Genomic DNA, 57,671 nt, shown 5'->3' with positions numbered 1-57,671 from the left:
GTGACTATGTTGTTGACGTATGAAGCAACAAAAGATTTACCTGTTGTGGATTGCGAAATTGATGGATGGGCTGGAACTGTTACTACACAGCGTATTGCTGGTAAGAAAATAACGATTGTACCGATTTTACGTGCCGGAATTGGTATGTTGGATGGTGTACTTAACCTAATTCCAAGCGCAAAAGTGAGTGTTTTAGGTCTTGAGCGTAATGAGGAAACTTTAGAAGTTCGTACTTATTATAAAAAACTAGTTCCAGATGTTGCTAACCGTCTTGCGATGATTATTGACCCAATGCTAGCAACGGGTAATTCGTTAGTTGCTGCTATTGATGTGTTAAAGGCAAGTGGTTGTAAAGATATCCGTGTGATGGTGTTAGTTGCTGCTCCTGAAGGCGTTGCTAAAGTTGAAGCAGCTCATCCAGATGTGCAAATTTATACAGCATCTATTGATAATGGCTTAAATGAACAAGGTTATATTGTTCCTGGCTTGGGTGATGCTGGCGATAAAATTTTTGGTAGTGTACAAAAAGATTAATTTTTTGAAATCGCATTAAAAAGAGACTTCATTAAACCGTATAATTTTAAAAACGGAATCGTGAGTCTCTTTTTTATTTACTGCAACGACTGGATTGGAAAAGTAGGGGAAAGATCATGAAGCAAGAGTTTTATACTGGAAGGGTAAAACAATATAACCCTGATAAAGGGTTTGGTTTTATTGAAACTACCGAAGGAGATATTTTCTTTCATATTTCTGATTTCCCTGCATCAGAGGGCGAACCGAAAAGAAATGAAAAAGTGAGATTTCTTGCCGCAGATAATCAGGGTAAATTTAAAGCGATCAAAATTGAGCGTGTTGACCCGAATCCTGCGAAAACCAAGAAAAATAAAATTGCGGATCACAATAAAGCGATCACAAGCGAATTGTTGTCAAATTTTCGACGTTAATTAATGAAAAGATCAGGTTTTAAACCTGATCTTCACAAAATTGTAAGAATGCTTTGAGGCCAGGCCCCTGATACTTTTGACGGTGTACCAGCATATAAAGCGGACGGGTAAGTTGCCAGAATGGTGTATCTAAAATTACTAATTGTCCCTTTTCAATTAAAGGTTCAATGGCAAGTTTAGAAATACATGACATACCTAAACCACCAGCAACGATTTTTAAAATTGCTTCATTGTGACCTAGGGTTAAGCGAATATTCGCATCTGGCAGATCTTGCAATATAGCATTATCAAACACTTCACGAGTTCCTGAGCCTTCTTCACGTAAAATCCATTCGACTTGAAGAAAATCATGTGCTGTTAAAGGTCTATTTAAACGTGCTAATGGGTGATTTGGGGAACAGCAGACTGCAAGCTCATCATCACGCCAATGGATACATTGGAGCTGAGGTAAGTGACATGAGCCTTCAATTAAAGCTAAATCAAGTTGGAATTGATTAACTGCTTCAATCATTTGGCGTGTATTACCCACCTGTAATTGCAAATGTGCTTTAGGGTGATGTTGTAAAAAGTTTGCCATTAAATCTGGCATGAGGTAATCACTAATTGTTAAAGTGGCCCCAATACGTAAATCAATACTTTGCAATTCACCTTTTGCAGCTTGCTCAAAAGCTTCACAGCGACCTAATATTTCTAGGGCTTGTGGTAACAGAAAGCGACCTAAATCATTAAGTTGTAATCGTTTACCTAAACGGTCAAATAGAGGAGCACCAAGGCCATCCTCTAAATCTGCTAAAGCCATACTTGCTGCACTTTGCGTCAGTCTGACCGCATCACTGGCTTTAGTGACAGTTCCTTCTTGAGCGACTGCTACAAAAACAGCCAACTGGCGTAATGTCATGCGCATGTTTAAAAAGCCTTAACGTTTAAAAGTATTCATTATTTCGGCTGTCATGCTAACATGAGCGCACTATTTCATGCCACGTTGAAATCATGTCAATTGAAAAATTTAGCGTAGAAAAAGTTTTATCTGTACACCGTTGGACCCCAACTCTTTTCAGTTTCACCATGACTCGCCCTGCACATTTTAAATTTACGGCTGGGCAATTTGCACGTATTGGGCTGAAAGTTGGAGAAGAACTTGTTGTTCGTGCTTATTCTGTAGTTTCTTCTCCATTTGATGAAACGCTTGAATTCTTTTCGATTGTGGTACCTGATGGCGCATTTACTTCAAACCTTCAACATCTAAAAGTAGGTGATGAGCTTTACTTAGAAAAAATACCTTATGGCTATTTGACCTTAGCTCGCTATCAACAACCTTTACCGCACGATTTATGGTTACTGGCAACAGGTACAGGTTTAGCTCCATTTTTATCGATGCTACAAGACTTTGAAACTTGGACTAATTATCAAAAGATTAATTTGGTTTACAGTGTCCGTACTGAAGCTGAATTAGCGTATGTCGATCGTATTCAAGAGATTGCTGAGACTTTTGGAGAAGGGCACAATGGTTTTAAATTTATTTCAATTATTACCCGCGATCCATCTGCGCCTTTACATGAGCGTTTACCAATTTTGATTGAAAATGGTGAACTAGAAAAATCTGCTGGTATAGAACTGAACCCTGCCACTAGCCATGTCATGCTTTGCGGAAATCCGCAAATGGTAGATGACACTAAAGAGGCTTTAAAACGACGTGGTTTGACGATGAATCGTCGAGGTGAGGGAAATATTGCGGTAGAAAATTACTGGTAATAAATCTTATTTTGGAATTACTTAAAAATTAATTTTATGGATATGTTTATTAGTGGACAAACATATCCATAAATTCGCGAATTTCTGCGATTGCACTATCTACATCAGTTGAAAGCCAAGTTGGTTCAAAAAGACCTGCATAATGTTCCAAACGATCTTGAGGGACAACTAAGCGAACAGGGCAGTCTTCTTCAAGCAAACGCCAAGGTAAAATCGGAACTTCATTATCCAAAAAAATATTGATATTACGAATATCAACAATCATGGCATTAATGCAGTCAGGAAATGGCATGACGGAAAATTCTTCGGTACGGCGACGAAAATACTCTAAATCACCCCATTTGAGTTCATAACTTGGTTTATTAAATTCAATAATACCAATGAGATGTTCGTCTCTCGTCTGATGTAAATAACATTGATGTGTGACGTCAGTGTCGAGATCAAGTGTTACGTTTTGCTGACGATACATCATAAAATAGAGCAGCTTTAAAACAAGGGGGCTTATTATAGCCTATTTTATAAAAAGTGAGCGCTAAAACATATTGTATTACAAATAGAACATTGAAGAAGCTCGGGCATAACTCATCATTATTTTTAAAGGGAAAAATAATTTCGCCTAAATTTTATACTGTTTTTATGATTTTAATAGTAGAGTTTTGCAACCACAGACACCTTAGAATAATGCTTTTTCACACAATGCAACAAACGAAATTGCTATGATGATTATAAAGTTAATGATAAAAGAAGAGGGGAAAGAAGATGCATGATTTTTCAAAACCACCTCATGTGACGAGTCCTGAAGAAACTGCGAAAAAAAGAAGATTGCCAGTTTACATTTTAATTATTGTCGGGCTTTTTCTTATTGCATTGATCGTCTACATGGTTGCTGATCACAGCAAAACACCTAAAGAAGAAGCCGCTTTTCAACATGAGGCCACACCACATGTCATTAAGAGCACTTCAGATTTGAATATTTATAAAGGGTAATAAGCTACCAGTATATCTTTATACAAAGCCTTTAGGACGTGACCTGAAGGCTTTTTTTGCAACCTTTTGCATCAATTTGTTGTATTTATGCAGAACTGTGTTGATTAGAAAATATTCAAAACATAAGGTGAGATAGACCGCATTCATCGTCATTTTTAACAACGAAAAGTGTTTTTCATTATTGAAAGCACTGAAAAGAACATAACAATTGAGGACATAACAATATGAATGAATTTTTTGATAGGCCTCGCGGCGCTCAATTTGATGCGATGTATTACTGGGATCAGTTTCATCCTATTTTAGCTGCAATCGTCATCTTACTGGTAGGCTGGATAATTGCTTTATTAGTTGCGGCAGGTGTAAAAAAACTTCTGCAAAAAGTAAATACCAATGCAAAATTATCTTCAGCAACTGGGCGTGCTCCAAACATAGAAGGTCTTATTTCAAAAGTCGTATTCTGGTTTATTCTAATCTTAGCTGTTGTCGCAGCTCTTAATGTACTTAACATTAGTGGAGTAAGTGGCCCGTTCAGCAATATGGTGAATCAGGTACTCGTCTATATTCCAAATATTATTGCTGCTGTTGTGGTGGGTTTTATTGGTTGGATCGTTGCTCGACTGGTGCGAGCGGGGGTGACCAATGTTTTATCCCGAACTCAACTCGATGATAAGTTAAGCAGTGAAGTGGGTGTAGGTGGAATTAGCCAGAATATTGGTGAAATTCTTTACTGGCTTGTATTGTTACTTTTCCTTCCGATTGTTCTTTCAATACTAGGATTAACAGGCTTACTGATTCCAGTTCAAAATATGGTAAATGATGCAGTAGCGTTCTTACCAAATATCTTTATTGCTGGTGTTATCGTTTTTGTTGGTTATATCTTGGCAAAAATTGTACGGGGTATTGTTGAAGGTTTAGTAAATAGCTTGGGTGTTCAGGCGCAAGCTGAAAAAATTGGTCTTTTTAAAAGCTCTAACGTAGGCAAGTTCTTAGGTTCATTTGTTTTCGCAATCATCATTATTACAACATTGATTGTAGCGTTTGAAGCTTTAGGTATTGAGACAATTTCTCAGCCAGCAACAGCTATGCTCAATGAAATCTTGCAGGCGATTCCAAACATTATTGCTGCTGGTTTAATTCTACTGGTTGCCTATATTGTTTCTCGTTTTGTTGGCCGCTTAGTCGCTGAATTAATTGCAGGTACAGGTGTTGATGAAATTCCTGCAAAGTTAGATGTACAACGCTTTTTAGGACAAACTAAAGTTTCTAATGCAGTTGGCTGGCTAATTGTATTCTTTACGATGCTGTTTGCGGTTTCTGAAGCTGCTGATCGTCTTGGTTTCGAACAGATTAGTGGTCTAATCGCAATGTTTATCCATTTCGGTGCAAACATTCTATTGGGCGCTGTAATCTTGGTGATTGGTTTCTGGCTTGCCAATGTTGTGGCGAACGTGGTTCAACGTGGCGAATACAATAGCTCGCGTTGGTTGGGTAGTTTAGTTCGTGTGTTAATTATTGGTCTTGTACTTGCGCTTGGTTTAAGAGCGATGGGTATTGCAGATTCAATCGTTAATCTTGCATTTGGTTTGACTCTAGGCGCAGTTGCAGTTGCTTTCGCTCTTGCATTTGGTTTAGGTGGTCGCCAACCAGCAGAAAGACTGTTGAGTGATTTGCTAGATAAAGCTAAAAAAGAAGCGAATGAACCAAATCCTTTATACCAACCACCTTCTACTACGACAACGAGCAGTCCATCTGCTGGTAGCTCATCTGCAACCACTACTTCGTCAACATCTACAGTTACACCAACGTCTACAACTTCACCATCAACGGTTTCATCTGATGCAAAACCAGCTGATTCTGCGCAAGTAAATCCAGCACAACCACCAGTAAATAAACCGTTTGGATCTACTGGAGAAAATGACGAAATTTAGTAAATGAAATCAATTTTCAGATAAACCGTACAAAAAATCTTTGATTTTTGTGATAAGTTCGACCACTCTATATTGAGTGGTCGTCCTTTTTTGGCCGTTATAAAAACAAATAAGTGAGGAAAATACGATGAAGAAACCAGGTCGTTTTTTAGCACCGATTGTCATTGCGGGAATTACTGTCGGTTTTTTGGCAAGTGCTTATAAGTTTGTATTTAACAAATCTAATTCATCAAAACAGACAACAACGCATACGCGTAATTCTGAAAATTCGTCAAATGATTCGAAAGCGTCAAATTAGCTAATTCATCATTTAAACGTATTGTGCTGCTGCATAAGCGGAAGACCAAGCCCATTGGAAGTTATAACCTCCTAAATGGCCAGTCACATCAAGTACTTCGCCAATAAAAAATAATCCTTTTTGCTTTTTACTTTCCATGGTTTTAGAAGATACTTCAGTTGTATCAACTCCACCTAAAGTAACTTCGGCAGTACGATATCCTTCTGTACCTGATGGTTTGACGGTAAAGCCATGTAGCTGCTCAGCAATATGATCTAGCTGTGCATCACTGATATTACCAATCGCTGTTTCACTCTGCTCTGGCCAGATGAGTTGCTGTAACTCTTGAATAATACTCTTGGCAGTAAAATCACTAAGAAGGGTGCGCAATAAAACTTTAGGTTGAGTTTTCTTTTTATCTTTTAAATAAGTTGCTAAATCTTGGCTTGGGAAAAAGTCAATTTTAAAATTTTCACCAGTATTCCAATAGTTTGAAAGCTGTAAAGAACTTGGACCACTCAAACCACGATGGGTAAATAATAATGCTTCAGTAAAGCTATTTTTCGAGTTACTGAGTGTCACATCTAAAGCATTACCACTTAAGCGTGTGGTGACCTCTTTAATATGATCTGAAAACGTAAATGGGACCAAACCTGCGCGAGTTGGGAAAACCTGATGTCCAAATTTTTGTGCCAGTTCATAGCCAAAACCAGAACCACCCAAAGTTGGAATGGATAAGCCACCTGTAGCTACGACTAGGGACTCACAGCTAAATCGACCTTGATTTGTGTGTACAGTAAAACCACCTTGTTCTAATGGGTCAATCTGGACAGCTTCGCATTGAGTTTGAATATCCACATTGTTAGTTTTATTACATTCACTCACCAGCATTTCTAAAATTTCTTTAGCGCCATTTAGCGTGAATAACTGTCCGTGTTTTCGTTCTTCATAAGCAATTTTATAATCACATACCAAACCGATAAAGTCCCAGTTGCTATAGCGTGACAGGGCTGAAATAACAAAGTGTGGATTATGAGAAATATAGTTGTCAGGCTCTACATACAAGTTAGTAAAGTTACACTTACCGCCGCCTGACATTAAAATCTTTTTACCAATTTTATTGGCTTTTTCTACAATTAAAACCGAGCGTCCTCGTTTAGCAGCATGTGCAGCCAACATGAGTCCAGAAGCACCTGCACCTAAGACAATGACATCGACATGACTGTTAGACATAAGAGATTCTCGATTGATCGTGAAAATTTAAAAGGGGCATATACTATCATGCCGAGCCTTAGTCATGCTAAAGACATTTATTATGGTAGTGAACAATGCGACCTAAAAATGATAAGTTATTGATGTGATTTATTTCTTATATCTGCTTGTAAGCCACCAGAATGAATTGCCAGAATGCGAGTTCCTTTAGAGAAGTAATTATTTTTTATAAGATCAAACAGACCAAACATCATCTTTCCCGTATAGATCGGTTCAAGTGGTAGGGCGTGTTGCTCTTCAAAATTTTCTATAAATGCCAATAGTTCGGGTGAGGTTTTTGCATATCCGCCACAGCAGTAGGCATCTGTAAGAGACCAATTCTGCTTTTTGGTCCAATGCCGAATTTCTTGTGGTAAAAAATCACCTTTTAGAGCCGAAAATCCTAAGACTTCTTGATCTGCTGAACTTCGTTCAATAATTCCCGAAATCGTTCCACCAGTTCCTACTGCACAGCAAATCACATCATATTGTTCTAAATCGCTTTGACTGAGAATTTCCTGACAGCCTTGAACTGCGAGTTCATTAGTCCCACCTTCGGGAATAATGAAAGTTTCAGGAAACTGCTGATGTAACTGTTGAAGATAGTTTGCATCATCTCGTAAGCGATATTCACTGCGTGAGACAAAATGTAGATGCATTCCTAAACTTTGAGCTTTTACTAAGGTTGGATTAAGAGGCTGGGTTGCTAATTCTTCACCACGAATAATGCCTATACTTTTTAAACCAAAAAGATGAGCTGCATAGGCAGTCGCGGCAATATGGTTGGAATAGGCTCCACCAAAAGTCAAAATGCTTGATAAATTTTGTTGTTTTGCAGCAAGAAAATTGTATTTTAATTTGAAAAACTTATTGCCCGAAATTTGAGGATGAACTAAATCTAATCGTTTAATGTCGAGATGAACTAAAGAGGGGAGTTCAATGTGCTGGTAGGGGATGGGCTGGGCAATGTGATCAAACATTAGAAATTGAGAAAAATAATGATTGATCACATTGTAGCTTTTTAATGAGGCTTTTAAAAAGCAGTTTACGAACCTGTATCGACAGAAATAATCACTGACATGCCAGGGCGTAAGTGTTCGATTCCTTCCTGATTTGGATCAATGGTAATACGTACCGCAATTCGTTGAACCACTTTGGTAAAGTTTCCAGTTGCATTGTCAGGTTTCAATACACTGAACTCCGAACCTGCAGCTGGTGAGATCTGCTCAACATGTCCTGTAAATTTTTTATGTTTCATGGCGTCGACTGTGAACCATGCTTTTTGACCAATTCGCATATTAGCAATTTGGGTCTCTTTGAAGTTAGCGATTACCCAAGTTTGCTGTGGAATCAAATAGAGTAATTGTGAACCTGCTGCTACATATTGCCCAACACGAGGGTTCACCTCACCAAGTTGACCATCCATTGGAGCAACAATAACACTGTAGTCTTTAGTAGTTTGCGCCTGATCTAATTGTGCTTTAGCGCTAGAAACTTGTGCTTCTAAGCCAGCTTCTGCGACCTGCGCCGTTTTAAGTGCTTCTTTGGCAACTAAAACATTAGCTTCTGCCTGCTTCAGTGCTGCAAGATTATTTTCAGCATCTGCTGCGGCTTTATCTTGTTCAGATTTAGAGGCAGCGCCACTATTTCCTAACTGTTGATAGCGTCTAAGCTGGGCTAAAGAGAGTTCATATTGAGCTTTAACTTGTTCTACTTTAGCTTGTGCAGCCACAATATCAGCTTGTTTTTGAGCAATAGACTGCGTTTGGTTGGCTAAAGTATTTTTAGCTTGTTCAACCCCTGAAGCGGCTTGCGCTACTTTTTGGTCGTAAGTCGTTGCATCAATATGCATTAATACTTGACCCTTTTTAACGTAGTCAAAGTCCTTAACTAATACATCTTTAACGTAACCATTAATTTGTGACGATAAAATCGTGGTTTTACCTTTGACATAGCTATTGTCAGTTTGCTGAACACTCGTTGCGAAAGGTCCGATTCTCCATGCCCATAAAATCACTAAAATACCGACAATGAGCACAACCAGCATCCATAATAAAGTTGAGCGTTTTGTCGGAATCAGTTTACTTGCAGGTGCAGGTGCAGGTGCAGGTGCAGGTGTTGGCTCGTTGGTAGGTGCCTGAGCAGGTGTTGGTTCCGGTTTGTTTTGATCATCTGACATATATCAATCTCAATTTCTATTTCATCAATAAAGAAGCTATTAAGGACGGCTAATTCCTCTGCGTTGTAGATATTTACTCCGTGCAATATTAAATCCACCCCACAAAAGTAGTGCGACAGCAAAAATACCGTTTAATGCAATAACATCATTGTAGGCACGCACTTGGGCTTCACGTGTGACTACTTGATTAAGTGAGCGCATGGATTGAGCTGTTTGTAATGCTGGGTCAGTCGTAGTAACTGATGCGCTGCGTTGATAGGTAGAGAGTCTTTGAGCGACCAGAGGGTCTGCTTGTTCTAAATCTTTAATAATTTCGGCTTGATAGTTTTGCGTCCGATGTTGTTGATAGGTCGAGAAGAACGAAGACCCGACAAGACCACCGAAAGTTTGGGTTGCAGAAAATAATACGATGAAGGTCACCACATAAGATGGACCTTTAGCAAGTGTTTGCGCAAAGCCAATCAGGAGCAAGGGCCCAATAAATAGACCACCAGCAAAGCCGACTAAAAACTGACTTGCAAAGAAGTTTACAGGTCGGACATCACTGGTTAAGTGATAATCTAGTCCACACGCGACTAAAATTAAAAACTCTGCAAAAAGTAAGTGGAAGATAATTCTTTCACGTGAAAAAGTAAGCGCACTAAAAAGTGTTCCGCTTAAAATCCCCACTAATATGACCACATAGAGGGGAACAAATTGGTCAGGACCCATTCCCATAGTTTTTAAGAAGTTAACCGCTGCATAACTTTGTTCTGACATTAAAAGTCGAATGGCAAAGGCACCAAAAATGAAACGTAAGGTGGAAGCGGCCCCTAACCAGCGCGTCATAATTAATGGATTGGCGCGATAATGTTCATAAAGCAAACCAAGAACAACTAAGCTAAAACCTGCAATTAATACATAAGCAAGCCACTCGCTATTAAACCACCATAAAATTGGACCTTGTGTGAGCACAATACATAAACAGGCAAAGCCGGGAGCGAGTAAAGCAAAGGTGAAAAAATCTTGCTTCTCAAAAACATAAATTCGTAAGCTACGTGGTAATTTCAATGAAACAACCATGGCTAAACAACAAAGTGCTAAGCCGAGCTCAAACGTATATAGAACAGACCAACTGTCTGTATTTACAAGAAATGGAGAAATAATCCAAGCTAATGGTACGCCGAGTTGCTGAAAACCGAATGCGATATATATTCCTTTTGCCATGTCTGCTTTTTTAAAAGCTTGCATGGTGTAATACATGCCTAATGAGCTCAGTGGCGCGCCAGCTAAACCTGCCACAACCCGAGCGAATAGCGCCATTTCATAGGTATGCACAAAAATATGTAAGACCAGAACTGCAATAAAAATCACGAGTCCTATTTCTGAAAACACTCTTAGGCCATACTGTTGTCGAGCTTTAAACAAAATCAGGTTTGAGCTGACATTTGCCATAACATAGGCCGCAGGCAGCCAAGCCGCTTCGGAAGGAGTTAGTCCATACTCACCTTGGATTAAGGGTAAGTTTGCTGTAATAAAACCATTACTTAAGCTTGCTGAAAGAGCGACGAATAAACCGATAAAAAAGTAAATAAACCGCTTAGGTACAGAATGCGCAATAGCTGCTGGTGAACCTGGTAAAGTCGGTTGCTCTTCAGGCGTCCAGTCGGGTGGTGTTTCTAAATAACGAGGCGTTTTACTCATTCTATCCCTCGAATTTTTTGTATTTGAATACCATGAAATAGTAATTCAATTGCTCGTTTTGCTAAGCGAGTCTGTTCTTCTGGCTCATGTCCTTGAAATGAAGAACCTAACATTGCAGTGACCATTGCATAGTCGTCCGCAGTTAGATCGGCTCGGCACAATTTTTGTTTTATCGCATTTTCAATCAGTGGGTTAAGTGCATTATTTCGCCGTTCATAAATTTTTAACATAATTGGATCTTGTCGATCAATCACTCTCCAAAAATCTTGCAAAATTGCAAGCTTGGGAAGTTGTGCAATATGTCCTTCAATTAAACGAAATAAACCATCCTCGAATTGTTGAAAATGAGCTGCTTTTTGCTCTAGCTGTGTAATCGCACGCTCTAAAAGGGCGCTAATTAAAGCTTTGCGATCACAAAAGTTGCGGTAAAAAGTTGCTCTACCAACACCAGCGTGGTCAATTACAACTTGTAAGGGGACATTAATGCCATGGATACGAAAACATTCTTCGGCTGCATTGAGTAATTCATCCCGATTATGGGCAGCGATTTTTTGACGTTTACTCATGTCATCGATTAGGGTGTTTTAAAGGTTATATATTTAACGGACATTTTTGTCCGTTGTGAAGATATAAAATGTAAAAACATGAAAATTCAATTTTCATCATTTATATCTTCGCCATTTTTATATGTGTCATAAAAAGCTGTTAGAATACCGCGCAATTGCGTGATGCTAGGTCAATACAATGTTTGAGTCCCTTATTCCTCTTTTTTCAATTGCGATGGCATTGATGCTTGGAGCAATAAGTCCTGGGCCAAGCTTTATTTATGTTGCACAAAATTCAATTTCTAAATCACGTAAACATGGGTTGTTTACCGCTTTAGGGACGGGGACAGGCGCAGCGCTTTTTGGTCTATTAGCAGTGATGGGATTACAAGCAGTTTTATTGGCGGTACCTTCTGCTTATCTAATTTTAAAAATTGGTGGTGGGCTATATTTGCTTTGGCTGGCTTTTAAAATTATTAAACATGCTAAAGAACCAATTGCAATGGAAAACGATGGCAAATCGAAAATGACTTATAAACAAGCATATCGATATGGCTTAATTACCCAGTTAAGTAATCCAAAAATTGCAGTCGTGCTAGCAAGTGTATTTACAGCTTTACTGCCAAAAGAAATCCCTAATTATTACTATGTCGCATTGCCAGTGATTTGTTTTATGATTGATGCTGGCTGGTACTCATGTGTGGCAATGCTGTTATCTTCAGAGAAGCCTCGAAAAATGTATTTAAAGGCAAAAACAGGTGTTGATCGAGTTACTGGAAGCATTGTTACGCTATTAGGTTTAAAACTGATCTTTTTCAAGTAAATAAAGTTTAATTCAAATATCTAAAAAATAGAAAGCCGGACAATGAAAGTCAGGCTTTCTTTTGTGTAAAATATATACAAATTGAAATATCTTTTTTAGCATTTAAACATTTAAAAAGTGGTAACTTAATAAATAAAACAAAAAGAAATGAGGATCACGTTATGAAAAAACTAATGGTGAGCATTTCTGTAGTTTTTCTCATCTTAACGACTGGATGTGAGATGAGAACGATGAGCAAGCAGCAACTGGCAAATGAACGGTCCATGAGTATTGTGGGTACACCTGTTCATGAAAAAGATTATAAGATTTCTGATTTACAAACCAATAATCATGAGCTATCCAACTATTAAATTATTTCTAGGCTGCATCACTTACTTCATTTTAAATGGGGTAAGTGCATGTGAGCCTGCGTCTTTAGATTGGAAACTTTTTCAGGAAAAATATGATCTAAATCATGATGGCATGTATAGTCTAAAAGAATTTCAACGGGTTGAAGACTTTTATCCTTATAACTGGCCGAGTGATAAGCGCTTTCAAGGTGAAAACAAGCAAACGAAGCTATTCAATTATTTAGATGAAAATAAGAATGGTTATTTAACAAATGAAGAGCTAGGTAATGTTCATGTTTTATTTAAAAATCCTTGTGAAGGATGGCCATGGTCATAATTTGATATGGCTAGTTTAAAAGCATTGAAGATTCTTAAATATAAAAAAGCTCCCAATTTAGGGAGCTTTTTTTATGAACCTAGATTAAGAAACTTTATCGCCAGGTTTCGCACCGCTATCTGGTGAAATAATGAAAATACCTTCACCATTTCCGGCAGCAAGTACCATACCGTTTGAAATACCAAAACGCATTTTACGTGGTGCAAGGTTAGCAACCATCACGACCAATTTACCTTTTAGATCTTCTGGTGCATATTGGCTACGGATACCACTAAATACATTGCGTGGTTCAGCTTCACCAACGTCTAAAGTAAGTTGAAGTAACTTATCTGAACCTTCAACTGTACCTGCTTCAACAACCTGAGCAACACGTAAGTCAACTTTTAAGAAGTCTTCAATACCGATAATTTCAGCTTCACCCACTGCTGGAGTAGGCGCTGCTTTTTTCTCAGCTGCTTTGTCTTTTTTTGCTGCGGCTTTTGTTGCTTGTGGAGCGGGAGTACCCAAAGACTCTTTAGAAGCATCAACCATGGCTGCAACAGCTTTTGGATCAACACGTTGCATGAGAGGTTGGAACTGCGCAATCTCATGGCTTACAAGAATTTGTTTACGTGACTCAAAATTAAAGCTGTCAAGTTTTAAGAAATCTTGAACTTGTGCAGCCAAAGTTGGTAAAACAGGCGCCAAGTACACAGCTAATTGACGGAATAAGTTGATACCAACCGAACATACATCAAGAACTTGTTGTTCTTGACCTTCTTGTTTCGCAAGTGCCCAAGGCTTTTTCTCATCAATATATTGGTTTGCACGGTCAGCTAGCGCCATAATTTCACGAATAGCCGTAGAAAATTCACGTGCTTCATATGCGGCAGCAATTGAATCACCTGCATCAATAAAACTTTGTAGTAAGTCAGATTCTGCACAGTCAGCAGATAAAGTATTGTTAAAGTTGCTATTGATGAACTTCGCACAGCGGCTAGCAATGTTAACGACTTTACCCACTAAGTCTGAATTTACTTTTTGAACAAAATCATCAAGGTTCAAGTCAGAGTCTTCAACTTTATCTGAAAGCTTAGAAGCAAAGTAATAGCGTAAATATTCTGGGTTTAAATGCTGTAAGTAAGTCTCGGCCTTAATGAAAGTACCACGTGACTTAGACATTTTTTGGCCATTTACAGTCAGGAAACCATTAACAAATAAGCCAGTTGGAGTGCGGTAGTTCGCGCCTTCAAGCATTGCAGGCCAGAATAAAGCATGGAAATAAACAATGTCTTTACCAATGAAATGATAAACATCATTTTGGCTATCTTTTTTCCAGAAATCATCAAAGTTTAAATCTGGGCGTTTAGTTTTGATGTAGTTTTCAAAACTAGACATATAACCGATTGGGGCATCTACCCAAACATAGAAATATTTGTTTGGCGCATCTGGAATTTCAAAACCAAAATAAGGGGCATCGCGAGAAATATCCCAGTCTGCTAAACCGGCTTCAAACCATTCATCAAGTTTGTTTGCAATCGAAACTGGTAAGCGACCTTCATCACGGGTCCATTTCTGCAAATATTCAGCGAAGTTAGGAAGTTTGAAGAAGTAGTGATCTGATGATTTTTCAACTGGTGTTGCACCACTTAAAGTCGAACGAGGGTTAAGTAACTCGGTCGCATTATAAGTTGTACCGCAGACTTCACATGAGTCGCCGTATTGATCTTCTGACTTACATTTTGGGCATGTACCCTTAATGAAACGGTCGGATAAGAACATACCTTTTTCTGGGTCAAATAATTGAGTTACAGGACGAACTGCAATATTTCCAGCTTCACGATTCTTAATATAGATATCTGTTGAACGTGCTTTGTTGGCATCGCTATGCGTTGAATCGTAATGATCGAAATGTACGCCAAAACCATCAAAATCACGGATATGTTCTTTTTGAACATTGGCAATTTGTTCTTCTGGGCTAATACCATTCGCTTCGGCACGTAGCATAATTGCTGTACCGTGAGCATCATCCGCACATACATAAGTCACATCATGACCCATTGCTCGCATGGCACGAACCCAGATATCTGCCTGGATGTAACCGAGTAAATGACCCATATGAATTGGACCATTAGCATAAGGGAGGGCATTAGTGACTAAAATTTTACGCACGGATTTCATTCTCTCATTCGTATTTATAAGGTGGAAGATTTTAACTGATGCAGGGAGATAAGCAAAGATTAATAATCTTGGGCTTGGCGTAAGCGGATTCTATGAAAATGAATTTTAGTCATTGATAGTTTCTCTTTAGAATAGATAAACAAATCAAAAAATATTTGAATCATCCTGTATTGTCTTTGTTTCAAATTGCAGTTACGGTCAGAAAATAAGCCATAACGATGTATAACTAATAACTTATTCAGGTAATTTTTTAATTAGCTATGAGGATAACAACGATGACTACTGAAAATAAATTAGACGAATTAAAGGCAAAAGCGGCTGATGCAAAAGTACAAGGTGAAAAAGCTTTGGACGATTTAAAAGAAAATGTAAAAGAGAAGCAAGCTGCTGGTAAAGAAGCAGTTGAAGAGAAAGTAGACCAATTAAAGGCAAAAGCGGCTGATGCAAAAGTACAAGGTGAAAAAGCTTTGGACGATTTAAAGGAAAATGTAAAAGAGAAACAAGCGTCTGGTAAAGAGGCTGTTGAAGATAAAGCAACTGATTTAAAAGGCAAACTTGAGGATGCTCAGCATACTCTACAAGACAAGTTTGATCATTTACGTACTGAGGCAAGCCATAAACTTGATGATGCCAAAGCTAAAGCTGCGGAACTAAAGGAAGAAGCTGCTACAAAATTTGATGAGTTAAAAACTCAAGCAACAGCAAAATTTGATGAGTTAAAGAAAACAGCAACTGATAAGTTAAATAAATTAAAAAATCATGATTCTGCTGAATAAGCTGATCTAAACTAAAATCTGCACTCCTCACCTAAAAGATGAGATTGTAAGTGAGTAATTATTCATCCCAAGGTGAGCGAGTGCGGACCAATACTGTTACACTATCTCCATTAAGCTGTAATGATCTGTTTTTGGAGTAAACAATATGTCTTGGCTTTCTTCATTAAAGTCCGTTTTTTCACCCGCACAAGAGGTGAAAGAAGATGAAATCCAAACCGTACTCCAAAATTATTTATTACCCCATTCAAAAGATGCTCTAAAAGAGCGCATTAGTCAGCTTCAAGTTCAAGGTCGTGTATTACAACTTACGATTAATACATTTCCAGATGAAAAAGAGCATTTGCAGCAAATTCATGATGATTTAGCGAGTGCATTAGAAAAGTGCGGTATTGAAGAACTTAACTTGCATGTGGTTCAACAAAAACGCCCTACACCAGAAAATTCAAATTTACCTCCTGTGCTGGATGCTTCACCTAAATCAGCACCAGATCCAAATAATGCACCGATTCAAAAAGCCGCTCCGCAACAAAGAGATGTTCCACTTCACCCTCGTATTAAAAATGTCATTTTAGTTTCATCTGGGAAAGGCGGTGTTGGTAAATCGACAACTACAGTCAATTTAGCACTTGCCTTGCAAAAAATGGGACTTAAGGTGGGGGTATTAGATGCTGATATTTACGGCCCAAGTATTCCGACCATGCTAGGTAACGCTGGTAAAACTCCTCTTATTGAAAGTGAAAATTTTGTACCTTTAGATGCTTATGGTATGGCTGTACTTTCTATTGGACATTTAACTGGTGATAACAACACACCTGTTGCATGGCGTGGACCAAAGGCAACAGGCGCTCTAATGCAATTGTTTAATCAAACGCTTTGGCCAGATTTAGATGTACTTATGATTGATATGCCACCAGGTACTGGTGATATTCAGCTTACACTTGCTCAGCGTATTCCTGTTACAGGTTCAATCATTGTGACTACACCACAAAATGTTGCTTTGTTAGATGCGACCAAAGGAATTGAGTTATTTAATAAAGTTGGTATTCCAGTATTAGGGGTCGTCGAAAATATGTCGACCCATATTTGTTCGAACTGTGGGCATGAAGAGCAAATTTTTGGTATTGGTGGTGGTGATAAACTTTCCGAGCAATACCATATTCCATTATTAGGTCGTTTGCCTTTAAATGCTCAAATACGTGAACATGCTGATCAGGGTAAACCTAGTGTTGTAGCAATGGATGATGCGGCTGATAGCTATATTGAGATTGCTAAAGCAGTCTGGCAGCAGATTGAAAAAATCCCTCAACGCACACGTGATGATAAGCGTATTTTCTAATTTATTAAAACCCGGCTTTAAGTCGGGTTTTTTATCATCTGATTAAAATAAAAAATTAAATTACTGAATCCTAATAACAAAGCTGAACTTGAAATTGGCATGTAGATTGCTACCTTACACTTTTTAAAAAGAAAGGTTAAAAAATGCAATTTAAGTATAGTTTGGGCGTAATCAGTTTATGTAGCGCTTTATTTTTAGTGGGATGTAATGATGACAACTCATCCGTTTCACAAACACCAACAGTTCAGGAGCAAAAACAGAAGTTACAGCCAATTATTATTCAGGGTGCTTTACCCGTAGAGTCGGAAAGAATGGCTTCAAAGTTAGAGAATAAGACTGTTGAAAAAGTTGGTGGGTGGACCTTCTGGAAAGGAACCTATAACGGCTATCCAATGATTATTTCTAAAACCCGCATGGGTATGAGTAACTCGGCTGCCGCAACAGCTTTAGCGATTGAACGTTATAAACCGATTGCGATCATTAATCAGGGAACATCAGGTGGACACGACCCAGATCTACATGTCTACGATATTGTTTTAGGAAAATATACAACCAATATTGGTGCATTTAGAACACCTAAACAGCCAGTAGGTGGTGGTTCAGACTCACTCACCTGGGTTGAGGCTTTCGATGTTTTGCCAACAGATGAATCTGACCCAGAACCGATTGCAATACGCAAATTTGAAGGTGACCAAGAGTTGTTAATGGCGGCACATAAAGTTCGTTATGATAAAGGCGAAGTAGTTGAAGGAACGATTGGTTCAGCAGATGTTTGGAATAACGAACTTGATCGTATTCAATTTTTCCATCAGCGTTATGGCACTTCTGTTGAGGAAATGGAAGCAGCATCAGTTGCACAAATCGCAAGCCAGTTTAATGTTCCGTTTTTAGGTATTCGAATCTTATCTAATAATATTACCAATAATGGAGCTTATGACCCTGGTACAGGGGAGGCTTGCCAAGAGTATGTACTTAATGTGGCCGAAGAATATATGAAATCAAAACTGCCAAAATAATGATTTAAACCTATGCAAGAAGAGTGAAGCTTTTATAAAACCTCTTCTTGCTTCTTTTGACGATGTCTACTTTTCCAGTTTTTAACGACCATCCAGCGCCAGAAAATTTCTGTACATATATATAAAATGACAGCAAATACAAAAGCTTCTACAACAAGTCCAGTCATCAAGATTTTCGCAAGACTAAAATCAATATGACCATGGCCGAAATGAGTAATCCAACGAGAAATCTGATGCAATACACCTAGCAGCATTTCTTTGTTAATCATATGCACATGAAAAATATGGGCACCGAACCAAAAACCAATATATAAAATAGGAACTAATGTAAGCGGGTTACTTAGCCAAGCCAGCATTAAGCTAATGGGTAAATTTACTTCAAATAGTAAGACCGCCATCACAATAAATACGCTGTGAAAAGGGATAGGCAGTAAACCAAAAAAAGTTCCGACAAAAACAGCACGAGTAATTGATTTTCGATTGACGTACCAAAGCACAGGATTCAGGGTCTTTTTACCAAAAATCCTTAGAAATTTCATATTTGAAACTTTCTCGGGGGAGGGAAGCCAAGATTGAAAAAAATGCTTTGCCATAATCATTAAGGGTAGTAGAGCGCGATGCTCTATATAAAAAATCAGAAATAATATAAGAATTGAAACTTATTAAAAGCTTAAAATTTAAACTTACCATTGCTATATATTTTTTATTATAAAGACTTTTGATGGAAAAATAGACTTAAAATAAAAATACTTATGTTACTTAATGCGTAATCTATTTGAAAAGCATCACAACTGACCGTAAAGTTTTCTTCTCTAGTTTTTGAGATAATTTTATAAGTATTTGTTTTTATGAATTTTATTTAGATGATAAAAATAATTTTAAAAATTTTGTCTTACAATTACTTTTTGCCTTGTAACAGAATATCTATTAATCTGAGATGACTATATTGTGAGGTCATTCAATGATTTCATGGCTTTTTATTGGCTTAGTAGCCACAATTTTACTTACTCCTGGTCCAACCAATACACTACTCGCTTCTTCAGGCGTGCAAGTGGGCTTAAGGAAATCAGTAAAACTTATTCCAGCAGAAGTTTTGGGCTATGTGATCTCTATTTCTGCATGGGGAATGCTGATTGGGAAAGTGTCTAACACACTGCCAATGCTGCCGCCTATTCTAAAGCTATTGAGTGCTTGCTATATTATTTTCTTGGCCATTAAGTTATGGCATACGGCGAATCAAGAAGTTGAATTAAATCAGCCTACGATTCGTGCTCGTGAATTATTCTGTGCAACTTTATTAAATCCCAAAGCCTTACTCTTTGCTTCAGCTATTTTTCCGGTAGCTGCATGGAGTAATTTTCATATTTATTTAATTCATATGATGGCTTACTTAGCGCTTATTACACCCATTGCATTGTTATGGATTTTCTTGGGATCGGTTTTAGCTTCTAAGAAAGTGGGTTGGCTAAATCAAACTAACTTGCAAAAAACCGCTTCACTTGTCTTGGTCAGCTTTTCAATTCCAATTAGTTATTCTGCTTTACTTAACCTTTAAATGTACCGTTGAGCTATTCTTATCGAGAAGAGTAGCTCAAGCGTTGTTTTCATAATTGGTTTTTTACGTTAAAGTACGTCGCAATCAATGAAATTACCTTTTGGATAGAAAATACATGGCTATTAAGTCTGATCGTTGGATTCGCGAGATGAGCGAAAAACACGGCATGATTGAACCTTATGCAGAGAATCAAGTCCGTTTTGATGAAAATGGTGAAAAGTTGATTTCCTACGGGGTCTCTAGCTATGGTTATGATGTACGCTGTGCCCGTGAATTTAAGGTTTTTACAAACGTACATTCTGCAATTGTCGATCCAAAAAATTTCGATGACAAAAGTTTTATCGATATTGAGTCTGACGTTTGTATTATTCCGCCAAACTCATTTGCTCTAGCACGTACAATTGAATATTTCCGTATACCTCGCAATGTATTGACAGTGTGCTTAGGTAAATCGACCTATGCTCGTTGCGGTATTATTGTAAATGTGACTCCATTAGAACCGGAATGGGAAGGTCACGTTACGTTAGAATTTTCAAATACGACAAATTTACCTGCACGTATTTATGCTGGGGAAGGCGTAGCACAAATGCTATTCTTTGAAAGTGATGAAGTGTGCGAAACCTCTTATAAAGACCGTGGTGGTAAATACCAAGGTCAAACAGGTGTTACACTTCCTAAAACTTAATGTTTCCTCGATGAAAAGATTTTAAAAATAATGGGTCACTTAGGTGGCCCAATTTTATAAATAAAATTTTGTGAGAAGCGTTTATCGGAATTATGATAATCGACAGTTTCCTTTTGTAAAAAATGATATAAAATGATCAATAATTGATTTGTTTTTTTGTTCTGCATCACAGAATTTAAAAGCAAATATGATGGATATAGGCTCTCTTTGATAATATTTAGTTAAATACATTATCAAATGTAGATAGGCCAAATAAAAAGAAATTAAACAGGATTATGCCCCCACGGATACGGAGGTCGGCCATGCGACAGTTTACGTCTCTTCGAGTAGCACTTTTGACACTCGGAAGCTTATGTTTTTCTTCAGCTTACGCTGCTTCGACATTAGTTCCTATGTCAGATGCTGAACTATCAGCGACCCGTGGCCAAGCCTTGATGAGTATGTCATATGTTGCGCCTACCGATTCTGCAAACTTAGAAAAACTACGTGACAGTAATAGTAATGTAGGCTTTTATAAATTAGGCCTAGATGCTGATTTAGAATTGAATGCGAATATTAAAAAGTTACAGCTTGGCTGTGGTGGGGCTAACGGTGCAGGTGCTTGTGATATTGATATTGATAACTTAAGTCTAAGCGGCATTTCAGATACTAACGATGGCCGTGCGAGTTCTTCGGCAAAATTAACCAATCCATTTATTGAGTTTGCGATTAAAAACCCTAACAGCGCATCGACTCGTGAAGTAGCGGGGGTGAGATTAAGTGCTGAATCTATTCAGGGCCTACTTACCTTTGGTTCGGAAAATACAACTACAAAAAATGGTATTAACTCTTTTAGTGGTTATATGGTGACTCAAGCGACTGGGGGTACGGTTAGCACAGCTGCCCGTCCAACAGGTTCAGGATTAACGCAAGCCAATTTAGGTACACAAATTACTGGGCGCGCAAAAGGAACATTGTTGGGTCTTGATGTTATTAATACAAATTTCCGTTCAACTAGTTATGATTTAGGCTTGAGTAGTGCTTCTGGCAGTTTATTTTTACCTTCTCAAGTCATTAGTGGAAAGCGTATTACTACTGCGAATTTGACTGGTACTGCTAATGTGAGCGGTATTAATTTGTCAGGTACAATTGCAGCTGATACTGATTTAATTATCACGATTGCAGGTAACTTAAGTGGAACAATTAATAACTTAGGAGTAAATGTTGCTGTCAATGAAGATTTAGGTTACTTCCATAAAGTTAATTTGAATGGCACAGCGGCTTCTCTTTCTTTGCAAGGACAAAATTTGCAATGGACAGGAGCGAAGTCAGTTTCTCAGGCTGGTTGGTGGTTAGAACTCTCAAATCCGATTGATATTGGTGATGTAACACCACAATCACAGGTGGTAATTACTGATGATGTGGTGAAAGCAACATTAGGCAAGGTTAGTCAGTATTTGACAGCCAATCCGGTTGACTGTGGAACTTTAGCTTTCAATTGTTTGCTAGGTAATATTGATGTTAGTACTGTAGATTTAACTGGTCAGTATGTTCCTATGAATTTGAGTAATTTAGTTTTAAAAAATCAGAGTTTTGCTCCGAACTGTTATGGCAGCTTAAAGTTCTGCTAACTTTAAAAGAAAGTAGCTATGGCTATTTTACATTCATCGGAAAAGTAAATTTTTACATGCTTTTTTTTGCATTTGTGCAAATATTCCGCATAATAGAAATGTGGAAAGGTTGGCAATATCTTTTAGATTTGCCTCATTGTCTAAGGTGAAAAGGATAGATTCACCTGGCATCAAGGAATGTTAAAGAAAAATAAATATGGTGCACGGCATCGTATAAAACAGGAAGGTCAAGATGACTACACTTAATTATACGGTAAGGTTTCAAAAAACCGTTTTGGCAAGTTTAATCGGGCTTTGTATAAGCCAACCTAGTTTCGCACTCGAAGAACTTTCTGATGCGGGCTTGAGTGAAACGACAGGTGAAGGTATTGCTATCTTGCCACAGAATACTTATATGGTATTTCGAGGAGCAGGCGCTAACGAAACTTCAAGTCAGATTTTAACTGATCGTACTAAAGATACGGGCTATATCAATTATGTACCTGTTGGCCCTTTAAGTATGACAGCCGCTGATACCAATAAAAATGGTTCAATTGATTCAGGTGACCGTGCGGTAGGTAAAGCAGATATTTTTCTTTATGGCTTAGCACTTTCTAAATCTGATAATAATACAAATACCCGCATTGCTTCTACCGATGCAGCTGCTGCAATCTCAAGTTGGGGTACTGCTGTTAACCCGTGGATTTTCAAAGTTGCGACTGAAAACTCAGTGCCGAATTTTAGTGCAAATAATTGCACAGGTGCGACTGACCCAACATGTCAGGTAACTTACTTAGCTTTAGAAGCTCCTTTATATGAAGTCGGAACAAAGGATTCTGCAGGTATTGACGCTTATAAGCTGAAATTAGGCTTATGGACAGATATTTTTGTCCGTAATCCAAATAAAATAAATGGCGCCACAGATCAATTTAATTATGGCGATTCAAATGGTCTAATTGGCACGAGTACTGACGCAACTCGTGCAAACCGTCTTCGTTTACAAGGAGTGTGGAATAACTTTAGCTTAAATGGCAGCCGCTTACAGCTTTTCCAAACATTAGGTGGAGCGACATCTGCTGGAGGAATGAGTCCTTTCTATAACGATACTTTAGGCTTTGCTGGAGTAGTACGTTTAAATAGTGGTGATGCCTCTAATTTAAGAGCAACAATTACTTCGAATACTCCAACGTCTACAGTAGGGCCATGGGTAAATCGTTATAGCACTCAATATACTGGCGCACCGAGTAATAACTCCCCAAGTTCAGATTGGTTATATCGTATTCGTAGTCAGACCACGACTGTGACATCAACAGGGTCATGGACTGCCCCAACTGACAGTGCTATGAATAATGTTTTACGTTTAAGTACGCGCGAGTCAGGGACTACACAAGGCAATTTGGTAACACCTGCAATTAATGGTGGAGCTGCTCCAACTTTTGATGCAAATGAAGGGTTATATCTCTATAATCCGAATATTAACCTTGTATTGGGTTCTTTATATCAGCCATTAGTTTTAAGCTCGGATGGCAAGAACTTTAGTATAGAACTCGCTCGTATTCCAAATAAACCTGAAATTTATAAGAAAATCTATACAGACTATAGTGGAGCAGATACGAGTTATTTAGGTTCTACTTGTAATATTTATCAATGTGGTACGAACGTAACATTAGGTGGTAAAACTTATCAGGGCTCTAGCGCAACCCATAGTAGCATTTCAATTGGTTCAACTGTCTATAATGCAACCAATAATACTTTAGAAGCATTTAAAGGAAATAGCACACAAGATGCAGTCGGTATTTCATTCGGTAAATTACCTACAGGCACAGTGGCGGCGATCACGCAAACTAAAAATTTCTACCAATTGCAAAATCAGGAACGCCGTGCAGGTAGCTATAGCTGCGGATTTTTGAATTTAAGTACTTGTTATGATACATGGCAATATCGGACAGCAACAGGCTGGACTGGCAATGCTGGCTCAGGTTTAAGATTTGATTCTCAGGGTGCGAATTGGGCAAATGTAGAGAGTACTGCTTATTATAATCCTACTGTGAATAATACAGGTTATACCTTAGCTGATGCCGGAAATGGCGCTCAGTACACAGTACCGAATGGTACGCCTTTGCCAGATGCCCGTTATGAGGGTGGGCGTTGGTACACGACCACGCCAAATGCAGATTTGAACACGTATAAGTTATCTGGAGCGCAAATTAGCTCAGCAATTACGAATAATATGGGTTCTGCTGTTATTGATGGTGTTTTAATTCAGCACTTAAAACTAACAACTAAAGGCCTATAAGAGGAGGAGCGTAATATGAAAAAAATAAGTACTTTAATCCTCGCTCTTTGTGCAACGGTCACTCATGCAGAGCTACAAACTTTAGATAATGAAGCATTACAAGCCATCAATGGTCAGGCTGGTGCGGATTTATCTTTAATGCTCAATTTAAATCAGACCGCTAGTGGTGTATTTGACAATGGTAGTGGTGGTGTCTGTGAGAACGTAGAGTTTTGCCATATTGGTTTGGCAATTAATAAGCGTTTTGTACAAGCAGATGCGACCAAACCAAGTGGCTGGGCCGAAAATAGTAATAGTGGTAATAAACTTTGGCTTGTATTTAAAGGCGTACAAGGTACTTTAAATATTCAAAAGATGGGTTTGGATGGGGCTGATTTAAAGTATTTGGATAAAAACAATACTGAAATGATTAAGCCTGCTATTCAACTGAGTTTTAGTGCAGCACAGCCCATTTTAATTCGTAACTTTGGTTTTAATGCCCTATCAATTGAGCAAGATAACTTTACCAGCTCAACAACAGCGCAAGGTTCGAGCGCAAATATGTATGATTATGCATATTTCAAAAAGCCAACTTATGCAGCAACTGCCAATAGTGCAAACCAGCAAGTGGCTACTGCAACACCATCGGCGTATGACCATGGGCGTGAAACTGGTTTTATGGGCTTAATGATGAACGGAAACTTGGCTATTCAAGGAAAAGTCATGGTCTTTAGCTGTGATGGCAGCCATCCTCGTTGTTAAGGGTTAATGTAGATTTCAAAGGAACTGAAGTGATGAGAAAAAATAAAGAAAATCACAGCTCAAAGTTTATTTTAAATGCATTAACAACCAGCATGTTGTTAGTGAGCGGACACGTTTTTGCTTTAGAAGCTTTAACAGATGCTGATTTGAGTGCTGTTAATGGACAAGATGGAATTTCGATCCAAACGACGTTCAATGAAATCAATATTGATAATGCTTACTGGGATGACCATGCGGGTACATCTAGCAGTGCTGATCAGGTTTTAAGGGCGCAAGCCGGTGGCATAAAAGTTCAAAAAAGTAATGCATCTAGTCAGCCTTTAAGCACAAATTATCGGTTAGATGTAGGGAGCAATCCAACTACGGGTAAAACTGGACTCGACTTTTCTATGCAAAGCAGTCCATCACTTATTACTGTGAATAGTTTTAAGGTATGTAATAACTCTGCTACTTGCTCACCGACTATGGGGCAGTTGGCTATTCAAACAACTTCTCCACTAAATTTGGCACTTACCACCCAAGACGGTCTATTTAATGCAAATAGTCAGTCAAGCATGACGCTCGGAATTAATAATGCCAATATTTATTTAGGGCAAGTCGATGCGCGCAGCCAGTTAAATCAATTAATTTTAAGAAATTTTAACTTTAATTTTGTCGGTAAAGGGGCGATGTTAATTGACCCAACTCGTGGCCTAGTTTTACAGACAAATACTGGAACTAACGTCGCTAGTGTAGGTCAAACCCCGAATAATACCTATGGATATGTTGATTTTAACCGTGTAGCAGATTCAGCTTCTGGTTTAACAGCAGGCACATATGTAGACAGTAGTGGAAAAGTAACCAATTCGGGCCTGAACATTGAGGTCATGTTAAGTTCCAATGTTGATAAAACTAATCCTTATGCTTTAGATGCCACCAATAGTCCACAAAATGCGAAAGGTTTGATTCGTTTAGGTGCTAGCGGACGTATGGTAAATAGTTATTTACAAGTCCGTGGTATGGATGGTACGTCAGATACAACAATATTAGGTACGGCAAATACTGCTTCGGGCACCAGTTCAAGTAATAGTATTTTAGGTAATTCTGGAATTGCCTTTCGTATGAAAGGTGAGTTCACTAAAGATAATGACTCAATGCTAGGTTCAGATGGTAAAGCAACTACGTTAGAAATTGGTGGAGCGGGTCTGAATGCTTATGGTTTCGAATTTGGTAATTTAACAGGTCTTAACTCTGCTACGCGCGGTTATTTCGACAGCGGAAATATTTATCTAAATCTCGCTGATACAAAAACGTTATTAATGCCAAATAACGCGACTTTAAATGCAATTCGTTTAGGATCGGGTACTTTAACAACAGCTGCTGATTATCAGCATAATATTCACCGTGATACGGTCACTAATCCGTTTAGCTTAATTCTTGCGATGCGTGGAGCAGAGTTTCAGGCATTTTCAAGACGCGGTCGTTTTACGACAAGTGCGAATGTCGCTCCTGCCAATCAGTTTGCAGACAATGGTGCAAATAACCAGTGGGGCTTAGCATTACCTTTTTATAATTTAAATGCTAACGCTGCTGTATATGGTTTAGATGCACCAGCAAATAGTGCTTATTATTATACAAAAGATGCAAATGGTAAGCCTGTTCGAAATGTTGTGGCTACATCTGGAACGACTTCGCGTTTAGGTTTTGGGATTGCTGCCGGAACTACTGGACGTGATGCGACTGGGACCAAAACAACCTCAATTTTATTAATTGATGGTTCTCCAAATGCTAATAATGGCGGTAGTCCTACTGATTATTACATGGGCTTACGTAATATCGACATGTTCCTCAAAGGCAATGGAACTATTGGTTTAGAAAATGGCAGCCTCAATGTTAGTTTAAAAGAGATGCTGCTTGCTTTATCAACAGAAATTGCAGCTGGCTATTTACCAGGTGCTAAATATAAAACTTGTCCAGCGACAGGTTCATGTACTTCACCTATCGATAATTTTGCCAAAAATAATGATGTTTTATTTGGTTTAAAACTACGTTTAGGTGGTGATCTTAACTTATCGATCGTTCCAAATAGTTCTATTGCAGATGGTAGTGCTTTAACTGTACTCGGCGATTTCACAATGCCGGCGACAGCAACTGGAAATACAGTTCAAATTAGTGATCCGATTGATGGTTCTGCAATTGGCTTTGATAATATTACCGGAAAGCTAGCGTTTAATACTGCTTTGGTTGTGGGTAAAGATACAACAAGCGGTTTAGGTAAAGTTGGGGTAAATACGGCGGTTTATTTTAACCCTGATAAGAGTATTGACGGCGCATTACGTGTTAAAGATATTAATTTTTATCCACCTTCAACAGGAGCTGGAGCGCGTTTAGGTGAGCTTGCAATTACTGGTGGACGTTTAAATAGTAGCTTTAGTATTGTGCCTAGAAATGGGGCTTTTAACTAATTAAAGAAAGCAGCGTTAATCGCTGCTTTTTTATATAAATTTTATTTTAGTGTGATTGGATTTGCATTCGTCGGGTTATAGAGATAATTGCTTTGTACTTGAATATTATTCTGATAGTCTGAACAAATAATAAGCGTTTGTCTCTTAAGGATTAGAGCGACATGAAGAATAAAAATATAGGGTTCTGGCTGCTACTTGCCAGTAGTTCAAGTGTTTTTGCAATGCAGCCTTTGGATGATCAAAGCCTTGCAGCAGCGACGGGTCAAAATGGCTTAACCTTAGGCATTCAGGCCGATAGCGTTAAATTTAATCAAGTCGCACTCATTGATACTAACGGTATTGCTTCAACCTCTTATAACAGTAAAGCTGGTTTTGTCATTGCGGGAAACTCTACTAATCCAGTTCCTGGCATAGAATTTATTAAAGCTGCTGTATCGGGTAATCCTTCTTTTAATATTGCAATGGATGCCGATGCTGGTGGTGGAAATCCGTTTTTAAATTTAGCTATATCTATGGGGAATGATGTAAACGGTATTCGACTTTTACCTTTCTCAGTTTATTTAGCTCCAAGTGCATCTTTATCTAGCCCATCCGATTACGCATTAACGAGCTATGCACCCAAATCAATTTTTAGTTCGGGAACGACAGTAAATACGGGTGTAAAAGAAATCATTCGTTCTAGTGGAAATCTGGATATTAACTTTGTATCAACCAATAAACCCCGTTTAAATATTCAACTTGGTCATGCTGCCCAGTCCGTCATGGTTAAATTTGGTGGGGCAATTCAGTCTATTTGTTCTGCTGCCTCTGGCTGTCCAATTACTTTGGTGTCCGATAATACAGGTGCTACATTTGGATTTAAATTTGCAGGAACAAATACTTCAACGGGTTTTGTGTTAGATGGTTTTTATGCAGGGGTTGATTCAACTGGATTAACTTTTGGCAATACAGGCGCATCTAGTAAATTTCATGCTTCACTTAACAATGTCACTTTAGGAAATATGGGTACACAAAATACAACAACGTTTAATAATTTACCTAATGGCTCTATGGGGAGTTTTGGTGTCACTGGTGTTTCTGTAACTGACTTTAAAATGAAAGTAAGCGGCTTTTAAAAAAGAATAATAGCTTAACCTGAAATACGAAAGAGGGCGGTTGTGAAAACAATCGCCCTCTTTTTTATGGCTATACCAAGTTAAATATTGTCTGATCTGGTGTGTTCTAATTGTTGCACAATTTCATCTAAAGCTTTAATCCGTTTCACTTGATCCCATAATTCTTTCGCTTGTGGATAGGCTTTGGTCATCATACCTAACCATTGCTTATAACGACCTACCATCCCAATTTCTGTTTTTGCTTGACCGTTTAAAAAGCGAATTTGTAAGTCAACGAGCTGTTCCCAACTGAATAATGCCTCATTCATATTTTCACGAATGCATTGTGTTAAATCAGGAGTCGTCACCGCACCACGGCCAATCATTAAGTCTTCACAGCCAGATTGTTGCTGACAGGCTCTAGCATCAGCATTGGTCCAGATTTCACCGTTAGCAATGACATTAATTTTTAAAGCTTCTTTAATCGGTAGAATTTTTTCCCAATAAGCGGGTGGCGTATAGCCATCTGCTTTAGTTCGAGCGTGTACGGTTAACCAGCTTGCACCCGCATCTTCAACAGCGTGGGCATTTTCCATCGTATGGTTTTCATCGAGATAACCTAAGCGCATTTTTGCTGAAACAGGGATGTGCGCAGGTACTGCATCTCGGACTGCCTTAATCAATAGATGTACAACATCCGGTTCATCAAGAAGTACTGAACCACCGCGATGTCGATTAACAGTTTTTGCGGGACAACCGAAATTAAGGTCGATTGCAGGTGCACCAAGCTCTACAACTTTTGCCGCATTGGCTGCCAGCATATCTGGATTGTTACCCAAGAACTGAACATGAACAGGCGTACCAGCGGCTGTTTTACCGTCATTTTTTAATTCTGGGCAAAAACTATAGTAAATATGGTCTGGCAAAATACTGTCTGTAACGCGAATAAACTCGGTCACACACCAGTCGAAATCACCAACAGATGTGAGTGTATCCCGCATGATCGGGTCAGTTAAACCTTCCATTGGAGCGAGTATGAGTTTCACAGTCTGTGTCACCTGAATAAAACGAAAACAGCGTTATACGGGATATGTATAACGCTGTCTAGTATCGATTAAATTTTAATTTATCTAGCGACCCAAGATCATCTCAAGCACAAATTTACTACCAATAAAGCCAATCGCCAAAAGCACAAAACCGATCAAGGTAAAGCGAATCGCTTTTTGACCTCGCCATCCTAGTTTGTAATGGCCGATCAATAGTGAGCCATAGATAAACCAAGAAATAATACTAAATACGGTTTTATGAGCGAGATGTTGAGCAAAGAAGCTATCAATAGTTAAAAAACCAAATGCAAGCGCAATTGTTAATAGAATGAAACCAGTAATAATCAGATCAAATAATAAAGATTCCATCGCCTGAATTGGCGGAAGTAAGTTGACCCAGAAACGTTTTTTTTGTTTCTTTTTGAGTTCACGGTTTTGAAACCATATTAAGATCGCATGTATGGTTGCCATTAATAAAACAGCATAGGCAGAAAGCGAAAGAATGATATGAGTATCAAGTCCTAGAGAATGCTGCTCAATAAATTGATCTGGTCGGCTAAAGGCAAAACCTAAAATAAGACCAATAGCTGCGACAGGTATGCCTAATAAATTTAACGGCAGAATTGGGCGGAAAGTACTAAAAATTAAGCTTAACAGTAGCATAAGCCCCGATGTGAAAGACATCAGGTTAAATACATCGTAGTTAATTCCTGCTGGCGTAAGCATAGCATCGCACAAAACTGTACCGTGCAGTGCTAATGCCAAGAGAGCAACAAAAGCAAATAACCATGGGTTTGGTTCACGTTTTGACATTAAACGAATAAACAGATACCAGAAAGAAGTGGTATATGCGATGAGTGCCAAAATTGTGTAAACCAAGGGGAGGCTAATCATGTCAAACCTTTTTCAGGATTAATTCATCTATATAAGATATAAATTCGCTGCGAACTAAAGTATCCTATAGCATTCTATGCATAAATTTTCTATTTCGAGAAAGATTTTTTTGCAACTAGCCATTTTAAGCGGATTTTGCAATGTTTGATACCTTAACAGAACGACTCACACAGAGTTTAAGAAATGTTACTGGCTCAGGGCAGCTGACCGAAGACAATATTAAAGATACCTTACGTGAAGTACGTATGGCACTTCTTGAAGCCGATGTCGCGTTACCTGTAACTCGTGAATTTATCGCGAAAGTTAAGGAAGAGGCATTGGGCCAAGAAGTGATGACTCAGTTATCACCAGGCCAGGCATTTGTAAAAATTGTTTATGACGAACTCACCAAGATGATGGGTGAGGCGAATGAAACACTAGATTTAAGTGCGAAACCTCCTGTTGTAGTATTGCTTGCTGGTTTACAAGGTGCAGGTAAAACAACAACTGCTGCCAAGTTGGCACGTTTCTTAAAAGAACGTCAAAAGAAAAAAGTAATGACTGTTTCTGCCGACGTTTACCGTCCAGCAGCAATTAAACAGTTAGAAACTGTTTCAAATGAAGTTGGCGCAGGCTTTATTCCTTCAGATCCTTCTGAAAAGCCAATTGATATTGTTAATCGTGCAATTGAACAGGCAAAAATCCAATTTGCTGATGTATTGATTGTCGATACGGCAGGTCGTCTCCATGTCGATGAAGATATGATGGACGAAATTAAAGAATTGCATGCAGCAGTTAAGCCGACTGAAACCCTGTTTGTGGTTGATGCCATGACAGGTCAGGATGCTGCAAATACAGCAAAAGCATTCAATGATGCTTTGGCACTTACAGGTGTGATTCTTACTAAAACTGATGGTGATGCACGTGGTGGTGCAGCGCTTTCTGTGCGTGCCATTACTGGTAAGCCAATCAAGTTCTTGGGTATGGGTGAGAAGCTTGACGCTTTAGAACCATTCCATCCGGACCGTGTTGCTCAACGTATTTTGGGCATGGGTGACGTACTTTCTTTAGTCGAAGAAGTTGAACGTAAAATCGACAAAGAAAAAGCCGAAAAAATGGCGAAAAAATTGCAAAAAGGTGGTAGCTTCAACTTTGAAGATATGCTGATGCAATTTGAGCAAATGAAAAAAATGGGCGGCATGATGGGCTTCTTAGATAAGTTGCCTGGCATGAGTGGTGCAGGAATTCAGCAAGCGATTGAGCAAGCGAACCCTGAAAAACAAGTCAAGAAGATGGAAGCTATTATCCAGTCAATGACTGTTAAAGAGCGCCGTAATCCGGACTTAATGAACCCAAGTCGTAAAAAACGTATTGCGGCAGGTTGCGGTATGGATGTTGCTGAAGTGAACAAACTTATTAAGCAACAAGCGCAAATGGCCAAAATGATGAAGAAGTTTGCGAATCCATCTGGTATGAGCAAAATGATGCGTTCATTAGGCAATATGCAAAAGCAATTTGGCGGCGGCGGTGGCGGAATGGGACCACTCTTTGGTAACAATGACCAAAAGAAATAAATCCATAAAATAAAAGGCGCATATAGCGCCTTTTATTTTGTTCTGTATTTTAGTCTTTAGGATAATGAGCAATATATTGCTGTAATCCTTTGAGCAAAAGATCTGTTTCCACAACAGGATCATATTTTTGTAAGAACTTGGCAAATAGTGTTGCATCGCCACCAGTCAGCAGCAGCTTTTTAGGAGATTGCTGCATAATATTTTCGATGGTACTAATAAGGCCCAATAAAATACCGTGGTGTACTGCATCAACTGTGTTATTGCCGGGATTTAGATTATCGAAAGCTGAGTCTGGAATTTTAATGCCCTTTGTATTTTGAATCAGAGCATCTCGCTGCAAATATAAATTAGGAAGAATGTAGCCTCCTAAATGCTGTTTACCTTGCGTTAGATCAATCGTGAGCGCTGTCCCGCAACCAATAATGCAATAGTTTTCATCAGTTTGAGCTACGGCTAAGACTTGTAACCAACGGTCTATACCGAGCTGACTGGGTACTTCATAACCACAGTGTAAACCTGCATATTCAGAGTGAACTTTGGCAAAGACTACTGGAATTTCAAGCCATTTTAAAATCTGCTGAATACGTTGGTTGTTTTCGGTATCGAGTACCGATGAAATTCCAATTCGATGCAGACCTTGATGCTTAAAGTGTTGAATTAATCCAAGTAGTAAATCGGCAGGTGATTGTAAGTGCAGCTCAGCTGCATGTTCAATAGTTTGCTGATTTTCAGTAATCCAATACTTTAAACGGGTGTTCCCGATATCAAGCCATAAACTTTTCATGGAAGAACACCTGTTTATTGATTCACTTGCGGTCTTAAGCGACCTTGATAAAACTGTTGAGGTTCAGGAGTTTCAAGAATTACTGCACCTTCATTGGAGATTCCAACAAAACGACCATGTACCAGTCCCTGACTATGTTCAAACTGAACTAGCTGATTAATCCATGCCGCATGATGGTTAAAACGTCCCGCTAAATTGTAGCAGCCATGATCAAACCAGCGAGCAGCATTTTGAATAGCAACATAAAGCTCTGAAATTAACTCAAGACGACCCATTTGCTCTAGACCTAAATCCTCTAAAGAGGTAATTGGCTGATCACTATCAGTCACTGGTGGTGTTTTTAAATTAATGCCTACGCCCACAATAGCTTGATGCTGGGAAAGCGGTTCGACTAAAATTCCACCCCATTTACCCTGAGCACTATATAAATCGTTTGGCCATTTCACTTGCAGATTAAGAGCTTGTAACTGGGGGATTTGCAAAATATTCAGAGCAACTTCAAGTGCTAAGCGACCATCTAAGGGTGTTCGAGTTTGCACCAATGTGCTTAAATAAATGTTTCCTTCAGGTGAAATCCATTGCCGTTGATGTTGGCCTCGCCCTTGAGTTTGTTGAGCACTGCAAACCAAGCCTGTTGTAATGCCTTTTTGGGCAATTTCACGAATATCATCATTGGTCGAAGTTGTGGTTGCTTTTAATAAAACCACTTCTGGAAGCTGGTTTTTTGCGCTTAAAAGTTGTTGTAGTTGGCGAGTCTCTAAATCCATGTTGAATATGAGCAGAGTGGTAAAACATTTATGGAGTTAATCATATATTTACTCATTGGCGCAATTGCTGGTTTTACTGCCGGATTGTTTGGAGTTGGTGGTGGACTAATTATTGTACCAATCCTCTATGTCGTTTTTACCCAGTTAAATTATGACCCAGCTGTAATCATGCATATTGCAGTCGGAACATCGCTTGCAACCATTATTGTGACATCTTTTAGTTCAGTCTCGGCTCATCATAAAAAGGGTGCGGTACTCTGGCCCGTTTTTCGTAATTTAGCGCCAGGGTTAGTATTAGGTTCATTTTTAGGAGCGGGTATTGCCGACTTGATGTCTGGTCAGCATTTGCAACTTCTTATTGGAGTTTTTGCGGTTGTGATGGCCTATCGGATGTTTAAAGGGGCACATGTCGTTATTGACCCAACACGTCAGCTTCCTTCAACACCCATGCAATTTATGGCGGGTGGCGGTATTGGCATTGCCTCTGCAATTTTTGGAATTGGGGGAGGAAGCTTAACCGTGCCATATTTAAATCGTCATGGCGTGGTCATGCAAAAAGCAGTTGCGACTTCTGCCGCTTGCGGTTTACCGATTGCAGTTGCAGGAGCGATTGGATTTATGTGGTTTGGTGCGAAAGAACAAATCTCAGTGCCTAACACGATTGGTTATGTACACATCTATGCATTTATTGGTATTAGTATCATGAGTTTTGTCACAGCGAAGTTTGGAGCAAAGGTTGCTCATGCCTTGTCGCCGCAGATGTTAAAAAAATGTTTTGCTTGCCTGTTAGTGGTGGTAGGCAGTTATTTTATTTATAAAGGCATTATGCACTAGAGACTAAAATCTTAAATTTAGTAAGAAGATTATGTAAAAGCTTGAATTTTTAGGAGTTCGAGCTTTTTTTATTCATAAAATATAAGAATGTTCTAGGCTTTTATTCATCTGATTTTGGTGTTGTTTTTAAATGAGTTGGCTTAAAATGCAATGAAATTGTCAGACAATGACATAGTTTTTAATCGATGGGATCAGTTAAAAACGAGGATGCGAAAGAAAAGCATGGATTAATGCATATAAAAAGTAGCGGGTGATTTATGAATCTCGAAGAGACAGAAAGTCTTTCTGAGCAAATTGTCAAATATATTAGCGAACAGATCATTAGTGGTGAACTAGTTGAAGGCGAACGTATTCAAGAGCTGCGTATTGCCAAAGAACTTGACGTCAGCCGAGGATCAGTTCGTGAAGCATTGTTACTATTAGAGCGTACTCATTTAATTGAGATATTTCCGCGCCGTGGGGCAATTGTCTCAGAAATGTCTGCACAACAAGTTAAAGCGTTGTTTGATACAAATATGATGTTATTGGGGCATATTGTACAACGCATGAGCGAAACATGGCGTGCGCATGAAGCAGATCAATTACAGTTGCTATTAGAGCAACTTCTTGAGCATGTTAAAGCAGGTGATATCGAAAAATTTTATGATGGAGTCTTCCAATATTTAGCTGAACAGCAAGATATGGTCGGGAATCCTTATCTAATGAAGTTTTATAAAGAGCTATTGCCTTCATTACGTCGTAGTTATTTTTTGACCTTAAATACCTCTAAGCGGGAACTACAAGAAGCATTTGCATTATTTAAACTCGTGACTGATGCAATTTTAATCCGAAAATCACAACAAGCCGCTTTATTTATGGAAGATTTTTGTCGACACTTACGTAACCTTGTGTTGGAATCGCTGACACGAATGAAACAGATTGAATTGGCTTGGGCAAGACGCTCACGCCGCTAGTTAGGGCATTATGCGTTTAAGCAGTTTAAAACTTTCAGGCTTTAAATCTTTTGCAGATAGTACAACCTTAAATTTTAAGGCGAACCGCACAGCAGTGGTTGGTCCAAACGGTTGTGGCAAATCCAATGTAATCGATGCGATCCGCTGGGTGATGGGGGAATCAAATGCCCGTCAGCTTCGTGGTGGTAGCATGCAAGATGTTATTTTTACAGGAACTTCCAAACGCAAGCCCGTTGGTGTGGCCAGTGTTGAGCTACGCTTTGATAATACTTATGGAAAGTTGGGCGGATCTTATAATGCGTATAATGAGTTAGCCGTTCGCCGTCAGGTGACTCGCGAAGGTAAATCCGAATATTTCTTAAATGGTACACGTTGCCGCCGTCGTGATATTACCGATATTTTCTTGGGAACAGGCTTAGGGCCACGTTCTTATGCGGTGATTGAACAAGGCATGATTAACCGTTTGGTTGACGCCAAGCCCGAAGAAATGCGTGTGTTTATTGAAGAAGCAGCAGGTGTTTCACGCTATCAAGCGCGTCGACGCGAAACATTGCAACATCTTGAACATACAGAGCAAAACCTTTCACGTTTAGAAGATATTGCGCTTGAGTTAAAATCGCAGCTTAAAACGCTTAAACGCCAGTCAGAAGCGGCAGTTCAATATAAAACGTTAGAAAGCCAGATTCGTACGCTGAAAATTGAAATTTTGTCTTTTCAGGCAGATAAAAGTGTACGCCTACAAGAAGAATATACAGTTCAAATGAATGAACTGGGTGAAACCTTTAAATTGGTTCGTTCAGAGCTAAGTACAATTGAACATGATTTAGAAGCAACTAGTGCTTTATTTCAGCGACTCATTCAGCAATCTTCACCACTACAACACGAATGGCGGCAAGCTGAGAAAAAACTGTCTGAACTGAAAATGACTCTGGAACAAAAACAGAGTTTATACCAGCAAAATAGTACCACTCTCGTTCAGTTAGAACAGCAAAAATTCCAAACTAAAGAACGTTTACAGCTTTCTGAATTGCAACTTGAAACTTTGAATAATCAGTTAGATGAACAAACTGAAGCCTTAACTGCAATTGAGCATACAGCAGCCGAAGCTGAACAAAACTTTGCTGATTTACAATCCCAGCAAAAACAAGCACAACAACAGTTTGAACAAGTAAAAGCTCAGGTTGAAAAACAACAGCAACAAAAAATGCAAATGTCAGCTCAAATTGAGCAGTTAGGCAAAAATGTTTTAAGAATTGAGCAGCAAAAAGAAACGTTGCAACATCAAGCAAGTCAGATTCAATCGCATGTTCATGAAGATGAACAGGGCGAGCTTGAACAGCTACAACAGCAGCTTTGTCGTGAAATTTCGGTGCTTGAAATTGAAATTGAGCAACAATTGCTAAGTTTAGAGCAATCTCAACAGCAACATCAGTCGAGTAAAAATCAACAACAAACCCTGAAAACAGAAATCCAAGTTCTATTATCAGAGCAGAAAAACCTAAGCCAGCTTGTTGCAAAGCAAAGCCCAAAGCAGCATCAAGATGCGTTACGTTTAATGCAGGCTCTACAGTTAAGTGAGCAAGGTAAACCGCATGCGCAGATTGTTGAGAAGTTTTTAGCAAAATGGTTGCAGGCGCATATTGTTGAAACTGAACAAGCCTTTCAGGAAGGAATTGCTCGCCAGTTAAAACCTTCCGAGTACACAAGTAAATTTAAAAATAGTTTGCCTTGTTTAAATGAGTGGATTGCGTCGCCACAACTATCAATATTTTCAAATGTGGCCATTGCACAAGATTTGACTCATGCTTTAAATGAGCAAAAGCAACTGCAACATGGTCAGTCTATTTTGACTTTAGATGGTTATCATGTTGGGCAGGATTGGGTGATCGCCCTTATGTATGATGACGAAAGTCAAAGTGCACAAGGTATGCTGAGCCATCGTATTCGTTTAGATAAAATTGAACAGGCTCTTGAAAAGCAGCAACTTGAATTACAAGCATTAGATCAAATTGTAGTACAGCAAAAGGATGAGTTAGGGCAGTTACAGGCTGATGTGCAGCACAAACAGCAAGTTGTGAAACAAAAACAAAAAGACTTACAACAGCTTGATGTACAAATTGCTAAACAGCAAACCGCAGCACAAGCATTTTTATTGCAAAAACAACAATTGAAAGATCAACTTGGTCAGTTAGATATGCAGCTTGAAGAAGATGCCATGCAAAAAGATGATCTTGAAATTGATTTGCATGCATTAGCAATCAAGCTAGAAACCATTTTACCTGACTATAAAACTTTACAATTTCGGGTAGAAGAGTTAACAGAGCAGCTAGAAGAACAGCAACAAGCCCTGCAACATCAGCAACAAGAACGTGAAATTTTGCGCCGTAATAGCACGCAGACTACTCAACAAATTGAGTTGCTTGAAAAAGATATCTCATTCTTGCAGAGCCAATATCAGCAAATTGCAGCTCAAATGGAGCAAGCGAAAAAGTTTGTTGATCCTATTCAGTTAGAGCTACCAAATCTTGAGTCGGAGTTTCAGCAACAATTTGCTCAAACTGAAAAGTTGCAAAAGAACTGGAATGAATGGCAGCTTGAACTCAATAGTGTGCAGGAAAAGCAACAAACTCTGACCGATCAGCGTCATCAATATCAACAAAAAGATGAGCAGCTCAGAGAACAACTTGAAGAGAAACGGTTAGCTTGGCAAGCAGCTAAGTCAGATCGTGAGCATTATCAAGAACAGCTTAAAGAATTGAATGCCGAGCTCCAAAAAGGCTTACAAATAGATTTAGTCGAGCACCAGCAAAAACTGGAAAAAGTACAGAAACAGTTTGAAAAAATTGGAGCGGTTAACCTTGCCGCTTCGCAAGAGTTTGAAGAAGTTTCTCAGCGTTTTGATGAGCTGAGCCACCAGATTCAAGATTTGGAAAATACGGTAACTCAATTAAAAGATGCGATGAAAAGCATTGACCAAGAAACCCGTAAGCTGTTTATGACAACTTTTGATCAGATCAATCAGGAGTTGCAAAATCTGTTTCCAAAGGTCTTTAATGGTGGAGAGGCGAGTTTAAGTCTTGAAGATGACTGGCAATCTGGTGTTAAACTGATGGCAAGACCACCGGGTAAGAAAAATAGTTCTCTAGCATTACTTTCTGGTGGAGAAAAGGCTTTAACAGCGTTAGCATTAGTATTTGCGATTTTTAGATTAAATCCGGCACCGTTTTGTGTACTAGATGAAGTGGACGCACCACTTGATGATGCGAATGTTCAGAGATATTGTAATTTGGTAAAAGAACTTTCTGAACATGTACAATTCATTTACATTACACATAATAAGCTGGCGATGACCATGGCAACTGATTTGTTGGGTGTGACCATGCCTGAACCGGGTACATCAAAATTAGTCACTGTCGATTTAGAACAGGCAAAAGAATACGGGTTAGTTTCGGAGTCATAGAATGGAAATCAATACGATTATTGGCATCGTTGTTGCCATTATAATTATGCTAATTGGCTTAAAAATGATTTTAAAAAAGCCAAACCATGCTGAACCCTCATTAGACAGTGATTTGCATATTAATCCTGATAGTAATCAACCGGTTATACCTAGGCACGTAAGAGATCAGCTTGAGAAAACTGAAGCTGAATCTGTAGCGGTGACTAGTGCAGAGCGAGTAGAACCGACTTTAAGCGAAGCTGCGCCGTCACAAGTACCTGAAGCAAAACAGTCAGAAATTGAGACCGTAGAACCCGCTAAAGTAATTCAAACTGAACAAACTCAAGCAGTTGTTGAAAACGCTTCTGTAGAAGAAATTAAATCTGAAGAAACAGTAACAAACTCTGCCATTCATAAAGATGGTTCAGTTGAGTTGGTTGATGCAGTTTCTGTGAAACCAGAAGCTGAAGCTCTAGCAAAAGAAAATCTGGAAGCTGAAAGCGAAAAAGCTGAGCCTGAGTTGAGTTTAAACCCGAATATTGAAACTGCCGAAATTGCTGAGTTTGAAGGCGAGAGTAATATTCTGGACGTGCATTTACATGAACAGCAACGCTATGATGATGAAAGTGCATTAGCGATGGCTGAACAGATTATTGCGCTAAATGTTTATCCAAACCCGCGTCGTGCGTTGTCTGGCGATAAGGCACTTAAAGTATTGTTAAAATACGGTTTACGTTATGGCGAAATGTCGTGCTTCCATCGTTATGAAAATACCGATGAGCCGAGTGTACTCATGTTCTCTGTATTGCGTATGACAGACAATGGACCAGCTGGGTTTGATCTTGAAACTCTATCTACTGAACAAGTTCAAGGTTTGGCATTTTTCCTAGCCCTTCCAAACAGTAAAGCCGTGACTGGTTTTGACATGATGGCGAGTATTGCAGGTTTAATTGCTCGTGAAATTGATGGCAAAGTTTACGATGAGAATAATCTTGAATTTACACCACAGTTAAAAGAGCACTGGCGTCATCATGTGATTGATTATCGTCCGGCACAGGCGACTGCCTAGTTTTATTTTTTTACGTTCGTTGCGATAATTGCAACATATCTAGTCGCAGCTCAGGGTGGAGAAATTTCCACCCTTTTTTATGGTGAATAACATAATGGCAACAACTTCCGTGATCGAACAGATGCGTCAGCTTATTCAACTGATTGCAAAGCATAACCATGCCTACTATGTCATGGATCAGCCGACAATCTCGGACAGTGAATATGATCATTTGTTTCACCAGTTAAAAGCTTTAGAAGAGCAATATCCTGATCTTGTTCAACCAGATTCACCAACAACCAAAGTAGGCGGACAAGCACTCTCTAAATTTCAAACCGTGACTCATGTCGTTCCGATGCTTTCTTTGGGGAATGTTTTTAATCAGGAAGACTTGTTCGCATTTGCTCGCCGTGTTGAAGAGCGTTTGCCTAATCAAAAAGTACAATATGAAGTCGAATTAAAACTTGATGGCCTTGCGATTTCACTCTGGTATGAAAATGGTGTCTTAGTACGTGGTGTTACACGTGGTGATGGTGAAACTGGAGAAGACATTACCCAGAACGTTAAAACGATTCGTAATTTGCCTAAAGTGTTGCATTCAGATCACTTTGAAATTCCACGTTTGTTAGAAGTACGCGGCGAAGTACTTATGCCAAAGTCTGGCTTTGAAAAACTCAATGCCGACCAAGAAGCAAAAGGCGATAAAACATTTGCGAACCCGCGTAATGCAGCAGCGGGTAGTTTAAGACAACTCGATCCTAATATTGCTGCTGGTAGACCTTTAGCATTTTATGCTTATGGTATCGCTCAGTGTGAACCTAACCATGGCTTAACCACCATGCATGACAGTCTACAATGGCTCACAAAACTTGGATTTGAAATTGCGGAACGTCAATATCTGTGTAATTCAATTCAAGAAGTACAGCAACGTTATGAGCAAATTCAGCAAGAACGTTCAAATTTACAAGTTGAAATTGATGGGATGGTCGTAAAGGTTGATGACTTAAAGCAACAACAACAACTTGGTTTTTTAAGTCGTGAACCACGATGGGCAACTGCTTATAAATTCCCTGCACAAGCTGCATTAACTACGGTTGATCAAATTGATTGGCAAGTAGGGCGTACAGGTACTTTGACCCCCGTAGCACGTTTAAACCCTGTATTTGTGGGTGGTGTGACGGTTTCTAATGTAACCTTACACAACATTGGTGAAATCCATCGTCTTGATGTACGTGTTGGCGATACGGTTAGTGTTTATCGTACCGGCGATGTTATTCCTAAAGTAGAAAAAGTCTGGCCGGAATTCCGTCCTGTTGATGCCGAAGTTGTACATTTACCTGAAAGCTGTCCTGTTTGTGCTTCACCAGTTGTAATGCCTGAAGGGGAAGCTTTAGCTCGTTGTTCTGGTGGACTGTATTGTGCTGCACAGCGTATTGAAGCGATTCGTCATTTTGTATCACGTAAAGCTCTGGATATCGAAGGTTTAGGAGATCGCTGGGTAGAGTCTTTATTACACCTCGATTTACTTAAAGATGTTGCCGATATCTACCATTTGCACGAACACCGAGAAACTTTACTTGGTATTGAAAAAATGGGCGAGAAATCGGTACAAAATCTGATGGATGCCATTGAAGCCAGCAAAAAGACAACGCTTGCACGTTTTATTTATGCTTTAGGAATTCGAGGAGTAGGTGAAACAACAGCTAGAATGTTAGCCAATACTTTCCAAACTTTGGAAGCGCTTAAAGCTGCTGATGTTGAAGCTTTAAAGAAAACCCCCGATGTCGGTGATATTACCGCAGAGTGGATTGCTGACTTTTTCTTGGCACCACACAACATTGAAGTGCTTGATCGCTTAATTGCAGCAGGGATTCATTGGGATGCACCAACAGCACCAACACGCCAACCGTTAAATGGTGAAAGCTGGGTGTTAACAGGTACATTAGAGCAAATGACCCGTGATCAGGCGACTCAAATGCTACAAGCATTAGGTGCACGTGTAAGTGGTAGCGTATCGAGTAAAACCAAATGCGTTGTTGCGGGTGAGAAAGCGGGTTCTAAATTAGAAAAAGCAGCAAAACTTGGCATTGCAGTTATGAATGAGACTGATTTCTTATCACTTATGGCGAGCTATGGGCAGACTTTAAGCGAATAGATTTATCGAAATAAGAACCATTGATTTTAGTTACAAATTTATAAATTGATGGTTTGAGCTATATTTTAACGCTTGTCTGAACTTATAAATCAGACAAGCGTTTCTTTTTGCAGAGAAAATTTAAATAACTTAAACTGTAAATGCGTATGTTTCTCATTTTAATTTGATAAAAATCATAAACTTAACGATTTTTTGTTTTGCAATCACTTTTAAGATTGCCCATAATAGTCTTCATACGATAGGAGATTTATTATGCGTGGCAATCCAGAAGTCATAGACTATTTAAATATGCTCATTGGCGGAGAATTGGCTGCCCGTGATCAATATCTAATCCATTCTCGTATGTATGAAGATTGGGGCCTAAATAAAATTTATGAACGTATTGATCATGAGATGCAAGAAGAAGCTTCTCATGCTGATGCGATCATTCGCCGTGTATTGTTTTTAGGTGCCAAACCAAACATGCACCGTGAAGATATCAATGTTGGTACAGACGTTGTATCTTGTTTAAAAGCTGATTTAGCGCTTGAATATCACGTTCGTGAAAAGTTAGCGACAGGTATCAAACTTTGTGAAGAGAAGGGTGATTACATTAGCCGCGATATGTTGCGTCAACAATTATCAGATACTGAAGAAGACCATACATACTGGTTAGAAAAGCAATTACGTTTAATTGAGTTGATTGGCTTACAAAATTATATTCAATCTCAAATTTAATAAAAGGACCCAGCTAAGGCTGGTTTTTTTATTGGCTGATGTCAATAAAATTAGCTCATCGCTTAGATGTTAATTTTGTCAAATTGAACATATTCAAAGCCTTACTATATAAGGCTTTGGCAGTTACAAAAAAGTCAGAAAATTTGTATCACACCCCCTGTTTTTTTTATGAAATTGGATATAATTTCGCCAACAAAACCCTTGCCTAGAAACTTAATGAGGCAAGGGTTTTTCTATGGAAAATCGGTTGGTATGGATCGCCAATGATTTTATGGTGAGTTCGCGAAATATGTTATTTACCAAACCTGCTGTTTTAGATACAGCTACTCTCTTAAGCACACAGCGTCTTGCAACACGACTAAGTTTTTTTAGCTTAGGTTTTGCGACTGCAGCTTGGGCACCACTCATTCCTTTTGCACAGCAACGCTTAAACCTAAATCATGCCGATTTTGGTTTGCTTTTGCTTTGTATGGGGATCGGGTCAATGATTGCTATGCCTGCGACTGGTGCTTTAGTCAAGCGCTGGGGATGTCGTCCGTTAATTGCTTTGGCATTAATGTTGTTAATGGTTTTATTGCCGAGCCTTACGATGTGGAGCAGCATTGTGTCGATGGCTGTAGCACTGTTTATTTTTGGATCGGCAGCAGGATGTCTTGGAGTAGCTATTAATTTACAAGCAGTGGTGGTTGAAAAACATAGTGTGCGAGCTCTTATGTCTAGCTTCCATGGAATGTGCAGTCTTGGTGGCTTAACGGGCGCTATGCTTGTGACTGCATTGTTGGCAGTGGGCCTTTCTCCATTAATGAGTACGTTATCAGTTGTTATGATTTTACTTGTTATTGGTGGTGTGGCTATTCCTTCTTGTTTAACGTCTTTTGAACAAGATGAAAAACCACATGAAGATACAACTCAGGCACCGAAAAAGCTTTATCGTCCCGATGGCATTATTCTGCTTATTGGCATGATGTGCTTTATTGCCTTTTTATCAGAAGGTGCGGCTATGGATTGGGGTGGTATTTATTTAACAAGTAAATATCAACTTAATCCTGCCTTTGCTGGACTAGCTTATACTTTCTTTGCACTCAGCATGACGACTGGTCGTTTTGCTGGTCATGTCTTGCTTAAGCAATGGGGTGAGAAAAATATTGTGACTTATAGTGCAATTGGGGCAGGTATTGGTATGGCTATTATTGTGACAGCACCAGTATGGCAGGTGGTTGTATTAGGCTATGCAATTTTAGGATTAGGGTGTTCTAATATTGTACCAGTAATGTTTTCTCGTGTTGGCCGACAAAACAATATGCCTAAAGCAGCAGCACTTTCTTTAGTATCAACAATTGCCTATACAGGTTCATTAAGTGGCCCAGCTTTAATCGGTTTAATTGGTGAATGGACGGGTTTAAGTACGGTTCTAACAGGTGTGGCTGTATTGCTATTTGTCATTGCTTTACTTAACCGCTTTACATTAATAAAGACAAATTAATTTATAAATAATAGACATCCTACATTGAACATCGAGAAATTAAATTTCTCGATGTTCTTTTATTTGGATTTATAAAACCTGATAGATCGATTGATAATTATCCTGTACTAATCGCTGTGGCTTCATTAGTCGAGTTGGTGTCTTTTCTAAATCATCCAAGAAATTATTTCGCCAATGGGTAAGATCAGATGACGTTAACCCTTCTATCAGTTGTTCATAACGATTAATACGCTCGGTTTTAGACATTTCTAAAGCCATTTTTAAAGCATCCATCATTGCCGCTCTATCTTGAGGATCAACAATCAAGGCTTGAGACATTTGCTCAGCAGCACCAGCGTATTTAGATAAAATGAGCACACCTGGATTTTCTGGATCTTGAGCGGCAATATACTCTTTAGCAACTAGGTTCATGCCATCGCGTAGTGAACTGATCCAGCAGATATCTGAATGGCGGTAAATGTGCATAAGATTATGGTGTTGAACCGTGTCATAGCAGCAATCTACAGGTCGCCAGTCTTCATGTGCAAACTCTTCGTTAATTAACTCGAGCTTAGTTTTAAAACGTTGGTATAAGCGTTGATAAGTTGGAATGTCGGTACGAGAAGGAATCGCCACTTGAAGATGTCGAACGAGACCATGATATTCGGGACTGGTCTCCAAAAAGGTTGCAAATGCATTAAATCTTTCGAGTAAACCTTTCGAATAATCAATACGATCCACCCCAATAATTGTTTTTTGACGTGGAATTTCCTCAAAATTAAATACAGAAGAGGTCGCCAAATCTTGTTGAGCTTGCTTCTGTATAATTTCTGGCTGAACACCAATTGGGTACGACTTAATTAATATTTGACGTTTTTTATAGCTAATACTGTTGCTTTGAATTTTCTGAGCTTCGAGCAAACTTAGACAAGTCTGCATACATGCATTTTGATCGATCTGAGTTTGTAAGCCAATAACATCATATTGACTCAAGTCTTGAATTAATTCTCGGCCAACTGGAATTTTGCGCCAGATATTGAGGCTAGCAAATGGAATATGTAAAAAGAAACCAATTTTATTTTGCATGCCTAATTCACGACAGTAACGCGCCACACTAAAAAAGTGATAATCGTGTACCCAAATAAGATCTTCAGGCTGAGCAAGTTGTTTTAACTTTTCCGCAAATAAACGGTTGACCTTTTGATAAGTACTATATTCTTGTGCATCATATTCAATCAGGTCATCTCGATCATGCATTGCTGGCCAGAGAACTTTATTTGCAAAGCCACAATAATATTGGGCGTATTGCTGATGAGTAAGTGGACAGGTAATGTAGTCAATTCCTTGAGAATAAGCCTGCTCAAATTCTGGCGCTTCGCTATCAGTAATTTGTTGACCATTCCAACCCAACCAAATGCCATTGCTATCATTCAAAGCATCTTGTACAGCCACAGCAAGGCCACCCGCTGATGCTTTACCTGAAGGCATACTTATTCTGTTCGATAATACGATTAATTTAGACATAATTTTTCTCCATTCTGATTTTGGCTATTTTTGACATATAAGCTTTTTATTCTGTTTTGAAATAAAGAAAGAAAATTCGCGACATTATCAATATCTTTTAATCTATATTTAGCTTGTGTTTCACCAGAGCCCACTTTAATTGTGAGACCAGATTGTTGATTAATAAAAACAAAACCAGATTCATCTGTTAAATCATCACCTATAAAAATTGGTAATGTAGGAGGTAAATCAAGGTGGTTTAATATAATCTCAATTGCTTTGCCTTTATCAGCTTGGTTAGGAATTAACTCAATAACAAATTTACCCTTATTTAATTTTAAATGGGGATAATCGGCATTAATATCTTGCATAATATTAATAGCGTAATTTTCTAAATCAGGATTTTTACGATAATGTAAAGCAATAGAATACCCTTTATCCTCAATTAATAATTCAGGATATTTTTCACAAGACTTTATAATATCTTGTTTTAATTTTTTAAAATTAATCTGACTTAGATCTGGTCGAATATACTTATCAGAATCAAAATAAATATCTAAACCATGCAATCCAGCAATCGGTGTTTTAACAGGATGTAAGAGTTTACTAGCTGTATCTACATCACGACCTGTTACAGCAATAACAGGAATATTTAATTGAATAATTTTTTTAATAATTTCTAATGTAGTATTTGGAATAAAACTGTGTTCAGGATTAATTTGAAAGGGTGCTAATGTCCCATCAATATCCAAAAACAAACAATAATTTTTATCTAAAGATAAGTTGTTTATAATGTGATTGGGTGTAACAAAATATGTATTTTTTTCTCTCCCATCAGATATTGTACTTTGACTGTTCATATTAGCCTTCCCAATATTTTTGATCGATAATTAATCTTCTAACATTAAAATGAATTGATGAGTCATTTCTTTTAATAAAAAAACATAAGTATTAACATTAATTACATTGCATAATGGATTTATAGGCGAAGTGTGGAGTATGTTGTTTTTTGATAGGCTTCAATGTTTAGATAATTAAAGTTTTGTATATTTACTATGAATAATGCAGGTCTTATTTATCAATATATTTCAGAATATTAACTCATTAAAAATACTTGATTTTATGATTTAGAAATTATTTTTAATGTTGATTTTAAAAGATATTTAACAGAAATATTATTATATAATCTTTGTGAAATCGACTTTGGGCAGGCATATGAAGTTACAAAATAAAATTTTATTGATTACAGGTTGGGGAGTAGGAGTGGAACCTTTGCAATCTCTCAAATTGCATTTGGAAAAAACGGGTTTTGAAACACAACTTATTAATATTTTTAATGTTTTAGATAATAACTTTCAAGCACAGCTGGACTTGGTGGCTAGGGCTGATGTAGTCGTAGGCTGGTCTTTAGGTGGACAGTTAGCAACTCAACTGGTTGATATTTTTTATAAGCAAACAGGGCAGACGAAAACATTAATTACACTTGCTTCAAACCCTTGTTTTGTTGCCAATGCTCATTGGCAAACTGCAATGCTTATTGATGTGTTTAGTCAATTTAAAGCTTCTTTTTTTAAAAATCCGCAAGCTACTTTAAAACGTTTTTATTATTTAATTACACTTGGTTCAACTCAAGCTAAACAAGATTGGGTAAGCGTACAAAACATCGCAAACCCACCTCCAAGCGAATTACTGTCAGAAGGTTTGCAAATGCTTGAACAACTAAATTTGGTAGATAACTTAAAAAACTATCCTGGCCGACAGCTTCATCTATTTGCTGAGCAAGATAATGTCATTCCTTGCAAAATTGTTGAAAATTTTAAAGAGATCGTGACAAAAAACATGAATTATAAAGTGCTAAAAGGCGCTACTCATGCTTTTCCATACCTAGAAGTAGATCGAACAATTGAAGAAATCTGCCAATTTTTAACAATTCATCAGCAAAGTTAATAAGCTTTGATTGATCTCGCAATTTTCTTTCATTCTCAACAGGTTTAACATGTGCTAAATGAAAGATTTGAATGCTGTAAAAGGGTAAATAGGATGACCGATAATTTTGATTTAGAACATATTTGGCATCCATATACCTCAATGACCCAACCTTTACCAACGTTTAAAGTTAAACGTGCCTATGGGGCAACAATTGAACTAGAGGATGGTAAGACTTTAATTGATGGTATGTCATCTTGGTGGTGTGCAATTCATGGTTATAACCACCCTGAACTCAATCAGGCAGTAACAGATCAATTAAAGAATATGTCGCATATCATGTTTGGTGGTTTAACTCATGATCCTGCCATTGAACTTGGAAAAATTCTTTTAAAAATTACTCCATCGAGTCTCGATAAAATTTTCTATGCTGATTCAGGTTCAGTTGCCGTTGAAGTTGCTTTGAAAATGGCTGTGCAATTCTGGACAGCACAAGGCCAACCACAAAAAACAAATTTTATTACTACACGTTCTGGTTATCACGGTGATACATGGAATGCGATGTCTGTTTGTGATCCAGTAACAGGCATGCATCAGATTTTTGGTACAAGTTTACCAAACCGGCTTTTTGTAGCAGCACCGCAAACCAAATTTCATGAAGAATGGAACCAAGAAGATATTGCTGAGCTAGAACAGGCTATTCAGCAAAATCATGAAAACCTTGCTGCACTGATTATTGAGCCAATTGTACAAGGTGCAGGGGGCATGCGTTTTTATCATCCTGAATATTTACGTCAAGTGAAAGCACTTTGTGAACAATATAACCTGCTCTTAATTTTTGATGAAATTGCTACTGGTTTCGGTCGCACGGGTAAGCTCTTTGCGTGGGAACATGCCCAAGTTGAGCCAGACATTATGTGCATAGGTAAGGGCTTAACAGGCGGCTATATGACCTTATCTGCTACCTTAACCACAAAGTATGTTGCAGAAACCATTAGTCGCGGTGAGGCTGGGGTATTTATGCACGGCCCAACTTTTATGGCCAATCCACTTGCTTGCGCGGTTGCTTTAAAAAGTACGCAATTGTTAATTGAACAAGATTGGCAGGCCAATATTAAGCGAATTGAGCAACAGCTTAGCCAATATTTAACGCCTTTAAGTCAGCTTGATTATGTTGCCGATGTACGGGTGCTCGGTGCGATTGGTGTAGTAGAACTCACCTTTAATGTTGATATGAAGACTTTGCAGCAACAATTTGTAGACCGCGGAATCTGGATTCGTCCTTTTGGAAAATTGGTTTATGTGATGCCACCGTATGTGATCACTCATCAAGAGTTAAATGATTTGCTTGAACAATTGGTTGAGGTTGTTCAAACGATGCAGGGAGCGTATTAAGATGTCATTGCTCAATCATTTTGCTGCCGAGTTAGATGAGTTAAAACAACAAGGTAACTTTAGACACTTTACTCAAAATGTGCAGCATGACCGTTTTATTACGATTCAAAATAAAACGATGCTTAACTTGGCTTCAAATGACTATCTTGGGTTAGCGGCTGATATTAATCTTCGCCAAGAGTTTCTAGATCACTATCCATTAGAACGAAGCTATTTTAGTTCTTCATCTTCACGTTTATTAACGGGTAATTTTGAAGAATATGAACAGTTAGAAAATAGCCTAAGTAAAGCATTTGGTGGTCGGTCGGCTCTCTTATTTAATAGTGGCTACCATATGAATCTTGGTATTTTACCTGCGGTGGCTGATAGTAAAACTTTAATTTTGGCAGATAAGTTCGTCCATGCGAGCATGATTGATGGGATCCGTTTATCTGGTGCTCAATATGTGCGTTATCGACATAACGATTTGCAGCACTTAGAACAACTTCTACAAAAATATCATGATGATGAAAAGATTGAACGAATTATTGTGGTCACAGAAAGTATTTTTAGTATGGATGGGGATGAAACAGATTTAGCCGCTTTAGTCCAGCTCAAAAAACGTTTTGCTAAAACCATGTTGTATGTCGATGAAGCACATTCAATTGGTGTGCGTGGTCAGCAAGGATTAGGGTGTGCTGAACAATATAATACCATTCAAGAAATTGATTTTTTAGTTGGTACATTAGGTAAAGCATTAGCAGCAGTCGGTGGTTACATTATTTGCGATCCAATTATTAAAGATTATCTCATTAATAAAATGCGCCCACTTATTTTTAGTACTGCACAGCCCCCGATTGTGATGGCATGGGCAAACTTTATTTTTCAAAAAGTATTAGTTGCTCAACCTCAGCGTGAACATTTAAAAAGTATTAGCCAATATCTTCAACACGCTATTGTGCAAAAGGGCTACGATAGCCCATCGACCAGCCATATTATTCCTGTCATTGTGGGAGAAAGTCAGGCTGCTATCGATAAAGCGAAGCAAGTTCAGGAAAGTGGTTTTTATGCTATGCCTGTGCGCCCGCCAACAGTACCTAAAAACAGTTCCCGTTTGCGTATTTCTTTAACGTCAATGGTACAGCAACATGAGCTTGAAGAATTGGTGAGTTTTCTGTGAGTTTGAATAAAAACTTAGTTGCCCAGCGTTTTGCCAAAGCAGGGCAAAGCTATTCAGAACATGCAGTTGTTCAAAAAAAAATTTGCCAAAATTTAACACGATTACTCCAGCAGTTTTGCCCGAGGACGATGTCACGTGTTTTTGAAATTGGTTGTGGTTCTGGCAATTTAACTCGTCTCATTACTGCCTCTTTCCAAATCGAAGAGTTAATTTTGAATGATCTGTATGCAGATGTGCAGCAGCATTTTAATTCTCACGAAAGTTTGAAATGGTTGATTGGAGATGTTGAGACGATAGATTTTCCTCAGCAGCTCGATATGATTGTTTCAGGTTCCGCTTTACAGTGGATGCAAGATTTACCGCGCTTGCTCGAACATTGTACGGCATCTTTAGTTGATCAAGGCTGGTTATGCTTTTCAACATTCGGCCCTAAGAACTTATTCGAAATTAAAGAGCTAACAGGACAAGGCTTAAGTTATTGGTCTATTGAAAATTGGAATAGTGCCTTAACTCAGGCTGGTTTTGAGATTTTGCATTTGTCAGAATCAGAAACTCAACTCTATTTCGATTCACCTAAAGCTGTATTGCAACATTTAAAAGCAACAGGTGTAACCGCAACGGCTCAGCATCGTTGGAGTAAGCAAACGTTACAACAGTTTTATCAAGATTATGAGCAGTTTAAGTGTGTCGAGGGATATTCCCTAACATATCATCCGATTTATTGTATTGCCCGGAGAATGAAGTAAATGAGTGGTCAGATCTATTTTGTGAGTGGGATTGATACCGAAATTGGTAAAACCTACGCGACAGGGTTTTTAGCAAAATTATGGACTGAGCAGGGTAAAAAAGTGATTACCCAAAAACTCATTCAGACAGGTAATACAGATATTTCTGAAGATATCGAAAAGCACCGTGAAATCATGGGACAGGGTTGGTTTGAAGAAGATCATGACAAGCTAACCATGCCTGAAATTTTCAGTTATCCAGCCTCACCTCATTTAGCAACACGTCTTGATAATCGAGAAATTGATTTTCAAAAAATTGAAAAAGCGACTCAAACATTAGCAGAACGTTTTGAAATTGTATTGTTAGAAGGTGCGGGAGGCTTAATGGTGCCATTAACCACCAGTCTGCTTACCATCGATTATGTTGCTCAGCACCAGTTTCCGGTTATTTTAGTAACCTCGGGGCGTTTGGGAAGTATTAATCACACTTTACTTAGTCTTGAAGCACTTAAGTCTCGTGGACTTAAATTAAAAGCTTTAGTTTATAACCTAAAAGATGAATCAAAAGATCCATTAATTTCTCAAGATACTTCAAATTATTTGAAAGATTATTTAGCTGTTCATTTTCCTGAAGCTGAATGGATTGAACTGGCAAAAATGAATTAAGTTCAACAGGCTATAAAAAACCGCTCAAATTTGAGCGGTTTTTTACATCTTATTAATGTTTTAGAATTTCTTCGAACCACGGTTAAAGCCAGTCGCTTTACGTTGGCTACCCGTATTAACTGGAGCTTCTTTGTCATCATCACGACGTTGTTGACGTAAGTAACCGCCACGACGCGCTGCCATTGGTTTTTCAGTCATACGATCAGTACGGCGTTTTGCCATACCAAATAAACCTGTACCTTGGCGTGGTTTTAACTCAACTGATTTTGCTAAGTTGTCGATGTCAGTTTTGTCGAGTTCCATCCAACGACCAGTACGTAATTCGCGCGGTAAAATAACTGTACCGTAGCGTGTACGTAATAAACGACTTACTTTAAGGTCTTGCGATTCGAAAATACGACGTACTTCGCGGTTACGGCCTTCTTTTACTACAACTTGGTACCAGCGGTTAATACCTTCACCACCAATTTCAGAGAATGATTCGAATTTGGCTGGGCCATCTTCGAGCTCTACTCCATTAACCATGTTTTGGCGTAGTTTTGGTGTTACTTCACCCATTACTCGAACAGCATATTCACGTTCAATTTCATTAGATGGGTGCATTAAGCGATTAGCAAGTTCACCATCATTTGTGAAGAGTAATAAACCAGTACTGTTAATATCCAGACGACCTACCATTACCCAACGGTCATTGGCAATTTGTGGTAAATGATCAAATACGGTTGGGCGTTTTTCAGGATCATTACGTGAACAGATTTCACCCTCAGGCTTATAATAAATCAGTACGCGACGACGAATTTCGTCTTCAATCTGAAACTGAACTTTACGGCCATCAATGCGTAATTCATCGCCTGGTTCAATGCGCTCACCCACTTGGGCAACACGACCGTTTACACTCACGCGTCCTGCGGCAATAACCTCTTCCATATATCGGCGGGAACCTAATCCGATTCGCGCTAATACTTTTTGCAATTTTTCACTCATGACAGCACAACCTTAGACATAATGATCAACAGTCCACCTCTTTATGATTTCGGTGCATTTGCATCGAGAGCCATAAAGGCTTCCTTGGCGTTCTGTAGGGGAGGCAATTGGCCTAGAGAGGCTAGACCAAAAGCATTCAGAAACTGAGGCGTTGTAATTAGCAACGCAGGTCTTCCGGGTAAATCTCTAAAACCGGCTTCTTTAATCCAGTTCCAGTCAAATAGTGTTCTGAGAATCTGACTATTATTAGATACACCACGAATTTGTTCAATATCAGCTCGGGTAACCGGTTGATGATAAGCAATGACAGCCAGGGTTTCTAGTAATGAAGGCGACAGTTTTGTTGGTCGCTCTGGCCAAATTTGCGCAATAATACTACGATATTTAGATCTTACCTGAAAGCGAAACCCTTGTGCTGTTTCAATCAACTCAATTGAGCGGCCATGCTGTAATAAGGCGAGCTGTTGTAAAAGTTGACGAAGCTGTTGTTTATTATACTGATTATTAAATGCTTCTTTTAAGCGGGCAATTGAAACGGGCGCTTCACTGGCAAAGATAATTGCTTCAAGTTGTAATAAGACTTCATGATGTATGTCAGCTAATGACAAATCACTATTATTTTGTTCAAAACTACTCATATTGAAGATCCTTGAATAGCTAACGGGGCTTCGATACCAGTGGCAATAATTTTAATTTTTTGTTGGCGGGTTAATTCTAATACCGCCATAAATGTAACAACCATTCCCATACGACCTTGCTGGGGATTGAGTAATTCTTTAAAACTTAACACGTCACCAGACTCTAATTTCTCTTCAATATATGCAATACGTTCTTCAAGTAAAACAGGTTCTTGAGCAATAACGTGCGTAACAGGTTCTGGACGGTTAAATACACAGAATAAAGCATCATGTAGCGCTGAGATATCGTAACCTTCATAAACAGGAGAGATATGTCCTAAACTTACATTAGCACTAAACGTATCACGCTCAAGAATTGGCATTTGACCTAAACGCTCAGCTGCTTGCTTAATGCGTAGATAAGTTTCAAGACGATCAATAAGTTCCTGCTTAGGATCTTTTTCAATGCTTATAATTGTAGGTTTGGGTAAAAGTAGGCGAGATTTTAGGTCGGCCAATAGAGCAGCCATTACCATATAATCTGCTGTTAACTCGATATTTAAAGACTTCATACTGTCCATATAGGCTAAATATTGAGTCGCAATAGGTGCAATGTCGAGTTGGACTAAATCGAAACCATTTTTCTGAATCAGATAAATTAAAAAATCTAATGGACCTTCAAAGTGCTCGAGCAAAATCTCAAATGCAGCTGGAGGTATATAGAGATCTTCAGGAATCTTGTCATGCCACTCATCTAAAACACGGATGTGTGGAGCGTCTTCCATGGATTGATGAAGTGATTGATTCATTACGATTATAAGCCACGCGAATTTTCAAAAGCATGAGACTTGTTATTCAAGTCAAAGACAGCTGTAAGTAGAAGAACAGCAGATAGTGAAAATCATTCTAAATGAATTGTGTCTTTTAATAAATTACTTAACGACTAAAGTGTAAAAAAAATCCAAAATAAATAAAGAGTATTTTTTGGAGTGATAATACTTTTTTTTAAACTATTGGTAAAAAATGTAAGTGCTTATTCAAAAGCACTTACATCGCCAACACCACGACGGATGATCTCAGGATGTTCACCCGATAAATCGACAATACTTGTACTTGTTAACGTACCAAAACCACCATCAATAAATACATCAATTCGTTTATCGAGCTGATTTTCAATATCATACGGATCATCTAAAGGATCTTCATGGCCCGGTAAAATTAATGTACTGGTGAGTAGGGGTTCGCCCAGTTCTTGTAATAAAGCCTGACAAATCGGGTTACTTGGAATACGTAAGCCAATCGTTTTCTTTTTAGGATGCATCAATCTACGAGGAACTTCACTTGTTGCAGGCAAAATGAACGTAGTAATAGCTGGTGTGTTCGCTTTCAATAAACGATAGGTTGCATTATCAACTTTTGCATAAGTCGCAATATCAGATAAGTCACAGCACATAATGGCATATTGATGCTTAGGCCCTAAACCACGTATCTGTGCAATACGCTCCATGGCATTTTTATTACCGATTTGACACCCAATCGCATAGGCTGCATCGGTAGGGTAGACCACAACATCTCCTGCTCGGATACGTTCAACAGCTTGGGAAATGAGGCGTTGCTGTGGATTTTCAGGATGTACATGTAAATGCATCATATTTTAGAGACTCCATCACGCCAGTGTTAGAAATAATTATTAGGCTTTTTAAATAACCTAGGCAAGCAATTAACGTAGTTTTTTTGTCAATTAATCAAGGAGTTCACGTTTAAATTCATTTAATTGTAAAGGTGTACCCGAACGTGTACATTGGCAAATAAAACCAATAAATGCTGCTGCATCACGGGGCAACTTAGCTTCGCCCGAAAAGTAACGTTGCACTTGAGCATAGACATTATCTTTAAATAGTTTGCCATCTCCGCCATCACCCGTAAGGTTATCAAGAGATACTCTAAATTTTCCGCCAAAGGATTGTGCAAATAACCATTCAATCGCTTGAGGCTTAATTTCTACTTGTTCAAATAAACTTTGCTCTTCTTGAGTACGACCATCAGGTGCATACCAATATCCTAAATCTGGTAATAGACGTCTTTTTTCACCCGCAATAGACCAGTGACTAATTTCATGCAAAGCGCTATTAAAGAAACCGTGAGCAAATTGGATCTTAGCGGGTTCTTTATTTGTGGCTGGGAAATATTCAGGTTCAAAATCACCACGAACTAATGTCACATTATGGTGGGAAAACCAGTGATTAAAGTGTAAAATAAGCCAATCAACTTGCTCAGACTCCGATTTTGAGCTTGACCATGGTGAGAGTTGCACTAGGTCAGGTACAAGAGTGTTCTGATGAGTTGAATGGGTGCAAACGAGTAATGAAGTGTTAACTTCAGGTTGCGGCTGCAACAGGTGCATTGCTTAATTTACCCCGAGTTCTGTCTAAAGAAGTGCAAAATTGTATCTTAATCTTTGACAGAGTACCGATGAATTTGTAGAATTGCCGCCTTAATTATGTCAGCAAATACCTTTCCGGCACAGATTGAGCCGTTTAAATGGGCTGAACAAGGCTTTACATGGTCAGGTCAACTGCCCTTGTCTCGCTTTGCTCGTATCGCTCGTGAAGCTGTTGGATCAATTGATAATCAATTGATCAACATAGACTGTAAGCTATCAATGGATGCATATCATCGCATTGTGTGGATGGACGGTCACATGGACACGAAAGTTCCAATGGAGTGCCAACGTTGTTTGGAACCTGTTGAAATGCCTCTTGTCTTAGACTTCCATATTGCATTAGTGGATGATGAGTCACTGATAGAGCGCTTGGATGAGGATGCTGATTTCATCGTTTTAGGTGAAAGTGAGTCTTCGACGAAAGGCGATTATGATACGCCTGCCTCGATTAACTTACTCGCATTACTAGAAGATGAACTGTTATTGTTGATGCCTTTATCTCCCAAGCATGATGCTTGTGAACATAAACATCAACCTACCATTCAGAATGTTGTCGAAGAAAAACGGGATAATCCGTTTGATGTTTTGGCAGGTTTGAAGGGTAAACTTAACTCATAATTTGTGTTATAATTGTGAGATAAGACAACTGAATTTGTTCTGATCCATTTTTTCGATCTTTGTAAGGAGCCATCATGGCCGTTCAGCAAAACCGTAAAAGTCGCTCTCGCCGTGACATGCGCCGTTCACATGACGCTTTAACCGAGAATGCATTAACAGTAGACCAAGCAACTGGTGAAACTCATCGTCGTCACCATGTGACTAAAGACGGTTTCTACCGTGGTCGTCAATTATTCGCTAAAGCAGCTGATGCTGAATAATTGCATGATATGCATTAAGCGTGATGCTTAAGTATAGAAAAAATGGGAGCGAAAGCTCCCTTTTTTTGTTGTTTTTCGCAATTATAAATATATAAATAACATGTTAAATTTCCGCTCCAGAAATGAGTGAAAACCCAAAAAAGGATTTCTTATGTCTGCTAAACGTCTTGAACAAGTAGCTTTAGCCACAAAAACTGCATTTGTGTTTCCTGGTCAAGGTTCACAAAAAGTCGGTATGCTTGCTGAACTAGCAGAACAGTTTAGTGGGGTCGGGCAAACCTTTGCGGAAGCTTCAGATGCTCTTGGATTTGATCTGTGGCATATTGCGCAAAGTGGCGAAGGTCTCGACCAAACAGAAAATACCCAACCTGTGTTATTAACTGCCAGCATCGCTTTATGGCGTGTATGGCTTGATTTAGGTGGTCTGGCACCTAAGTACCTTGCAGGACATTCACTAGGTGAATACAGTGCATTAGTAGCTGCAGGCTCTATGAGCTTGGCGGATGCAGTTAAACTAGTTAACTTGCGTGGCAAACTCATGCAAAGTGCCGTTCCTCAAGGGGAAGGGGCTATGGCTGCAATTCTTGGTTTGGCTGATGAAAAAGTAGTTGAGCTTTGCCAAACTGTGAGTGCGTCAGGTGAGGGTTCTGTAGAAGCTGCAAACTATAATTCACAAGGCCAAGTTGTAATTGCGGGTAGTACTGCATCTGTACAACAAGTTATGGCATTGGCAAAAGAACAATCTGCTAAAGCAATTGCTTTACCTGTATCGGTTCCTTCACATTGTTCATTGATGAAACCTGCTGCGGAGAAATTTGCAGAAGCTTTGGAACAAACTGCCATTGAGCTACCTACCATTCCTGTAATACAAAATGTCAACGCGGGAATAGCTACCGATGTTGCTCAATTGCGTCAGGCGTTAACTGCACAATTGTACCAATCAGTACAATGGACAGACACGATGCAGTTTTTACAAAACCAAGGCATACATTACAT

General features: G+C 38.7%; 55 protein-coding genes (2 of these 55 only partly in view). 35 read left to right on the top strand and 20 right to left on the bottom strand.

The genetic code is table 11. The annotated features are described in order from the left end of the window. Together upp and HLV59_RS14860 are read left to right on the top strand one after the other, a co-directional pair. On the top strand, positions 1-534 hold the 3' portion of the coding sequence (gene upp / locus HLV59_RS14865; protein WP_002120045.1) for a uracil phosphoribosyltransferase. Its footprint begins 102 nt before the window's first position; only the last 534 of its 636 coding nucleotides appear in the window; the start codon falls outside the window, past its left edge; its stop codon occupies positions 532-534. Positions 535-650: 116 nt separating this feature from the next. Next, positions 651-944 carry a cold shock domain-containing protein gene (locus tag HLV59_RS14860; protein ID WP_171430277.1) on the top strand — a complete coding sequence of 98 codons (294 nt, stop codon included), beginning with the start codon at positions 651-653 and terminating at the stop codon, positions 942-944. 19 nt (positions 945-963) lie between these two features. Here HLV59_RS14860 and gigC read toward each other — a convergent pair whose 3' ends face one another. Continuing rightward, on the bottom strand, positions 964-1,848 hold the full coding sequence (gene gigC, locus HLV59_RS14855; protein WP_009393857.1) for a LysR family transcriptional regulator GigC: 885 nt from the start codon (positions 1,846-1,848) through the stop codon (positions 964-966). A gap of 86 nt (positions 1,849-1,934) precedes the next feature. On the opposite strand from gigC, the gene HLV59_RS14850 reads away from it, so the two are divergent. Beyond that, on the top strand, positions 1,935-2,696 hold the full coding sequence (locus HLV59_RS14850) for a ferredoxin--NADP reductase (RefSeq protein ID WP_171430276.1): 762 nt from the start codon (positions 1,935-1,937) through the stop codon (positions 2,694-2,696). Positions 2,697-2,745: 49 nt separating this feature from the next. On the opposite strand, the gene HLV59_RS14845 is transcribed toward HLV59_RS14850, so the two are convergent. Then, positions 2,746-3,165 carry a hypothetical protein gene (locus HLV59_RS14845; RefSeq protein ID WP_171067949.1) on the bottom strand — a complete coding sequence of 140 codons (420 nt, stop codon included), beginning with the start codon at positions 3,163-3,165 and terminating at the stop codon, positions 2,746-2,748. Between the two features lie 290 nt (positions 3,166-3,455). On the opposite strand from HLV59_RS14845, the gene HLV59_RS14840 reads away from it, so the two are divergent. The 3 genes from HLV59_RS14840 to HLV59_RS14830 all read left to right on the top strand — a co-directional run bounded on the left by HLV59_RS14840 (position 3,456) and on the right by HLV59_RS14830 (position 5,909). Continuing rightward, positions 3,456-3,683, top strand: a complete 228-nt coding sequence (locus HLV59_RS14840; RefSeq protein ID WP_005803268.1) for a hypothetical protein — start codon at positions 3,456-3,458, stop codon at positions 3,681-3,683. Positions 3,684-3,907: 224 nt separating this feature from the next. After that, the gene (locus tag HLV59_RS14835) at positions 3,908-5,611 is read left to right on the top strand and encodes a mechanosensitive ion channel (protein WP_171430275.1); all 1,704 of its coding nucleotides are present in this window, start codon (positions 3,908-3,910) and stop codon (positions 5,609-5,611) included. A gap of 127 nt (positions 5,612-5,738) precedes the next feature. Beyond that, positions 5,739-5,909 carry a hypothetical protein gene (locus tag HLV59_RS14830; protein WP_016142085.1) on the top strand — a complete coding sequence of 57 codons (171 nt, stop codon included), beginning with the start codon at positions 5,739-5,741 and terminating at the stop codon, positions 5,907-5,909. A 12-nt stretch (positions 5,910-5,921) separates the two neighbouring features. On the opposite strand, the gene HLV59_RS14825 is transcribed toward HLV59_RS14830, so the two are convergent. From HLV59_RS14825 to HLV59_RS14805, 5 genes are all read right to left on the bottom strand, one after another. Further along, complete coding sequence (locus tag HLV59_RS14825) at positions 5,922-7,121, bottom strand: BaiN/RdsA family NAD(P)/FAD-dependent oxidoreductase (protein ID WP_061874913.1); 1,200 nt, start codon at positions 7,119-7,121, stop codon at positions 5,922-5,924. 116 nt (positions 7,122-7,237) lie between these two features. Next, positions 7,238-8,119: a 1-aminocyclopropane-1-carboxylate deaminase/D-cysteine desulfhydrase gene (locus HLV59_RS14820; protein WP_171430274.1), complete on the bottom strand. Its 882-nt coding sequence runs from the start codon at positions 8,117-8,119 to the stop codon at positions 7,238-7,240. A 65-nt stretch (positions 8,120-8,184) separates the two neighbouring features. Next, positions 8,185-9,318 (bottom strand): HlyD family secretion protein, encoded by a 1,134-nt coding sequence (locus HLV59_RS14815; RefSeq protein WP_171430273.1) that lies wholly within the window; start codon positions 9,316-9,318, stop codon positions 8,185-8,187. A 39-nt stretch (positions 9,319-9,357) separates the two neighbouring features. Beyond that, entirely contained in the window at positions 9,358-11,001 is a 1,644-nt protein-coding gene (locus HLV59_RS14810) for an MFS transporter (protein WP_087090265.1), read from the bottom strand. Beyond that, positions 10,998-11,567 (bottom strand): TetR/AcrR family transcriptional regulator, encoded by a 570-nt coding sequence (locus HLV59_RS14805; RefSeq protein ID WP_061874909.1) that lies wholly within the window; start codon positions 11,565-11,567, stop codon positions 10,998-11,000. The genes HLV59_RS14810 and HLV59_RS14805 overlap by 4 nt, the downstream gene beginning before the upstream one ends. A 178-nt stretch (positions 11,568-11,745) precedes the next feature. On the opposite strand from HLV59_RS14805, the gene HLV59_RS14800 reads away from it, so the two are divergent. The 3 genes from HLV59_RS14800 (at position 11,746) to HLV59_RS14790 (ending at position 13,035) form a co-directional block, all read left to right on the top strand. Continuing rightward, entirely contained in the window at positions 11,746-12,369 is a 624-nt protein-coding gene (locus tag HLV59_RS14800; protein ID WP_031947482.1) for a LysE family translocator, read from the top strand. A gap of 161 nt (positions 12,370-12,530) precedes the next feature. Then, positions 12,531-12,719, top strand: a complete 189-nt coding sequence (locus HLV59_RS18580) for an NF038215 family lipoprotein (RefSeq protein ID WP_216606730.1) — start codon at positions 12,531-12,533, stop codon at positions 12,717-12,719. After that, positions 12,700-13,035, top strand: a complete 336-nt coding sequence (locus HLV59_RS14790; protein ID WP_057106573.1) for an EF-hand domain-containing protein — start codon at positions 12,700-12,702, stop codon at positions 13,033-13,035. Before HLV59_RS18580 ends, HLV59_RS14790 begins: the two co-directional genes overlap by 20 nt. 84 nt (positions 13,036-13,119) lie before the next feature. Here the strand turns inward: HLV59_RS14790 and metG are convergent, their stop codons facing one another. Further along, on the bottom strand, positions 13,120-15,186 hold the full coding sequence (gene metG / locus HLV59_RS14785) for a methionine--tRNA ligase (protein ID WP_171430644.1): 2,067 nt from the start codon (positions 15,184-15,186) through the stop codon (positions 13,120-13,122). Positions 15,187-15,470: 284 nt separating this feature from the next. On the opposite strand from metG, the gene HLV59_RS14780 reads away from it, so the two are divergent. From HLV59_RS14780 to HLV59_RS14770, 3 genes are all read left to right on the top strand, one after another. Then, positions 15,471-15,971 carry a hypothetical protein gene (locus HLV59_RS14780; protein WP_016144465.1) on the top strand — a complete coding sequence of 167 codons (501 nt, stop codon included), beginning with the start codon at positions 15,471-15,473 and terminating at the stop codon, positions 15,969-15,971. Positions 15,972-16,116: 145 nt separating this feature from the next. After that, positions 16,117-17,307 carry an iron-sulfur cluster carrier protein ApbC gene (apbC, locus tag HLV59_RS14775; protein ID WP_171430271.1) on the top strand — a complete coding sequence of 397 codons (1,191 nt, stop codon included), beginning with the start codon at positions 16,117-16,119 and terminating at the stop codon, positions 17,305-17,307. Between the two features lie 143 nt (positions 17,308-17,450). Further along, on the top strand, positions 17,451-18,323 hold the full coding sequence (locus HLV59_RS14770; protein ID WP_062848718.1) for a 5'-methylthioadenosine/S-adenosylhomocysteine nucleosidase: 873 nt from the start codon (positions 17,451-17,453) through the stop codon (positions 18,321-18,323). A 32-nt stretch (positions 18,324-18,355) separates the two neighbouring features. Here HLV59_RS14770 and HLV59_RS14765 read toward each other — a convergent pair whose 3' ends face one another. After that, positions 18,356-18,922: a DUF2062 domain-containing protein gene (locus HLV59_RS14765; protein WP_017401861.1), complete on the bottom strand. Its 567-nt coding sequence runs from the start codon at positions 18,920-18,922 to the stop codon at positions 18,356-18,358. Positions 18,923-19,284: 362 nt separating this feature from the next. On the opposite strand from HLV59_RS14765, the gene HLV59_RS14760 reads away from it, so the two are divergent. The 7 genes from HLV59_RS14760 (at position 19,285) to HLV59_RS14730 (ending at position 28,748) form a co-directional block, all read left to right on the top strand. Beyond that, positions 19,285-19,878: a LysE family translocator gene (locus HLV59_RS14760; protein ID WP_061874488.1), complete on the top strand. Its 594-nt coding sequence runs from the start codon at positions 19,285-19,287 to the stop codon at positions 19,876-19,878. A gap of 115 nt (positions 19,879-19,993) precedes the next feature. Beyond that, positions 19,994-20,563: a dCTP deaminase gene (dcd, locus tag HLV59_RS14755; RefSeq protein WP_003653416.1), complete on the top strand. Its 570-nt coding sequence runs from the start codon at positions 19,994-19,996 to the stop codon at positions 20,561-20,563. Between the two features lie 302 nt (positions 20,564-20,865). Continuing rightward, positions 20,866-22,173 (top strand): hypothetical protein, encoded by a 1,308-nt coding sequence (locus HLV59_RS14750; RefSeq protein WP_171430270.1) that lies wholly within the window; start codon positions 20,866-20,868, stop codon positions 22,171-22,173. 232 nt (positions 22,174-22,405) lie between these two features. Then, positions 22,406-24,448, top strand: coding sequence for a hypothetical protein (locus tag HLV59_RS14745; protein ID WP_171430269.1), 2,043 nt, complete (start codon positions 22,406-22,408; stop codon positions 24,446-24,448). 15 nt (positions 24,449-24,463) lie between these two features. Further along, the gene (locus HLV59_RS14740) at positions 24,464-25,189 is read left to right on the top strand and encodes a DUF6160 family protein (protein WP_171430268.1); all 726 of its coding nucleotides are present in this window, start codon (positions 24,464-24,466) and stop codon (positions 25,187-25,189) included. A gap of 32 nt (positions 25,190-25,221) precedes the next feature. Next, a complete protein-coding gene (locus HLV59_RS14735) occupies positions 25,222-27,633 on the top strand; it encodes a DUF6160 family protein (RefSeq protein ID WP_171430267.1) in 2,412 nt (803 codons plus the stop codon). Positions 27,634-27,794: 161 nt separating this feature from the next. Next, the gene (locus tag HLV59_RS14730; protein WP_171430266.1) at positions 27,795-28,748 is read left to right on the top strand and encodes a DUF6160 family protein; all 954 of its coding nucleotides are present in this window, start codon (positions 27,795-27,797) and stop codon (positions 28,746-28,748) included. 80 nt (positions 28,749-28,828) lie between these two features. On the opposite strand, the gene HLV59_RS14725 is transcribed toward HLV59_RS14730, so the two are convergent. Further along, the gene (locus HLV59_RS14725) at positions 28,829-29,773 is read right to left on the bottom strand and encodes a tRNA dihydrouridine synthase (protein WP_062848725.1); all 945 of its coding nucleotides are present in this window, start codon (positions 29,771-29,773) and stop codon (positions 28,829-28,831) included. An 84-nt stretch (positions 29,774-29,857) separates the two neighbouring features. Continuing rightward, the gene (locus HLV59_RS14720) at positions 29,858-30,667 is read right to left on the bottom strand and encodes a cytochrome C assembly family protein (RefSeq protein WP_061874482.1); all 810 of its coding nucleotides are present in this window, start codon (positions 30,665-30,667) and stop codon (positions 29,858-29,860) included. Positions 30,668-30,807: 140 nt separating this feature from the next. On the opposite strand from HLV59_RS14720, the gene ffh reads away from it, so the two are divergent. Next, positions 30,808-32,220, top strand: a complete 1,413-nt coding sequence (ffh, locus tag HLV59_RS14715; RefSeq protein WP_016142064.1) for a signal recognition particle protein — start codon at positions 30,808-30,810, stop codon at positions 32,218-32,220. A gap of 49 nt (positions 32,221-32,269) precedes the next feature. Here ffh and HLV59_RS14710 read toward each other — a convergent pair whose 3' ends face one another. Both HLV59_RS14710 and HLV59_RS14705 read right to left on the bottom strand, forming a co-directional pair. Continuing rightward, positions 32,270-33,004 (bottom strand): pantothenate kinase, encoded by a 735-nt coding sequence (locus HLV59_RS14710; RefSeq protein ID WP_171430265.1) that lies wholly within the window; start codon positions 33,002-33,004, stop codon positions 32,270-32,272. 14 nt (positions 33,005-33,018) lie between these two features. Continuing rightward, positions 33,019-33,771: a biotin--[acetyl-CoA-carboxylase] ligase gene (locus tag HLV59_RS14705; protein WP_171430264.1), complete on the bottom strand. Its 753-nt coding sequence runs from the start codon at positions 33,769-33,771 to the stop codon at positions 33,019-33,021. A 30-nt stretch (positions 33,772-33,801) separates the two neighbouring features. On the opposite strand from HLV59_RS14705, the gene HLV59_RS14700 reads away from it, so the two are divergent. From HLV59_RS14700 to HLV59_RS14670, 7 genes are all read left to right on the top strand, one after another. Then, a complete protein-coding gene (locus HLV59_RS14700; RefSeq protein ID WP_171430263.1) occupies positions 33,802-34,605 on the top strand; it encodes a sulfite exporter TauE/SafE family protein in 804 nt (267 codons plus the stop codon). 257 nt (positions 34,606-34,862) lie between these two features. Continuing rightward, on the top strand, positions 34,863-35,558 hold the full coding sequence (locus HLV59_RS14695; RefSeq protein WP_016144478.1) for a GntR family transcriptional regulator: 696 nt from the start codon (positions 34,863-34,865) through the stop codon (positions 35,556-35,558). 10 nt (positions 35,559-35,568) lie between these two features. Beyond that, positions 35,569-39,018, top strand: a complete 3,450-nt coding sequence (smc, locus tag HLV59_RS14690) for a chromosome segregation protein SMC (RefSeq protein ID WP_171430262.1) — start codon at positions 35,569-35,571, stop codon at positions 39,016-39,018. Position 39,019: 1 nt separating this feature from the next. Then, positions 39,020-40,066 (top strand): cell division protein ZipA C-terminal FtsZ-binding domain-containing protein, encoded by a 1,047-nt coding sequence (locus HLV59_RS14685; RefSeq protein ID WP_031947508.1) that lies wholly within the window; start codon positions 39,020-39,022, stop codon positions 40,064-40,066. A gap of 94 nt (positions 40,067-40,160) precedes the next feature. After that, the gene (ligA, locus tag HLV59_RS14680) at positions 40,161-42,200 is read left to right on the top strand and encodes an NAD-dependent DNA ligase LigA (protein ID WP_163119907.1); all 2,040 of its coding nucleotides are present in this window, start codon (positions 40,161-40,163) and stop codon (positions 42,198-42,200) included. Positions 42,201-42,452: 252 nt separating this feature from the next. Next, positions 42,453-42,917, top strand: coding sequence for a heteropolymeric bacterioferritin subunit Ftn (gene ftn, locus HLV59_RS14675; protein ID WP_001214863.1), 465 nt, complete (start codon positions 42,453-42,455; stop codon positions 42,915-42,917). A 289-nt stretch (positions 42,918-43,206) separates the two neighbouring features. Beyond that, a complete protein-coding gene (locus tag HLV59_RS14670) occupies positions 43,207-44,400 on the top strand; it encodes an MFS transporter (RefSeq protein ID WP_171430643.1) in 1,194 nt (397 codons plus the stop codon). Positions 44,401-44,469: 69 nt separating this feature from the next. Here the strand turns inward: HLV59_RS14670 and HLV59_RS14665 are convergent, their stop codons facing one another. Beyond that, entirely contained in the window at positions 44,470-45,903 is a 1,434-nt protein-coding gene (locus HLV59_RS14665) for an alpha,alpha-trehalose-phosphate synthase (UDP-forming) (RefSeq protein ID WP_171430261.1), read from the bottom strand. After that, positions 45,891-46,742, bottom strand: coding sequence for a trehalose-phosphatase (gene otsB, locus HLV59_RS14660; protein ID WP_171430260.1), 852 nt, complete (start codon positions 46,740-46,742; stop codon positions 45,891-45,893). Before otsB ends, HLV59_RS14665 begins: the two co-directional genes overlap by 13 nt. A gap of 355 nt (positions 46,743-47,097) precedes the next feature. On the opposite strand from otsB, the gene HLV59_RS14655 reads away from it, so the two are divergent. From HLV59_RS14655 to bioD, 5 genes are all read left to right on the top strand, one after another. Further along, the gene (locus HLV59_RS14655) at positions 47,098-47,829 is read left to right on the top strand and encodes an alpha/beta hydrolase family protein (RefSeq protein ID WP_061874476.1); all 732 of its coding nucleotides are present in this window, start codon (positions 47,098-47,100) and stop codon (positions 47,827-47,829) included. A 93-nt stretch (positions 47,830-47,922) separates the two neighbouring features. Then, a complete protein-coding gene (bioA, locus tag HLV59_RS14650) occupies positions 47,923-49,203 on the top strand; it encodes an adenosylmethionine--8-amino-7-oxononanoate transaminase (RefSeq protein ID WP_171430259.1) in 1,281 nt (426 codons plus the stop codon). Between the two features lies 1 nt (position 49,204). Then, a complete protein-coding gene (locus tag HLV59_RS14645) occupies positions 49,205-50,362 on the top strand; it encodes an 8-amino-7-oxononanoate synthase (protein ID WP_171430258.1) in 1,158 nt (385 codons plus the stop codon). After that, a complete protein-coding gene (gene bioC, locus HLV59_RS14640; RefSeq protein WP_171430257.1) occupies positions 50,359-51,108 on the top strand; it encodes a malonyl-ACP O-methyltransferase BioC in 750 nt (249 codons plus the stop codon). Before HLV59_RS14645 ends, bioC begins: the two co-directional genes overlap by 4 nt. Continuing rightward, the gene (gene bioD, locus HLV59_RS14635; RefSeq protein ID WP_171430256.1) at positions 51,109-51,753 is read left to right on the top strand and encodes a dethiobiotin synthase; all 645 of its coding nucleotides are present in this window, start codon (positions 51,109-51,111) and stop codon (positions 51,751-51,753) included. Between the two features lie 60 nt (positions 51,754-51,813). On the opposite strand, the gene rluB is transcribed toward bioD, so the two are convergent. The 5 genes from rluB to HLV59_RS14610 form a co-directional block, all read right to left on the bottom strand. Next, positions 51,814-52,737 carry a 23S rRNA pseudouridine(2605) synthase RluB gene (rluB, locus tag HLV59_RS14630; protein WP_171430255.1) on the bottom strand — a complete coding sequence of 308 codons (924 nt, stop codon included), beginning with the start codon at positions 52,735-52,737 and terminating at the stop codon, positions 51,814-51,816. A gap of 41 nt (positions 52,738-52,778) precedes the next feature. After that, positions 52,779-53,375 carry an SMC-Scp complex subunit ScpB gene (scpB, locus tag HLV59_RS14625; protein ID WP_002120355.1) on the bottom strand — a complete coding sequence of 199 codons (597 nt, stop codon included), beginning with the start codon at positions 53,373-53,375 and terminating at the stop codon, positions 52,779-52,781. Continuing rightward, complete coding sequence (locus HLV59_RS14620; RefSeq protein WP_031946457.1) at positions 53,372-54,163, bottom strand: segregation and condensation protein A; 792 nt, start codon at positions 54,161-54,163, stop codon at positions 53,372-53,374. Before HLV59_RS14620 ends, scpB begins: the two co-directional genes overlap by 4 nt. A 224-nt stretch (positions 54,164-54,387) precedes the next feature. After that, positions 54,388-55,005 carry an L-threonylcarbamoyladenylate synthase gene (locus HLV59_RS14615; protein WP_057105421.1) on the bottom strand — a complete coding sequence of 206 codons (618 nt, stop codon included), beginning with the start codon at positions 55,003-55,005 and terminating at the stop codon, positions 54,388-54,390. A 90-nt stretch (positions 55,006-55,095) separates the two neighbouring features. Then, on the bottom strand, positions 55,096-55,758 hold the full coding sequence (locus tag HLV59_RS14610; protein WP_171430254.1) for an elongation factor P hydroxylase: 663 nt from the start codon (positions 55,756-55,758) through the stop codon (positions 55,096-55,098). Positions 55,759-55,854: 96 nt separating this feature from the next. Between HLV59_RS14610 and HLV59_RS14605 the strand changes: the two genes are divergently transcribed. The 3 genes from HLV59_RS14605 to fabD all read left to right on the top strand — a co-directional run. Then, positions 55,855-56,415 (top strand): YceD family protein, encoded by a 561-nt coding sequence (locus tag HLV59_RS14605; RefSeq protein WP_002120393.1) that lies wholly within the window; start codon positions 55,855-55,857, stop codon positions 56,413-56,415. Positions 56,416-56,489: 74 nt separating this feature from the next. Further along, positions 56,490-56,675 (top strand): 50S ribosomal protein L32, encoded by a 186-nt coding sequence (rpmF, locus tag HLV59_RS14600; RefSeq protein WP_000290730.1) that lies wholly within the window; start codon positions 56,490-56,492, stop codon positions 56,673-56,675. A gap of 151 nt (positions 56,676-56,826) precedes the next feature. Beyond that, positions 56,827-57,671: the 5' portion of an ACP S-malonyltransferase gene (gene fabD, locus HLV59_RS14595; RefSeq protein WP_016142042.1), read on the top strand. Its footprint extends 142 nt past the window's final position; the window shows 845 of its 987 coding nt (coding positions 1-845); its start codon is at positions 56,827-56,829; its stop codon lies off the right edge, out of view.

It is taken from the genome of Acinetobacter lactucae, from assembly GCF_013122135.1.
Classification (GTDB): Bacteria; Pseudomonadota; Gammaproteobacteria; order Pseudomonadales; family Moraxellaceae; genus Acinetobacter; species Acinetobacter lactucae.
Note: the sequence above shows the minus strand (reverse complement) of the source record. Positions and strands in the feature narration are given on the sequence as shown.

Coding starts and splice junctions, on each gene's coding strand:
- gigC (WP_009393857.1), bottom strand. CDS start 1,848: ATGCGCATGACATTACGCCAGTTGGCTGTTTTTGTAGCAGTCGCTCAA.
- HLV59_RS14645 (WP_171430258.1), top strand. CDS start 49,205: ATGTCATTGCTCAATCATTTTGCTGCCGAGTTAGATGAGTTAAAACAA.
- HLV59_RS14730 (WP_171430266.1), top strand. CDS start 27,795: ATGAAGAATAAAAATATAGGGTTCTGGCTGCTACTTGCCAGTAGTTCA.
- HLV59_RS14860 (WP_171430277.1), top strand. CDS start 651: ATGAAGCAAGAGTTTTATACTGGAAGGGTAAAACAATATAACCCTGAT.
- HLV59_RS14620 (WP_031946457.1), bottom strand. CDS start 54,163: ATGAATCAATCACTTCATCAATCCATGGAAGACGCTCCACACATCCGT.
- HLV59_RS14700 (WP_171430263.1), top strand. CDS start 33,802: ATGGAGTTAATCATATATTTACTCATTGGCGCAATTGCTGGTTTTACT.
- HLV59_RS14605 (WP_002120393.1), top strand. CDS start 55,855: ATGTCAGCAAATACCTTTCCGGCACAGATTGAGCCGTTTAAATGGGCT.
- ffh (WP_016142064.1), top strand. CDS start 30,808: ATGTTTGATACCTTAACAGAACGACTCACACAGAGTTTAAGAAATGTT.
- HLV59_RS14825 (WP_061874913.1), bottom strand. CDS start 7,121: ATGTCTAACAGTCATGTCGATGTCATTGTCTTAGGTGCAGGTGCTTCT.
- dcd (WP_003653416.1), top strand. CDS start 19,994: ATGGCTATTAAGTCTGATCGTTGGATTCGCGAGATGAGCGAAAAACAC.
- bioA (WP_171430259.1), top strand. CDS start 47,923: ATGACCGATAATTTTGATTTAGAACATATTTGGCATCCATATACCTCA.
- HLV59_RS14750 (WP_171430270.1), top strand. CDS start 20,866: ATGCGACAGTTTACGTCTCTTCGAGTAGCACTTTTGACACTCGGAAGC.
- HLV59_RS14655 (WP_061874476.1), top strand. CDS start 47,098: ATGAAGTTACAAAATAAAATTTTATTGATTACAGGTTGGGGAGTAGGA.
- ftn (WP_001214863.1), top strand. CDS start 42,453: ATGCGTGGCAATCCAGAAGTCATAGACTATTTAAATATGCTCATTGGC.
- otsB (WP_171430260.1), bottom strand. CDS start 46,742: ATGAACAGTCAAAGTACAATATCTGATGGGAGAGAAAAAAATACATAT.
- HLV59_RS14780 (WP_016144465.1), top strand. CDS start 15,471: ATGACTACTGAAAATAAATTAGACGAATTAAAGGCAAAAGCGGCTGAT.
- HLV59_RS14845 (WP_171067949.1), bottom strand. CDS start 3,165: ATGTATCGTCAGCAAAACGTAACACTTGATCTCGACACTGACGTCACA.
- rluB (WP_171430255.1), bottom strand. CDS start 52,737: ATGAGTGAAAAATTGCAAAAAGTATTAGCGCGAATCGGATTAGGTTCC.
- HLV59_RS14705 (WP_171430264.1), bottom strand. CDS start 33,771: ATGGATTTAGAGACTCGCCAACTACAACAACTTTTAAGCGCAAAAAAC.
- HLV59_RS14710 (WP_171430265.1), bottom strand. CDS start 33,004: ATGAAAAGTTTATGGCTTGATATCGGGAACACCCGTTTAAAGTATTGG.
- HLV59_RS14840 (WP_005803268.1), top strand. CDS start 3,456: ATGCATGATTTTTCAAAACCACCTCATGTGACGAGTCCTGAAGAAACT.
- HLV59_RS14610 (WP_171430254.1), bottom strand. CDS start 55,758: ATGCACCTGTTGCAGCCGCAACCTGAAGTTAACACTTCATTACTCGTT.
- HLV59_RS14800 (WP_031947482.1), top strand. CDS start 11,746: ATGTTTGAGTCCCTTATTCCTCTTTTTTCAATTGCGATGGCATTGATG.
- HLV59_RS14820 (WP_171430274.1), bottom strand. CDS start 8,119: ATGTTTGATCACATTGCCCAGCCCATCCCCTACCAGCACATTGAACTC.
- HLV59_RS14615 (WP_057105421.1), bottom strand. CDS start 55,005: ATGATGCATTTACATGTACATCCTGAAAATCCACAGCAACGCCTCATT.
- HLV59_RS14830 (WP_016142085.1), top strand. CDS start 5,739: ATGAAGAAACCAGGTCGTTTTTTAGCACCGATTGTCATTGCGGGAATT.
- HLV59_RS14835 (WP_171430275.1), top strand. CDS start 3,908: ATGAATGAATTTTTTGATAGGCCTCGCGGCGCTCAATTTGATGCGATG.
- smc (WP_171430262.1), top strand. CDS start 35,569: ATGCGTTTAAGCAGTTTAAAACTTTCAGGCTTTAAATCTTTTGCAGAT.
- scpB (WP_002120355.1), bottom strand. CDS start 53,375: ATGAGTAGTTTTGAACAAAATAATAGTGATTTGTCATTAGCTGACATA.
- HLV59_RS14745 (WP_171430269.1), top strand. CDS start 22,406: ATGACTACACTTAATTATACGGTAAGGTTTCAAAAAACCGTTTTGGCA.
- HLV59_RS14805 (WP_061874909.1), bottom strand. CDS start 11,567: ATGAGTAAACGTCAAAAAATCGCTGCCCATAATCGGGATGAATTACTC.
- rpmF (WP_000290730.1), top strand. CDS start 56,490: ATGGCCGTTCAGCAAAACCGTAAAAGTCGCTCTCGCCGTGACATGCGC.
- HLV59_RS14670 (WP_171430643.1), top strand. CDS start 43,207: ATGTTATTTACCAAACCTGCTGTTTTAGATACAGCTACTCTCTTAAGC.
- HLV59_RS14850 (WP_171430276.1), top strand. CDS start 1,935: ATGTCAATTGAAAAATTTAGCGTAGAAAAAGTTTTATCTGTACACCGT.
- ligA (WP_163119907.1), top strand. CDS start 40,161: ATGGCAACAACTTCCGTGATCGAACAGATGCGTCAGCTTATTCAACTG.
- HLV59_RS14685 (WP_031947508.1), top strand. CDS start 39,020: ATGGAAATCAATACGATTATTGGCATCGTTGTTGCCATTATAATTATG.
- HLV59_RS14740 (WP_171430268.1), top strand. CDS start 24,464: ATGAAAAAAATAAGTACTTTAATCCTCGCTCTTTGTGCAACGGTCACT.
- HLV59_RS14720 (WP_061874482.1), bottom strand. CDS start 30,667: ATGATTAGCCTCCCCTTGGTTTACACAATTTTGGCACTCATCGCATAT.
- apbC (WP_171430271.1), top strand. CDS start 16,117: ATGTCTTGGCTTTCTTCATTAAAGTCCGTTTTTTCACCCGCACAAGAG.
- HLV59_RS14790 (WP_057106573.1), top strand. CDS start 12,700: ATGAGCTATCCAACTATTAAATTATTTCTAGGCTGCATCACTTACTTC.
- HLV59_RS14665 (WP_171430261.1), bottom strand. CDS start 45,903: ATGTCTAAATTAATCGTATTATCGAACAGAATAAGTATGCCTTCAGGT.
- HLV59_RS14815 (WP_171430273.1), bottom strand. CDS start 9,318: ATGTCAGATGATCAAAACAAACCGGAACCAACACCTGCTCAGGCACCT.
- HLV59_RS14735 (WP_171430267.1), top strand. CDS start 25,222: ATGAGAAAAAATAAAGAAAATCACAGCTCAAAGTTTATTTTAAATGCA.
- HLV59_RS14760 (WP_061874488.1), top strand. CDS start 19,285: ATGATTTCATGGCTTTTTATTGGCTTAGTAGCCACAATTTTACTTACT.
- HLV59_RS14810 (WP_087090265.1), bottom strand. CDS start 11,001: ATGAGTAAAACGCCTCGTTATTTAGAAACACCACCCGACTGGACGCCT.
- bioD (WP_171430256.1), top strand. CDS start 51,109: ATGAGTGGTCAGATCTATTTTGTGAGTGGGATTGATACCGAAATTGGT.
- HLV59_RS14765 (WP_017401861.1), bottom strand. CDS start 18,922: ATGATTATGGCAAAGCATTTTTTTCAATCTTGGCTTCCCTCCCCCGAG.
- HLV59_RS14770 (WP_062848718.1), top strand. CDS start 17,451: ATGCAATTTAAGTATAGTTTGGGCGTAATCAGTTTATGTAGCGCTTTA.
- HLV59_RS14695 (WP_016144478.1), top strand. CDS start 34,863: ATGAATCTCGAAGAGACAGAAAGTCTTTCTGAGCAAATTGTCAAATAT.
- HLV59_RS18580 (WP_216606730.1), top strand. CDS start 12,531: ATGAAAAAACTAATGGTGAGCATTTCTGTAGTTTTTCTCATCTTAACG.